The organism is Methylobacterium amylolyticum (genome assembly GCF_030700245.1).
Classification (GTDB): Bacteria; Pseudomonadota; Alphaproteobacteria; order Rhizobiales; family Beijerinckiaceae; genus Methylobacterium.
In genome coordinates this window covers 54685-110255 of the sequence record NZ_JAUYZI010000011.1, presented here as the reverse complement: position 1 = coordinate 110255, position 55571 = coordinate 54685, and the positions used below count along the sequence as shown (strand labels likewise).

The following is a 55571-nucleotide window of genomic DNA, read 5'->3' as shown; positions in this document are numbered from 1 at the left end:
GTCGCCTTCGCGGTGACGAGCTTCCGGCCGAAGCTCGGCGTCGCGTTGACGGCCTTGATCTCCGCCGCCCTGCTCGCCGTGGCGCCGCTGCTGCCGTTCCTGGCCCGGCCGATCGGCGCCGCCCTGTTCGGACCCCTCGCCCCGGGCGTGCTGTCGCTCAAGAGCTGGCAGAAGGTGGTGACCACCGAGCCGGTGCGGCTGATCACCGGCCACGGCTTCGAGACCGCTCTGCGCGGCCGCCTCGTCGGGCTCGTGCCGATCAACGCCCCCACCACCGCGCTGTTCGAGTTCTGGTACGAGCTCGGGATCGTCGGCGCCTTCGCCGCGGCCTTCGCCCTCCACGCCGCGATCCGCCGGGCCGGGCGCGACGTGCCGGCCCTGGTCCCGGCGGCGATGGCCTGCTTCGCGAGCGCCTTCGCCGTCGCCTGCCTGGGCGTCGGGCTGACCGCGATCTGGTGGCTCACTGCGCTCGCAATCGCCGTGGTGGTGTTCATCGCCGTCGAGCGCGGCCAGTTCCGCACCAGCCGCCCCAAGGTCGCCCGCCTGCGCCGCCTGCCCGAGGGCGGGGCCTGAGGCGGCTTCCCCGCGGGATCCGCGTATATCCGGACCCGGTTCGGGGCTGCGCACCCCGCGATCGGTGCTATGCCTGCGACCCGGGGACGGACCTGATCCGCCATCCGGTCCCGGGGCAGGCGCGTCCGTTCGCGGCGACGATCCGCCCTTCAAGAAGAGACGGCGGGCACGTTCAGGGAGGGAGAGCATGGATCTCGGCATCGAGGGGCTGCGCGTGCTCGTGACGGCGGGCGCGGCGGGAATCGGGCGCGCGGTGGTCGAGGCGTTCGTCGAGGAGGGGGCCCGGGTCTTCGCCTGCGACGTCGATGCGGAGGCGCTGGCGAGCCTGCCGGCCGAGGTCGGGCGCTGCCGCACCGACGTGGCCGACCGCGACGCCGTCGCTGCCATGATGGCGGCGGCCCTCGACCATCTCGGCGGCCTCGACGCCCTGGTCAACAACGCCGGCATCGCCGGGCCCACCGGCCGCGTCGAGGAGATCGCCCCCGAGGAGTGGGACCGCTGCCTCACCGTCTGCCTGACGAGCCAATTCAACTGCGCCCGGCTCGCCGTGCCGCACCTGCGCGCGAGCGCCAACGGCTCGATCGTCAATCTGTCCTCGGCGGCCGGCAAGTTCGGCTTCGGCCTGCGCAGCCCGTACGCGGCGGCGAAGTGGGGGGTGATCGGCTTCACCAAGTCGCTGGCGATCGAGCTCGGCGAGGCCGGCATCCGGGTCAACGCGATCCTGCCGGGGCTGGTGGCCGGCGACCGGCAGCGCCGCGTGCTGGAGGCCAAGGCGCAGCAGCAGGGGGCGAGCTACGCGGAGATGGAGGCGCGCGCCTTCTCCTTCGTCTCGATGAAGGAGTACGTCACCGCCCGGCAGCTCGCCGACCAGATCCTGCTCCTGTGCTCGCCCCGCGGGCGCACGATCTCGGGACAGGCGATCTCCATCGACGGCGACACCCGCATGCTGTCGTAGGCCGGCGGTATTTACGCCGCGGCCCCGGCCGCGGCAGAGTGGCGCGACCGGGGCCGCCAGAGCCATCGGGCGACGAAACGTTCAGGGAGGCACCATGCGTCTGTCGGGCAAGACCGCCCTCGTCACCGCCGCCGGCCAGGGCATCGGCCGCGCGAGCGCCCTCGCCCTCGCCCGCGCGGGCGCGCGGGTGCTGGCCACCGACCTGCGCGCCGACGCGCTGGCCGGCCTCGACGCGGAGCCGAACGTCGACACCGCGGTGCTCGACGTGCTCGACGCCGGGCAGATCGCGGCCGTGGTCGGCGGCCTGGATCGCGTCGACGTGCTATTCAACTGCGCCGGGGTCGTGCACGCCGGCACGGTGCTCGACGCGACCGAGGCGGATTTCGACTTCGCGATGGACCTCAACGTCCGCGCCCAGTTCCGCGCGATCCGCGCGGTCCTGCCGGGGATGCTGGAGCGGGGCTCGGGCAGCATCGTCAACATGGCGAGCGTGGCGAGTTCCGTGCGCGGCCTGCCCAACCGCTGCGTCTACGGAGTGTCGAAGGCCGCGGTGATCGGGCTGACCAAGTCGGTCGCCGCCGACTACGTCGGCCGCGGCGTGCGCTGCAACTGCATCTGCCCCGGCACCGTCGACACGCCCTCGCTCGCCGAGCGCATCAACGCCTACGACGATCCCGTGGCGGCGCGCCAAGCCTTCATCGCCCGCCAGCCAATGGGCCGGCTCGCGACCGCCGAGGAGATCGCCCCCCTGGTGGTGTTCCTGGCCAGCGACGAGGCCGCCTTCGTCACCGGCCAAGCCTATTCCATCGACGGCGGCATGACGATCTGAAGGCGACGGATATGGCGCGCGTCACGGGTCCGTGACCCGTGACGCCGAGCCCGTCGACCGAAGACCGAAGCAAACGGGAGAGTGAGATGAGCGAGAAGCGCCGCGTCAGCCCCGACGAGCTGCGCTCGAAGGCGTGGTTCGACAATCCCCACAACCCGGGGATGACCGCGCTCTACCTTGAGCGCTACCTGAACTACGGCCTCACCCCGGAAGAGCTGCGCTCGGGCAAGCCGCTGATCGGCATCGCCCAGACCGGCTCGGACCTGTCCCCGTGCAACCGCCACCACGTCGAGCTGGCCAAGCGCGTGCGCGAGGGCATCACCGCGGCCGGCGGCGTCGCCTTCGAGTTCCCCTGCCACCCGATCCAGGAGACCGGCAAGCGCCCGACCGCGAGCCTCGACCGCAACCTCGCCTACCTGTCGCTGGTCGAGGTGCTCTACGGCTACCCCCTCGACGGCGTCGTGCTGCTCACCGGCTGCGACAAGACCATGCCGGCCTGCCTGATGGCGGCGGCGACCGTGAACATCCCGGCGATCTCGCTGAACGTCGGCCCGATGCTGAACGGCTACTTCCACAAGGAGCTGACCGGCTCCGGCACCGTGGTGTGGAAGGCGCGCGAGCGGCACGCGGCCGGCGACATCGACTTCCAGCAGTTCATGGACATCGTCGGCTCGTCGGCGCCGTCGACCGGCCACTGCAACACGATGGGCACCGCCTCGACCATGAACGCGCTCGCCGAGGCGCTCGGCTTGGCGCTGCCGGGCTCCGCCGCGATCCCCGCCCCCTACCGGGAGCGCGGGCAGGCGGCCTACGCCACGGGCCGGCGGATCGTCGACATGGTGTGGGAGGACCTGAAGCCCTCCGACATCCTGACCCGGGAGGCGTTCGAGAACGCCATCGTCGCCAACGCCGCGATCGGCGGCTCGACCAACGCGCCGATCCACATCAACGCCATCGCCAAGCATATCGGCGTGCCGCTGACCTGCGACGACTGGGAGCGGGTCGGCCTGGAGATCCCGCTGCTGGTCGACATGCAGCCCGCCGGCCGCTGGCTCGGCGAGGAGTATTTCCGCGCGGGCGGCCTGCCGGCGGTGTTCGCCGAGCTGATCGACGCGGGGAAGGTTCACGAGGGCGCGCTGACCTGCAACGGCCTCACGGTCGGCGAGAACTACCGCGGCCGGCACTCGTGGAACCGCGACGTGATCCGCGCCTACGCGGAGCCGCTGATGGAGCGGGCGGGCTTCCTCAACCTCAAGGGCAGCCTGTTCGACTCGGCGATCATGAAGACCTGCGTGATCTCCGAGGAGTTCGCCGCCCGCTACCTGCGCAACCCCGAGGACCCGATGGCCTTCGAGGGCCGCGTGGTGGTGTTCGACGGGCCCGAGGACTACCACCACCGTATCGACGATCCCGCCCTCGACATCGACGCGCACACGCTCCTGATCATGCGCGGCGCCGGGCCGATCGGCTATCCGGGCGCGGCCGAGGTGGTGAACATGCAGCCGCCGGGGGCGCTGATCCGGCAGGGCGTCACCTCGCTGCCCTGCATCGGCGACGGGCGTCAGTCCGGCACCTCGGGCACGCCCTCGATCCTCAACGCCTCCCCCGAGGCGGCGGCCGGCGGCGGGCTGGCGCTGCTCCAGACCGGCGACCGGGTGCGGATAGACCTGACGAAACGCCGCGCCGACATCCTGCTCCCGGACGCGGAACTGGAGCGCCGCCGCGCCGACCTCGCGGCCCGGGGCGGCTTCCCCTACCCCGCGAGCCAGACTCCGTGGCAGGAGATCTACCGGGCGCAGGTCGCCCAGCTCTCGGAGGGCATGGTGCTGGAGGGTGCGGTCAAGTTCCAGCGGGTGGCCCAGACCCAGGGCCTGCCGCGGGACAACCACTGACGCCGCGCGTCTCCCTCCGTCCGGGGCGCGACGCCATGACTGGGAACCGGCGCTCCGGCGCCGGCCTTTCCTGGCCTGACCGCCATCCGAACGGAGATCGACGATGCGACGCACCCTGCTCGCAGCCTGTGCCCTGGCTGTGCCCCTCCTCCCGGCCGCGGCCCTGGCAGAGGGCAAGCCGCTGCCGCCGCCGGCGAGCGCGGTGATGCCGCCGGTGGAGCTGACCATCTCGATGCAGGACGGCAAGCCGGTCTGTGCCCCGCAGGAGATCCGCCTGCCCGCCGACACCAATGTGGCGCTCCACGTGGTGAGCAGCGCCGACACCCCCGTGACGCTGACCATGCCGGGGCAGTTCGCCAACGGCCGCGTCCTGCACGCCGACGGCGACCTCGTGCACGTGGCGAGCGAGGACGGCTACCTCGTCAAGCAGAACGGCAAGGGCACCCTGCGCCTGCGCACGCTCGGGCCCGGGCAGGAATCCTACGCCTGCACCAGCACCCGGGACCGGAAGGCACCGTTCACCGGCACGTTCGTGCGCACGCCCCCGGCAGGCTGATCCCTCCACGCGTGAGAACGCCCCGGGAGCGGGCTCCCGGGGCGTTCGCGGGTGGGCGGAACCGGTTCCGGAACGCTCCGGGACCGGCCGTCGACCTCAGTACGTGCCGAACTTGGAGTTCAGGCCGGCGCGGATGACAGCGAACTCGTCCGAGCGGCGGCCGACGCCGTTGAACACGTGCGGGACGTTGGTCGCGGCGTTGATCACGAACGCACCCTGGTTGCGGGTGCCGCGATCGAGGTTGACGGACAGGCCCTCGACCTTGAGCGTGACCGCGCTGGAGCGGAAGACGTTCAGGAACGAGTCGGTGGGGAGCGCGTACTCGATGCCGCCGCCGACGGCGTAGCCGGTGCGGAAGCTGTCGTTGCCGGCGTAGCCGCCGAACGAGCGGTCGGCGCTGCCCGAACCGTAGGCGAAACCGCCGGTGCCGTAGAACAGCACCCGGTCGAAGGCATAGCCGAGGCGGCCGCGGACGGTGCCGAAGAAGTCGAGGCTCGACAGGCCGCGCGGGTCGGTCACGGAGTAGCCCGGGGCGAGGCCGCCGACGATGAAGGCGCTGTTCCGGTTGCGGCCGAAGTCGAGGTACTGGGCGTCGGCCTCGATGCCGACGACCACGCCCGAGCCCGGGGTGAACTGGAAGTTGTAGCCGACCTGGCCACCGCCGGAGAAGCCGTCCTGGTTCCGGCTGCGGAAGACGGCGACGGTGCCTGGGATGGCGAACGGGCGGGGATTCCGAACACCGAGCCGGCGTTGCGGCTGCTGGCGTCGAAGGCGTAGCCCGCGTTGACACCGGCGTAGAAGCCCGTCCAGGTGAAGACCGGCACGGGGGTGAACACCGGCGGCGCGCGGCGCGGGAGGTCGGCGGCGGTGGCGGCGGCCGTGAGGGCCGTGAACATCGCCAGCGAAATGGCAAGCGCCTTCATGCGCGTGCTGTCCCCAGCGGATTCGCCCGATCGAGGAAAACGCTGGGCGTGTTCGCACGGGGAAGCTGTATCAGCTTTGCCACACCCGCAGCGGAACCGCGGCTTCCCGCTCGCGCCGCGCCCGCGGTCACAGCGGGATGCGCACGCCGGTGAGCGCCTCGGACAGCGACCACAGCCGCGCGGCGACGTCGCGGTCCAAGGCGTGCGGGGCGATCCTCGCGCATCGCGGCGGCCCCCAGGCCTCGAACGGGCCGCCCGGCCCGTAATAGGTTCCGCCCTCGGCCCCGGGCGCGCTCGCCGCGTACAGGAGCGGCAGCGCTCCCCGCGCCGCCGACTGGCCGAGCAGCCCGAACAGGGCTCGCCCCGCCAGCCGCGCCGCAGGCCCGGCCCGCTCCCCGCGCCGGATCACGTCGGTCGCGGCGAGCCCGGGATGCACCGGCACCGAGCGGACCGGCGAGCCGGCGGTCCGGAGCCGGCGATCGAGTTCGAGGGAGAACAGCAGCATCGCGAGCTTCGACTGCCGGTAGGCCCGCTGCGGACCGTAGCCGGCGTGCATCTGCGGATCGTCGAAGGCGATCCGGCCCGACCGGTGGGCGAGGCTCGACACCGCCACGATCCGCGAGGCGGCGCTCCGCGCCACGCGGGGCAGCAGCAGCCCGGTCAGCGCGAAGTGCCCGAGGTGGTTGGTGGCGAGTTGCCGCTCGAATCCGTCCGGGCTCTCCTCGCGCCGGGGCACGGAGGCGATGCCGGCGTTGAGCAGCAGCACGTCGATCGGCCGCCCGTCCGCGGTCCAGCCCTCGGCGAAGGCCCGCACCGCGGCGAGGCTCGCCGTGTCGAGGGGGCGTGCCTCCAGCCGGGCCTGCGGGTGGACCGCGCGGATCGCCGCCATCGCCCGCTCCGCCTTCGCCGCGTCGCGGGCGGCGAGGACGACGTGCGCCCCGGCCCCGGCCAGCGCCCGGGCGGCCTCGTAGCCGATGCCGCTGGTGGCGCCGGTGACGAGGGCGACCCGACCGACCTGCGGGGGGATTTCGGCGGCGGTCCATCCGGGTCCACTCATGGCCGGCCTCCGTGTTCGGTGACGAGCGGGGCGGCGGGAGTGGCCGCGCGGCGGGGGTGCGGATCGCCGCAGCGTCCCCTCAGAACCCCGGCGCCGGTGCCGGGTTTCCCGGGCATGGGGCGGGCGGCGCCGCGACAGTGCCGGGACCCGCCCACGGGAGCGTGAGGAGAGCGCATGTCGAACCGACCGCCGCCGGTGCCGCCGGACAACCGCTCGGACAAGGGGCCGGGCAGCGCCCAGGCCGCGCCGAAGGACACCACGAAGGGCACCCCCGACGACCCGTCCAAGACCGGCCAGGCCGGCAACACCGCCGTCAACACCACCAACAAGGGGTATCAGCAGGACCGATGAGCACCTCGTCCAAGACCCCCGCCGCCGACCGCCACCACGGCGGCCCCGGCAGCAGTCACCAGCGCCCCGACCGGCCGGACCCGACCGAGGGCCGCGGCCCGACGCCCGGCTCGTCCACCAGCGGCTCGCACGCCGAAGTCTCCGGCGGCGGCGGCGAGCAGGACCGCCACCACCGCCGCGACGCGGCCGGCAAGGGCCAGGGTCCGCGCTCGCACTGACGCCCGCGCCCGCCCCGGCGCCGCGGGTGCCGGGGCGTCCTCACGGAAGGCGGAGCCCCGGCGCTTCGGGGTGGTCTCAAAGACAAGGGAGCCGGCCATCGTGGCGAGCCTGGACCAGACCCTCCGGATCTTCGCGGACCTCTTGGCCGCCGAACCGCCGGTGCCGGCCGGCCCCGTCGACGAGGCGGTCTGGGCCTATCTCGCCGCCGTGCCGGGCCTCAGCGCGCAGATCGAGGCGCTGGACCGGCTCCGCCGTGCCGCCGCCGACCTCGACGCGGACTCGCCCGTCATGCCGATGCTCCGCGACATCCTCGACCGGCACCGGGCCCGGCTCGACGAGGGCCGCGCCTGATCGCGTCGCGACGCGGACAGCTTTCGGACATCGCCCCGCGGATGTGGCCGCCGGGTTCTTTTTTCTCCATCGGATCCGGGGCTTGGCCGAGATCCGCCCTCCCCTTCCTTGTGAGGAGGTGACGGCAGTGGGGGTGCTTCAGAATGGGCCGGAACGTCCGATTCTGCCTCCCTGCCCCCTCCGCGAGGAGGAAGAGAACCGCATCGCGGTTCAGCGATCTGTCCCGGAGACGATGTCGGATCCCTTCGCCCGGCCGCGCGGGCGATCAGGTCTCGCCCTCTGGGCCGACGTCGAAGCCGCGCACGTCGAGGCCGCCGAGGGCCGCGAGGATGGCCCCGGTCCGGTCCTCGGCCGCCGTCTGCGTCCAGCGCAGGGCGTAACGCACCTCCGCCAGTCCGGCCCCGGAATCCTGGCCGGCGTAGCGGGCCGTGCAGCCGAGCGGCTTAAGTAGCGTGTCCAGGCGCGGCGCCACGCGCGCGGCGACCTCCGCGGACGGTCCCGCGGCGGCGATCCGCACCACCGCCGTGCGACGGCGGGGCAGGCACCGGTCGATCCACGCCATCGCGAAGATCGTCACGACGGCGAAGACGGTGGTCGCGAGCCCCAGCCCGTACTGGCCGCCGCCGAAGCACAGACCGATGGCGGTGACGATCCACAGGGTCGCGGCGGTGGTGACGCCGCTCACCGTGCCGCCGCGCTTGAGGATGGCGCCGCCGCCGATGAAGCCGACGCCGGTCAGCACGCCGAGCGGCAGGCGCATCACGTCCATGGTCGGAAACGCGTCCGCCGTCCGTCCGGCGGTGGGCAGGAGCAGGTTCGCCTGGATCATCGCCACCGCCGCCGCGAGCGCGACGAGGATCGTCGTCCGCAGTCCCGCGGCGTGGCTGTGCGCCTCGCGGTTGAAGCCCACCACGGCTCCGGCGACGAAGGCGAGGAGCAGGCGCAGGAGGATCTCGGCCCCCGTGAGATGCAGCGTCATGTCCAGTCCATCGGGTCGGAACGGCCCGGCCGTCGCCGAATCAATTCCTCGGGAACCGGCCGGTCGATGAGGCCGGTTCGGCCCCGGCGATTTCCTCCATCGTGCGCCCGGTCGCGATGCTGGTGCGGTGCGCGTCCGTCAGCGCGTCCTCCGCCCCGGCCTCTTCGTCGGCGCGCTTGCGCAGCAGCCAGCGCTCGCGCTGCTCGGTCCTCATCCGCGCCAGCGTCCAGCCGCCGCGCATGCGCCGGCCGCGCAGGGTGAAGCGCAGCCGGCCGGCGGCGAGCCCCGCGCGCGGATTCTCCTCCGGCGCCCACGTGCCGATGTCCCACAGCATGACCGTGCCCGCCCCGAAGCCCGCCGCGATCGTGCCCTCGAAATCGGCGTAGCCGAGCGCGTGGTCGCAGGTGCGCACGGCGAGGCGGCTGCGGGCCGGATCGAGGCTCGGGCCGCGGGTGAGTGCCCAGCTCAGCAGCACGCCGTCGAGTTCGAGGCGCAGGTCGTAGTGCAGCCGCCGCGCTGCGTGCTTCTGGACGCGGAAGCGCAGGGTTTCTGTCGCGTCCGTTCCGGTCCCATCCATCGCCGCCGCCCTCGGCATCCCGTGCCCGATGCCGGGCCAACGCGGGCCGCCCCGGTCAAGCTTCGCGCCCTCGGGCCTCGCCGCGCCGCGAGGCCGCAGCCCCCGGACCGGAGCCGTGGAAGCGGAGGGGCGCATCGCGGCGCGGCGCACCCTATCTACGGGGCGGACCAGCACGGCCCCGTCACGGATCCCCATGGCACCCTCCCCGCTCGTCTTCCTCGCCTCCGCCGGCCTCCTCGGCCTCGTGGCGGCCGGCACCGGGGCGATCGTCGCGCAGCAGCACTCGCCGTTCAGTCACCCGCGGCGGGCCGGGGGGCCGTTCACGATGCGCGACCTCGACGGCCGCACCGTCACCGAGGCCGACCTGAAGGGCCGGCCGACGGCGGTGTTCTTCGGCTTCACCCACTGCCCCGAGGTCTGCCCCACCACCCTGGCGACCCTGTCTGGGGCGCTGGCGAAGATGGGGCGCGACGCCGACCGGCTGAACGTGGCGTTCGTGACCCTCGACCCCGAGCGCGACACCCCCGAGGTCCTGCGGGACTACCTCGGCGCCTTCGATCCGCGGATCCGTGCCCTGGTCGGCACTCCGGCCGAGGTCGCGCGGATGGCCGACGCCTACCACGTCCACTACCGGCGGGTGCCGGGTACGGGCGGCGACTACGCGATCGACCACTCCGCCGACGTGTCGCTGTTCGACCGGAACGGCCGCAAGGTCGGCCAGATCGGCTACGGCGAGGACGAGGCGCGGATGCTCGCCAAGCTCATCACCCTCGCCTTCCCCGGCCAGTGCCATCCCGGCGGCGGCGTCAGCCTGTGGGACGGGACGAGCGACGGGACCTGCCGCTCGAGCTGAGCCCCGCCGCCGTTTCACCGCGCGCTCTAATGGGCGTGCTGGTGTCCCGCGCCGGCCGGCGCCTGCGCGCCGATGCCCTCGACCGTGAACTCGACCGGGACCGTGCCGGCCCGCTCGAAGGTCACCGTGCCCTTGGCCGGCTCGCCCTTCTTCAAGGGCGCCTTCAGGTCGAGGAACATCAGGTGGTAGCCGCCGGGCTTGAGGGTCACCGTCTCGCCCGGCTTGATCTCCAGGCCGCCCGTGACCGGCGCCATCTTCATGACGTTCCCCTCCATCGTCATGGAATGGATCTCGCCGCGGCTCGCCCCGTCGAGGGCGGCGGCGGTCAGCCGGTCGGGCTCGCGGCCGGTGTTGGTGATCGTCAGGTAGCCCCCCGCCACCTTGGCGCCGGCGGGCGTCGCCCGCGACCAGGGATGGCCGATCTTCAGGGCGCCGGCGGCGTAGTCGTGGGCGGGGCTGGCGCCGATGGTCGCCGCGAGCATCAGGGCGGCCAGCGCCAGGGTCCGGTTCGGTCGGGTCATGGTCTCTTCTCCTCGGATGTTCGTGACGGGTTCAGAAGGCGAGGCGCATCCCGGCGACGACGTTGCGCGGGGCGCCGGCGAAGATCGATCCGGTGGTGGTCGCGAGCACGCCCGCGCCGTTCTGCAGGCCGGTCGACGCGCTGATCGAGTTCGCGAGGTTCTGGGCCGAGGCCGCGTAGACCGCGTCGAACAGGTTGCGCATCTCGACGTACAGGCTCAGCCGCTTGGCGAAGCCCACCTCCGCCCCGCCGGATAGGAGCGCGTCGTAGTGCAGGTTGAGGTTCACGATGGCGTAGCCCGGCGCCTTCAGCAGGTTGGCGTTGTCGAGGTAGAAATCGCTCTGGTAGACGGTCTCGACGTAGGCGCCGAGACCCTTCCACGGCCCGGTCGGCTGGTCGTAGCCGAAGCGGAACAGGAACTGGGTGAGCGGCACGCCGGGGATCTGGCGGCCGGCCCGGTCGAAGCTCGCGGTGCGCGTGCCGGCGCTGAGCTGCTCAGTATACTTCGTGTAGATCTGGTCGTCGAAGGTGTAGGCCAGCGTCGCCCGCCAGCCCTCCGGCGCCGCCCAGGTGCCCCCGACCTCGACGCCCCGGTGCTCGGAAGCGGGAGCGTTAAAGAAGTAGGTCAGGAGGCCGGCGCCGGGCGACTGGGAGATCAGCTCGTTGCGGAAGAACTCGTAGAACCCGGTGACGCCGAGTTCGAGCCCCGGCAGCGGCACCCAAGTGGCGCCGAGGTCGAAGCCGAGGTTCTGCTGCGTCTGAAGCTGGCTGTTGTTGCCCGGCAGGCCGGCGGGCGTCACGGTCAGGTTCGAGGCGGAGGGGGTGGAGTAGCCCGTCGCCACCCGGCCGAGAAAGCGCCAGTCGGGAGTTGGCGTGTAGACCAGCGACAGTTCCTCGGCGACGTTGAGGAAGCTGCGGTCGAGGTTGGCCCGGGTGAACGTGAGCCCACCCGCCGTGGGATAGCTGAAGGCGAGGTTGCGCCCGGTGATCCGGGTGCTCTCGGCGCTGAGGCCGGCGACCGCCGTCCACTGCTCGGACAGCGCCACCTCGACCCGCGCCCGGCCGCCGAGGTTGTCCTGCGTCGCCCGCAGGTCGCCGATCAAGCCGCCGAGCCGGGCGCCGCCGTAGGGGGCGCGGTTGTAGGTCAGCGCGTTCGAGTCGAGGGTGTTGTAGGCGAGCGCCACGTAACCCGCGGCGGGCAGGCCGAACAGGTCGCCGCGCCGGGTCACGTCGGTCAGGACGTTGAAGCCCGGGAAGTCGCCCCGGGACGAGGTCGTGTAGAACGGCTGGTTGATGGACCGGTCGTCGAACGTGAGCTGCGTGCGCCACGTCGTCAGCGCGTCGAAATCGTGCTCGTAGCGGCCTCCGACGATGGTGCGCCGGTCGCCGCGGAAGAAGGCGCCCTCGTCCGCCGTCACCGGCACGGTGGCGCCGTTGCGGCCGTTGAGCGGCAGGGCGTAGGTCGTGCAGCCGGCCGCTGCGGCCAGCGCCGTGGCGCAGCCGCGCTGGTACGGGTTCTGGCGGAACTGGAGCAGCGAGGAGCGGCCGGCCAAGTTCGCGTGGACCTCGTTGTTGACGATCTTCAGGGTGATCCGGTCGTCCGGCGTCAGCGTGTAGGTGCCGAGGAAGTTGATCGTCTGCGTGTTGAACGAGCTGTGGTCCTGAAAACCGTTGCCGCGGGTGTCGCTGGTGAACAGGCTGTACTCCAGCGGGCCGCTGACGCCGCCGATCGTGGCGTAGTTGTTGAGGTAGCCGAAGCTGCCGGCATCGACGCCGTAGGTGTAGCCGTTCACCTCGGCGCCGCGGCGGGTGTAGAAGGCCAGTGCGCCGCCCGTGGCGTAGTTGCCGAACAGGGCCGATTGCGGACCCCGGAACACGTCGATGCGCCCGTAGGCGCGCGGGTCGGTGATGTCGAAGCGCGAGGCACCGTCTCCTTGCGTGACCGGGAAGCCGTCCTCCAGCACGATCATGTTGCGCGAGACGCCGGTGGCGCGGGCGTTGCTGCCGCGGATCGAGACGACCACGTCGCGCGGGCCGTTGCCCTGGCGGACGGTGACGCCGGGGCTGTTGCGCAGCACGTCGGCGACGCTGACCGCGGGACGGTCGTCGATCACCCCGGCCCGGCCGATGCCGGTCGCGACCTCGCCGACCGGGGCCGCGATCGGCGTCGCCGCGGCGGCCCGCGCGCCGGCCGGGGCGGCCGGGACCGAGGCGGAGGCCGGACCGCCCTCGCCGACCACCGACAGTTCCTCCAGGGTGACGGATGGCTGCGCCCGCGCGGCGGGGGCGCCGAGCGCGCCGGCCGCGAGCAGCGCGGCGAGGGTGCGGTGGGCGTGAGGGGGGATCATGGAACAACCTGTCTGAGCGCTTGGCCGCGGCGGGGCGCGCGCGGCCGGGATCGGTGACGGAGCGGTCAGACGGTGACGGGCGGTGCGCGGGCCTGGGCTTGCGTGCGGGGCGGCCGCGCCGGCCGCGCGGGCGGCGGGATCGGCCACAGGGCGGGGCTCCAGGCGAGCCGACGGGGGGCGGCCTGCGGGGGAAGCGGCAGCGGCGCCGCGGCGGGACAGCGGCAGAACGGGCAGTGGTCGCAGGCCGGCGGCGCCCCCGGCAGGTCGGCCGCAGGGTCGGCCGTCGCGGAGCCGCACAGGGCGGCGTGGATCAGCGCGTCGGCGGCGGCCGTCTCCAGGGCGCGGGCGCGCGCCGTCAGACCCGCGGCGGGAGCCAGCGCCTGGAGCCACAGGGCGAGCAGCACCAGCGCGGCGCCCAGCGCGCGGCCGCCGGATCGCTTGCCCGTCTGTCGGCGGGAGGACACGGGCGCCTCGCCCGTCCGAACCCGCTCAGGCGCCCCGCTCTCCCAAGAGGTGACGCACCCCGATATCGAGGCCGAGCATGGCGAGGATCGCGAGCCCGGTCAGCGGAAACAGGGCGCCGAGGCCGAGGACGATCGCCGTCACCCAAGCGGCGGCGCGGCGGTCGCGCGGCCAGGGCGGCACGCCGAGGCCCCCCGCGGGGCGGCGCTTCCACCACATGGTCGCGGCGGTGACGCTGAGCAGGATCGTGGCGAGGCAGAAGGCCAGCATCGCGAGCTGGTTGGCCCGGCCCCAGTGCTCGCCCTTGTGGATGCCGATCCCGTACTGGATCAGCCGCGCCACCGGCCCGAGATCGGCGAAGCGCACGTCGACGAGCGGTTGGCCGGTGTACCGGTCGAGCGACACCATCCGCTGGGCGCGCACGTCGCGCGGGTAGGCTGCGGCCGCGTAGACCCCCGCGGGCCCGACCGGAAGCGCCAGCTCGTAGCCCCGCGGCATGCCGAGCCCGGCGAGGATCGCCGCCGCCCGGTCGACGCCGATCTCGGGGCTCGCGGCCGGCGCCGAGCGCGGCACCGGCGCGTCCTCCATCGCCCAGCCGGCCGTGTCGAGCACCGCGCCCATCGGCACCGCCGAGACCGGTTTGCCGGCCCACAGGGCGCGGGGCTGGCCGAGCCCGGCGGCGTTGGACAGCGTCCGGACCTGATCGCCCCACCAGATCGACCACGGCAGGCCGGTGAGCGCCAGGAACAGCAGGCCGCCCCCGGCCACCAGCCCGGTGACCGCGTGCACGTCGCGCCACCAGACCCGGCGCCGAGGCGTACCCCGCACGGTGACGATTCCCCCGCCCTGCCCCCTCGGCCACCACAGGTAGGCGCCGGTCGCCACCAGGATGACCGTGAAGCCCGCCACTACCTCGACCAGCCCGTTCGCCACCGGCCCGAAATAGGCGAGGCTGTGCAGGCGGCGCACCACCATGAACAGCTCGCCGTCCCGGTCGAGCCGGTCGAGCACATCGCCGGTATAGGGATCGAGGTAGACCAGCACCCGGCGCCCGCCCTCGGAGACGGCGACCACGGCCGCGGCGGTCGGGCTCGCCGGGTCGGTGTAGGTCAGCGGCACGCCGTCCGGCACGGCCTCGCCGGCGTTGAAGATCAGGCGGTCGGAGCCGAGCGGCGCCGTCGCCCGCGCGGCGACGGTGGTGCGTGCGGACAACAGCGTGCCGTTGATCTCGTCCTTGAACAGGTACAGCGCCCCCGTCGCCGAGAGCAGGACGAGGAACGGCAGGCAGAGCAGGCCGGCATAGAAGTGCCAGCGCCAGGCGGCGCGGTAGAGCGCCTCGCGCGCGGGGCGGGCGGCGGGCGCGGCGGCGACGGCCGCAGAGCTGCCCTGAAGGGTCGTGGACATGGCTGGAGGTCCGCGTCTGAGCGATCGGTGGAGCGGATCGTCAGGCGGCGGGGGGACCTCGGGCGCTGGTGGCGTGGATCGGCGGCCCGGTGGGCGGGAAGGCGCGCTCGGAGCGCCACGCGACGCGCGCGACCCCGAGAGCGGGCCGCGCCGCCGCGGCGCCGGCCGGCGGCGGAGCGAGCTTGGCGACGTGGACGGCGGTGCAGCAGAGCGCGCAGTGCAGGTGCGCCTTGCCGTCGGCCGGCGCATCGGGCGCGCCCGCGTCCACGGCGTGCGCGGCGCACAGGGCCGCCTCCGCCGCCCCGGTGACGGGCGTCGCGAACCCCAGGAAAGCCTGGAGCAGCAGCGCGTAGAGCGCGAGCACGCCGACGAGCGCGCGGCCCCGCGCCGACCCTGTACGGCGGCCGGCCATGCGGATCTCTTACGGGGCGGCCGCGCGGGGCGTCAACGCTGGGCGGGCGCCCGTCCCGGGGCGCGTCGAGGGCGGAGCCGCGTCTCGACCACCGCCCGGGATCTGGAGCGGCGCCGTGGCTTCGGGCATCATCGCTCAACAGCCCGGGAGGCCGTCCATGTCCCTCACCATCCCCGTGATCCTCGGCAGCGTCCGCTCCGACCGGATCGGCATCCGCGCCGCCCGCTTTCTCGTCGCGCGGCTCGAAGCCCGCGGCCACGCGGCGCCGCTGGTCGATCCCGCCGAGCTCGGCCTGCTGCTCCTCGACCGGATGTACAAGGAGTACCCGCCGGGCGGCGCGCCCGAGCCCCTGGAGCGGCTGGCCGCGCTCTACCGCGGCGCCGACGCCTTCCTCGTGGTCTCGGGGGAGTACAACCACGGCGTCCCGCCCGCCCTGTCGAACACCCTCGACCACTTCCTGGAGGAGTATTACTGGCGGCCCTCGGCGATCTGCTGCTACTCGGCCGGCCAGTTCGGCGGCGTGCGCGCGGCGATGGCGCTGCGGGCGATGCTCGCCGAACTCGGCATGCCGAGCATCCCCTCGCTGCTGCCGATCCCGCGCCTCCAGAAGGCGGTGGACCCGGAGGGCGTGCCGCAGGAGGACTGGCTGGAACGGGCCGCCGGCCGCTTCCTCGACGAGCTGGCGTGGTACGCCGAGGCCCTGCGCGAGCGGCGGCGGGGCGGCACGCCGTATTGATGTCCGGGCCCGGGCGCTTGCCGGTGCCGACCTGCACCCAGGGCGGCCGATGACCCGACAGAAGAGGGGTATGGGGCTATCGTCCGGCCGCCCGTGCGGCCACCGCGGAGGCGGTCCAACCCCTCGCCTGGACCGACGGAAAGCCGGGCGATGCTGCCGTCGAGATCGGCCTCACGGCCATCGACGATCGTTCGCTCGACGCGCCGACCGTGCAGTGGATCGGCGCGCGTTTCCAGCGGCGACGCGTCCGGGGCCAGATTCGACAGCCCGTTCGCCGCCTCGAAGGCGCGATCCGGGCTGGACCCGCGCCGAAGGATCCCGGCGTCGGCACGGCATCGCGGAGCACCGCGTGGCTGACAGTCCACCGAAGAGACCGGTCATGGAGGGAACGCCCGACGTCGGGATTGCCGGGTTCGAGCGAACGGGGACGTTCGCGCAAGCGCGCACGGCCCTGTCGACGGCCGAGAGCGAACAGGCCTTCGATGCCTGGGACCGCCACGCGGAGCCGGAGGACGTGCTGGCAAATTCGCTCAGGGGCGGTGGCTATTTCCGTCATTGAACGAGCCTGCGGTCCGTCCCTAAGGTCCACAGATGCAGCCCGAATGGGCGCAATCGAATACTGGGGGAGGAGCTGAGATGAACCATCATCTGCTCTGTGGCGACCTTGCCTCGGACGAGATCGGGCCGGGCGTCCGACCTGCGGCCGAATATCGTCGCGCCGTCTCCGACTTCGATGCGGCGACAGCCTTCGCGGCGATCTTCCCGGAGGGGTCGGGGCGGATCAATGCCTGCCATACCTGCTGCGACCGCCATGCCTCGGATCCCGGACGCATCGCGCTTCGATACAGCAGGCCGGGCGAGGCACTCCGGGAGATCACCTTCGCAACCCTCGCCGAGCAGGCTGCCAAGTTCGCCGACGTTCTGTCCGCGTGCGGCGTGACGAAGGGGGACCGGGTTGCCGGGCTCCTCCCGCGCACGCCGGAACTGCTGATCACGATCCTGGCGACCTGGCGCCTCGGCGCCGTCTATCAGCCGCTGTTCACGGCCTTCGGACCGAAGGCCATCGAGCAGCGCGTCAAGGATGCCGGGACGAAGGTCGTCGTGACGGATCTGCCCAACCGCGCCAAGGCCATCGGCGTCGAGGGCTTCTGCCGGATCGTCACCGTCGGGGCAGGAAGCGAGGGAACGGATCTCGACTTCTGGGCCGAGCTGGAGGCCAAGGCCGGCGACGGCGCGCCGGTCCCCTGTGAGGCGGAAGACCCGTTCCTGATCATGTTCACCTCCGGGACGACCGGTCCGGCCAAGCCGTTGCTCGTCCCGCTCAAGGCCATCGTGGCGTTCGTCGCCTACATGCGGGATGCCGTGGATCTGAGGCCGGAGGACCGCTTCTGGAACGTCGCCGATCCGGGCTGGGCCTACGGCCTGTACTACGCCGTCACGGGTCCGCTCGCGATGGGGCTCACCACGACCTTCCACGACGGCGCGTTCACGGTCGAGGACACCTACCGCACCATCCGGACCCTCGGCATCACGAACCTCGCGGGTTCCCCGACCGCCTTTCGCTTCCTCATCGCCGCCGGGCCCGCGGCTGCGGCGGCGGTGACAGGACAATTGCGCGCGGTGAGCAGCGCCGGGGAGCCGCTCAATCCGGAAGTCATCCGCTGGTTCGCGGACCACCTCGGCACCACCATTCACGACCACTATGGGCAGACGGAACTGGGGATGGTCGTCTGCAACCATCACGCCCTCGCCCACCCGGTCAGGCTCGGCTCCGCAGGCTTCGCCGTTCCGGGCCACCGGGTGGTCGTGGTCAACGCCGACGGTGAGGAACTGGGGCCGGGCGAGCCGGGCATCCTGGCCCTCGACCGGGCACGCTCGCCCCTGATGTGGTTCTCGGGCTACTGGGAACGCCCGACCGCCGGATTCGTCGGAGACTACTACCTGAGCGGCGATACGGTCGAGGCCGGCGCGGACGGCAGCATTGCCTTCGTGGGCCGCTCCGACGACGTCATCACCTCGTCGGGCTACCGGATCGGACCCTTCGAGGTCGAGAGCGCGCTCATCGAGCATCCCGCCGTCGCGGAATCCGCCGTCGTCGGCAAGCCGGATCCCGACCGCACGGAACTCGTGAAGGCCTTCGTCGTCCTCAAGGACGGCTTCGCGCCGGACCAAGCCTTGGCCGAAACCATTCAGACCTACGTGAAGAAGCGTCTCTCGGCCCACTCGTACCCGCGCGAGATCGAATTCGTCGATGCGCTGCCAAAGACGCCGAGCGGCAAGCTGCAACGGTTCATCTTGCGCAACCAGGAGGTCGCCAAGGCCGCCATGACATCCGAGGCGACCCCGGACTGATCCCGGCGGATCCTCCGTGACCAAGTCGCCGTCGCTGAGACGGCCAGTCTCCCTGCCGCCGGCCGAGGATGCCGCGACCGAGCCGGTGCGGGAGACGACGATCAGGAACCAGGACATGCAGATGGACCCCATCGTCGTCGCGAGCGCCGCCCGGACCCCGATGGGGGCGTTCCAGGGGGAGCTGAAGTCCCACTCCGCCACGGAACTCGGCGCCGCCGCGATCCGCGCCGCGGTCGGTCGCGCGGGCCTGGGGGATACGGAGGTCTCCGAGGTCGTGATGGGCTGCGTCCTGCCCGCCGGTCTGGGTCAGGCCCCGGCGCGGCAGGCGGCCCTCGGGGCGGGGCTGTCGGACGCCATCCCCTGCGCGACCCTCAACAAGGTCTGCGGCTCGGGGATGAAGGCGGTCATGCTCGGCTTCGACATGATCGCCGCCGGCTCGGCCGATGTGGTCGTCGCGGGCGGCATGGAATCCATGTCGAACGCGCCGTACCTCCTCGACAAGGCCCGGGCCGGACAGCGCCTCGGCCACGGACGCGTCCTGGATCACATGTTCCTCGACGGCCTGGAGGATGCCTACGACCGCGGCCGCCTCATGGGGGCGTTCGCGGAGGAGACGGCCCGGCACTACCAGTTCACCCGGGACGATCAGGACGCCTACGCCCTCGAGTCGCTCACCCGCGCCAAGCGGGCCGCCGAGACCGGGGCCTTCGATGACGAGATCGTCCCGGTCGAAGCGGGCGTGCGTTCGGACGAGGGGCCGCGCAAGGCCCGGCCGGAGAAGATCCCGACGCTGAAGCCGGCCTTCCGCGCCGACGGCACGGTCACGGCGGCGAACGCCTCGTCGATCTCGGACGGCGCGGCCGCGCTCGTGCTGATGCGCATGTCCGAGGCCGAGCGCCGCGGACACGCGCCGCTGGCCATCGTCCGCGGGCATGCCAGCCACGCCGCGGCCCCGGCGTGGTTCTCGACGGCCCCGATCGGGGCCATCGGCAAGCTCGCCGGGAAGGTCGGCTGGTCCATGGACGCCGTCGATCTGTTCGAGATCAACGAGGCCTTCGCCGTGGTCGCGATGGCGGCGATGCGCGACCTCGATTTGCCGCGCGACAAGGTCAACGTTCACGGGGGCGCCTGCGCCCTCGGCCACCCGATCGGCGCCTCCGGCGCGCGCATCATCGTGACCCTGGCGGCCGCCCTCGCGCGCACCGGCGGACGACGGGGCATCGCCTCGCTCTGCATCGGTGGCGGCGAGGCCACGGCTCTGGCGGTGGAACGCATCTGATCGGGGCAGTCCGGAGGTTTTCGTGAAGGTTCAAGGTATCGCGGCGATCGTGACGGGCGCCGCCTCGGGATTGGGCGCAGCCACGGCCCGGGCGCTCGCCGCGGCGGGTGCCAGGGTCGCCCTGCTCGACCTGCAAGAGGAGGCCGCCGCCGCCGCCGCGCGCGAGATCGACGGGATCGCGCTCGCCTGCGACGTCGCCGATGCCGCGAGCGCGGAGGCGGCTCTGGTCCGCGCCGCGGCGGAGCACGGTGTCGCCCGCATCCTGGTCAACTGCGCCGGCATCTGCCCGGCCGCGAAGGTGGTGGGCCGCAACGGGCCGGCCTCGCTCGACGCCTTCTCAAAGGTCATCCAGGTCAATCTGGTCGGCACGTTCAACATGATGCGGCTCGTCGCAGCCGGGGCGGCGGGCCTCGAACCCCTGGAGGGCGGGGAGCGCGGCGTGATCGTCTCGACCGCCTCCATCGCCGCCTACGAGGGGCAGATCGGGCAGGCGGGCTACGCGGCCTCCAAGGCCGGGGTCGTCGGCCTGACCCTGCCGGTCGCGCGCGAACTGGCGCCGCTCGGCATCCGCGTCTGCGCCGTCGCGCCGGGCATGTTCGAGACGCCGATGGTCCAGGGGCTGCCGGACGAGGTCCAGGCGAGCCTCGGCGCCGCCGTGCCCTTCCCCTCCCGCTTCGGTCGCCCCGAGGAGTATGCCCAGCTCGTCATGGCCATCCTGGCCAACCCGATGCTCAACGGCGAGACCATCCGCCTCGACGGCGCGCTGCGCATGCAGGCTCGATAGGATCCGCCCGATGCTGACCGACGACCAGACGATGATCCGGGACGCGGCGCGGACCTTCGCGGCGGAGAGGCTGAAGCCGTTCTCGGCCGAATGGGACCGGGAAGCGCGCTTTCCGAAGGAGGCCCTCGCCGAGATGGGGGCCCTCGGCTTTCTGGGCATGCTCGTGCCCGAAGCGTACGACGGGGCGGCCGTCGACCACGTCGCCTACGCGCTCGCCATCGAGGAGATCGCGGCCGGCGACGGCGCCGTCTCGACCATCATGAGCGTCCACAACTCGGTGGGCTGCATGCCGCTTCTCACGTTCGGCACCGACGACCAGAAGCAGCGCTTCCTCCGGCGGCTGGCCCGCGGCGAGCATCTGGGGGCCTTCTGCCTGACGGAGCCCGGGGCAGGTTCCGACGCCGCGGCCCTGAGAACCCGCGCCCGGCGCTCGGGGAACGGCTGGGTGGTCTCCGGGACGAAGCAGTTCATCACCTCGGGCAAGAACGCCGACGTGGCCATCGTCTTCGCCGTCACGGACCCGGATGCCGGCCGGAAGGGCATCTCGGCCTTCGTCGTCCCGACCGACACGCCGGGCTACACGGTCGCTTCCATCGAGCACAAGCTCGGGCAGCGTTGCTCGGACACGGCGCAGATCGTGTTCGAGGACATGTTCCTGACCCCGGACCTCATGCTCGGCGAGGAGGGCCAGGGACTGCGCATCGCGCTGTCCAACCTCGAAGGAGGGCGCATCGGCATCGCGGCGCAATCCGTGGGCATGGCGCGCGCCGCGTTCGAGGCGTCCGTCCGCTACGCGGGCGAGCGCGAGACCTTCGGCAAGCCCCTGATCGGCCATCAGGCGGTGGCCTTTCGTCTCGCCGACATGGCGACCCAGATCGAGGCGGCGCGGCAACTCGTGCTGAACGCGGCCCGTCTGCGCGACGCCGGATTGCCGTGCGGCAAGGAGGCCGCGATGGCGAAGCTGTTCGCCTCCGAGATGGCGGAGAAGGTCTGCTCCGACGCCATCCAGGTCCACGGTGGGTACGGCTATCTCGCGGATTACGGCGTCGAGCAGATCTACCGCGATGTGCGCGTCTGCCAGATCTACGAGGGAACCAGCGACGTCCAGCGCATGGTGATCAGCCGGGCCTTGGCGGCGTAGAGTGGGCTGGGCGGCGTAGCGCGGGCTGGAGCGAGGCTGCGGTCCGCGCGCGACGGCGACGCGGGCCGGTCACGGCGTCGGGCTCCCCACCCGCAGAATTCCCCGTGCGCCAGGGCCGAGCGGTCGCTCCGCCCTGGCGTGGAGGGCTATCGTTGCGCCATCGCGCAGCCGCCCTGGTCGATCGGGCGGATGATCTCGGCAGCCGGCAGGCGCCGCACGATCGTCAGCAGGTCCCAGGGGCCCTTCACCTCGGACGGCTTCTTCATCTCGGCCAGGAACAGGTCCTTCATCAGCCGCCCGTCCGCGCGCAGCACCGCGCCCTCCGCGAAGAAGTCGTCCACCGGCGACGCGCGCATCGCCTTCATCACCGCGCCCGCGTCGTCGGTGCCCGCCGCCGCCACGCTGCGCAGGTAGTGCAGGGTGGCGCTGTAGGTGCCCGCCTGGATCTGCGAGGGCATCGCCCCGCCCATCTCGGCCTGGAAGCGCTTGGCGAAGGTCCGGCTCGCCGCGTCCCTGTCCCAGTAGTAGCCGGTCAGGAACTGGAGACCCTGGCCGAGTTGCGGACCGATCGCTTTCGCGGTCTGGATGTAGAAGATCAGCGCCGCCAGCTTCTGCCCGCCCTGCGTGATCCCGAACTCGCCCGCCTGCTTGATCGAGTTCGCGGTATCACCCGCGACGTTCGCGAGCCCGATCACCTTCGCGCCCGAGGCCTGCGCCTGCAGCAGGTAGGACGAGAAGTCGCTCGAGTTGATCGGATGGCGGACGGAGCCCAGGACCTTGCCGCCGAGCTCGCCGACGATGCGCGTCATCTGGGCCTGCATCGAGTGGCCGAACGCGTAGTCGGCCGTCACGAAGAACCACGTGTCGCCCCCCTCCTTGATCAGGGCGCGGGACATGCCGTTGGCCAAGGTGTAGGTGTCGTAGAGCCAGAGGACGCCGTTGGGCGAGCAGGCCGAGCCGTACAGGTCGGCGTGGGCGGAACCGACGTGCATGACGAGCTTGTTCGCGTCCCGCGCCACTTCCTGCACGGCGAGGCTCACGGCCGAGTGCGAGATGTCGACGATGACATCGACCCCGTCACGGGTGAACATCTCGCGCGCGAGGCCCGACCCGATATCGACCTTGGCTTGATGGTTGGCGACCACCAGCTCGACGGGACGGCCGAGGACCGTCTTTCCAAAATCCTCGATCGCCAGCTTCGCCGCGACGATCGAGCCCTTGCCGGCGATGTCGGAGTAGATCGAACTCTGGTCGGTCAGGACGCCGACCTTGAGCTTGTCGCCCGACAGTTGCGCCCATGCCGGCGCGGTCTGGCAGAAGCCGGCCGCCATCATCATGGCCCCGAGCCATGCTCCCTTCCGCATCGTGTCCTCCCGTGTTGGCGTCATTCGGGAGACGACCGCCCAGCCCTCGGCACACGGAGCATGGGGGAGTTTTGAGACGGTTGTCGCCCGAACCCCTGCCCGACCCCTCATGGTGCCGTGGCAGAGCTGCTAACGAGAGTTGCGGCGAAGGGGGCGCACCGCAATGACCGCATCTGTCACCGTGCTTGACGCTTTTGACACCTTCAGGACCGCCGTCGAGGGGCGCCGCCAGGAGGACCGCGGTACGATCTCGATGCGCCTGCTCCGGGAGGCACTTCTCGACATCGCCCGCCTTCGGGGCATGCCGGTCGAGCTCCTGCGTCGGAACGGCGTCTCGCTGGCCGACCTCGCCGACGACGACGGCCGTATCTCGGTCGAGCAATATGCCGCCATCTGGCTCGCGACCGCCGAGGAGACGGGTGACGAGTTCTTCTGCATGAACCCCCGGCCGATGCGGGCGGGGAGTTTCGCATTCGTCAGCAGGGCCGCCCTCAACTGTCAGACCTTGCGGGAGGCCGTCCACCTCGCGCTCAATTTTTTCTCCCTCATGCTCGACGGGATGAACGGCCGGCTCATCGAGGAGGACGGTGTCGCCTACCTGACGCTGTCGAAATCGAGCGTCTCCCAGCGGCCCTTCAGCTATTTCGCCTATTGGCTCATCATCCACGGCCTGATGTGTTTCCTCGTCAGGCAGAGAATACCCGTGCTGGCCATCGATGTCGTGCCGGCGGCTCCCGATTTCTGCGCGGATTACCGGGTCCTCTTCTCGGACGAGATCCGATTCTCCCAGGCTGAGAACCGCCTCATCGTGGCGAGCCACGCGCTGGACCGACCGGTCCGGGCGACCAAGGCCGACCGCGACGCCTTCCTCCAGCGTGCCCCAGCCAACATCCTCGTCAAGTATCGCAACGACGCCGGCACGGTCGCGAAAGTCAAGTATCTGCTGCGCTCGCTCAATCCCGACGACTGGCCGGATTTCGACGAGGTCGCGCGCCGCTTCGAATTGTCGGCTTCGACCTTGCGTCGCCGCATCGAGGCCGAAGGCCAGTCGTTTCAGGAGATCAAGGACATCGTCCGCAAGGAGATCGCCGTGCATCTCCTGCGCACGACGAATCTGAGCTTGACCGCGGTTGCCGAGTCTGCCGGTTTCTCTGAGGCCAGCTCGTTCTTTCGCGCGTTCCGAAAGTGGACTGGCGTGAATCCCGGCGCTTATCGTTGCCAGATCAAGTAAGTGATTTCTTATAATACATTCATATTATGGACAGGCCTATCACGCTGCTCACGCGATCAGGCTCAGCAGGAAGCGAACGCAGACGATGAGGAGGAACACGCCGAACGCGATCTCCAGGCGGCGCTTGGGCATCGCGTGAGCCGCCCGGGCGCCGATCGGAGCCGCCCAGATGCTTGTCGGCACGAACAGCACGAATCCGAGCAGCGACACGTATCCGAGGGCGAGCGGCGCCTGCAGGGCCGCAACGTCCGGATAGGCCCCCGCGACCGGCCAGCCCGCGTAGATGTATCCGAGCGTGCCCGGGATCGAGATCAGGAGGCCGAGGCCGGACGACGTCGCCACGGCCTGGTGGATCGGACGCCCGTAGAACGTCATGATGAGGTTCGACAACTGGCCGCCGCCGATCCCCATCAGCGCGGACAGGATGCCGATCACGAAGCCGTAGAGCCGCATGACGGCGCGGCCCGGGAGCTCGGTGCCGAACCTCCAGGTGTCCCGCCCGAACAGCAGCCGCACGGCCGATACGCCGGCGACGCCGACGAAGACGATCTTGAAGAGATCGGCCGGGGCATAGCGCGCGATGAGGCTGCCCGCCACGACGCCCAGAACGACGGGAACGGCCCATTGCCGCACGACCTGGAGGTCCGCCGCTCCCCGCGCGCGGTGGGCGTTGAACGAGCGGATCGACGTGGGAATGATGATGGCCAGGGAGGTCCCGATGCAGAGCGGCATACGGGGTTCCTCCGGAACCCCGATGACCCGGAACAGCTCGTAGAGGACGGGGACGATCAGGGCGCCGCCGCCGACGCCGAACACGCCAGCGAGGAAGCCCGTGAGTGCCCCGGCGCCGAGAAGCGAGACCGCGAGCAGGGACAGCTCGACGGCTGAGATATCGTTGAGCATGAAATTTCGGGCCATCGGGGAAGGACCGCCTTCTTAAGTGCCGCGGCCATGGGCTGGAAGTCGGGTCCGACGCCCGGCGTTTCGGTTCGGGCGGGATGGCAAGCGAGCGCGGCTCGAACGCGCGCCCACGACGGCCGTCACGTCTGATCGACATCGGTCGTCGAGGCGGCTCGCGAGCGCGGTCCCCGTCGAGTCTGGCCGGGAACTTGCCCGGCCGCGGCCGGTTTACGGCCAAGGTTGGGGATGTGGCCAGGAGACGCGGATGTTGAGCTGATTGCGCGCCGCCACAGCGCGGATGCAGACCGATGCCGGCGCGCGCCGGGACGCCAAGCACGCGGCCGACGCGCACGCCTTCTTCAGCCGGCACGTCGCCGAGATGCCGCCGGTCGCGCCGATCGCATCGGCCAACGACGACCCGCTGGCCGGGGTGACCGTGTCCGTGGAGCGCGCGCTGCGCGCCGCCGGTCACCTGCGCTGAGGATCGCCGCAGCACGCGCCGCGCGAGAGCCCTACCAATCGCTCAGGGCTGCGCGCTTCCACCGGTTCGGCGCGACGCAGCGATACTCGAACCGCTCGTCCCAGGCGCGCTCGCCCGCGGTGCACGGGGCGGTGGCCGAGGCCGGGACGTGCGGGACCTCCTCGATCACCCGGCCGAGACGGACGGCGCCGTCGTCGCCGAGCCGCAGCATCGCGCCCCCCGGCGTCATGTAGGTCAGCGCCCCGTCCCGGTAGAACAGGAACCGCCCGAAGCCGCCGTCGGGCGTGCCGTCGAGGGCGAGGGACTGGCCCGGCGCGAGCAGGACGGCGGCGCCTGAGAACACCCCGCCTGCGAGGTCGAGACCGATGCCGAACAGCGCACCCACGTTCGCCGTCGAGAATGCCCGGTCGACCGTGACGCCCGGCGTGCCGGAGACCATGTAGCCGTAACCCACGTGGCTGCCCGGCTGGCCGCCGACCGCGGCGTGCACGGCGACCCGCTGGCGGTTCGCATCGGTGCCGACCGCGCCGCCGACGTTGATCTCCGCCCCGACGCAGGCCGAGACGGGATCGGGCTTGCCCACCGTGTCGACGCAGTTGAAGTTGCCGGCCCAGGAGGGAGATGTCGGCTCGCCCGTGTCGGTCGGGTCGCGCCACATCGTGGCGTTCAGGGCGACGTTCTGCGCGCCCGTTGAGAGATGAGCGGTGTTGTGGCTCTCGAAGGTGCCGCACCACTCGTAGCCCTTGTTCTGCGCGTTGGTCGTGCAGGTGGCGTAGAGCGCGTTGTAGGTCCAGCCGGGATTGCCGGAGCCGGTGCCGATCCGGCGCTCGACCCGCAGCGTCTGCGCCGGATCCCAGGCGGGCGGCGCGTTGTACAGGAAGACGTGCCCGTTCTCGATGCCGGGGATGCCGGAATTGGCGACGCTGTTGCTGTAGCCCGGCGGGAGGGTGAACTGCTGGGCCAGGGCGGGGGCGGCTTCGAGAAGGACGAGCGTCGCCGCTGCGAGAAGGGACCGGACCATCGGATCTCCTGATCGTGTGCACGGCGCTACCATCGGCGCTGTGCCGCGATCCTCCAAGCGGTCGCCGCGGGACCCGTGCGCGGCCTCCGGGGTGCCCCGCCGTCGGCGGCCGGCCCTTCGCCGAGCGCAGCAGCGATGGGAAACGCCCGCGCCGCGTCCGGGCTCGGGTGGCACCGGTCCGACCGGTGCCACCCCGCCACGCTCAGCGCTTGCCGGTGATCTTGTCGGCGATGGTCTTGGCGCCGTCCTTGACGTCGCCGACCGTCTTCTGCGCCTCGCCCTTCAGCTCCTGCGCCTTGCCCTCGGCCACGAGCCGGTCGTTGCCGGTGGCCTTGCCGACGCCCTGCTTGACGTTGCCCGCGGCCTCGTTCGCCAGGCCCTTGATCTTGTCGGTGGTGCTGCTCATCGCGTGCTCTCCTTCTCAGGGTTGTGGGGACCGGCTCGGCCGGTCGGTGGGCGGCCCCGCCCGCGGGCGGGGCCGATCGGCGGAATTCAGAAGCGGCGATCCTCGTAGGCACCGATCAGGGTCGCAGGCTTGGGGGCGCCGAAGCGGCCGCCGAGGAAGGCGGCGAGCGCGCCGAGGACCAGCGCCAGGGCGGCGTAGAACGCGCCCTGGGTCGCGGCCGACTTCGCCGTCACGGCGGCGGCCTCGGCCTTCTGCTTGGCGGTGGCGACCGCCTGCTCGTACTGCTTCTCGTAGTCCTGCACCTGCTGGCGGGCCTGATCGGCGGGGATGCCCTGCGCCTTGGCGAGCGCGTCCGCCGCGCGGGCTTCGGCCTGCTGCTTCTGGGCGGCATCGCCGGTCAGCACGGCCTTGACCGCCGCCACCGCCGCGTCGCGGGCGGCCTGCGGGTCCTGGCCGGCGGCCTGCTCGCGGACCTTCTGCTCGATGCCGTCGAGCGGGTTCGAGATCTTCGACAGCGAGGGCGCGGCGGCCTGGGCCGCGGTCTGCACCGTGCCGCCGACGAGGTTGCCCGCGCCGCCGAGCGCGCCCGCGACGGTGCCCAGGGTGCCGCCGACGAGGCCGCCGACCGCGGAGGTGAGCAGGTAGAGCACGACGAGCGTGGTCACCGCCCAGGAGACCAGCCCGTGCAGGCCGGCCGCGCCCGGCAGCGTCTTGCCCGAGAGCCGGCCCGCGATGAGGCCGCCGACCAGCGAGGCGACGAGCCCCGAGATCACGAACCACAGCCCCGCGCCGAGCGACAGGGTCGAGGCGGCCGGGTTGTCGGCGGCGTTGGCGCCGACCGAGGACAGCCCGACGCCCACGCCGACGAGGTTCAGGACGACCTGCGCCACCAGGGCGGTGACGGCACCGGCGAAGATGGCGCCCCAGGAGACTTGGTTGAGTAGGACGGCGCGCGTGTCGGCATGCGCCTCGGTCGCCAGCGGTGCGGCGGTCTGGATGGTGGTCACGCGTGTACTCCGAGTGGTTCGGTCGTCGAGAGGATGAGCGCCGGTTCAGCGGCGGCGGGCGTTGACGAGCAGGCCGAGGCCGAAGCCCACGAGGCCCGCCACCAGCAGCGAGGCGTGGGGCCACTCGATGGAGCGCTCGTGGCCCTCCCGCAGGTAGCGGCGTCCCTGGTCGTAGGCGTCCTCGGCCACCTCGTAGGCCTCGTCGGCCGCGTGCCGGGCCGCGTCCTTGGCGTGACCGTAGAGGTTCTCGGCCTGCCCCACGGCCTCGCGGACGCGGCCCTCGACCGAGTCGCTCTTCGAGCCGGTGAGGTCGCCGACCGCGCCCTGCACCTTGCCGCCCAGCTCCCTGGCCGCGCCGGTGATCCTGTCGGTGTCGATCATGTCGGTCTCCGTGTCGTGTGGTGGGTGAGACGGCGCCCCCGGAGGCTGCGCCGATCGGCGTCGGTCGCGCGGCCCGGTCACCCTCCGTGATCCGGTTCCGCGCCTCCGGCCCTCGGCTCCGGCCCGGGCCTCATCCCGGTGCCTGCCGACGGCGTTCTTCGCCGGGCCCTCGCGAGGCCCGGCGGATGTCGGTGTCCCTTCCTCGATCCGGCACGCCTCGGTCCCGGACGCCGCGCCGGACGTGGCAAGCCCTCGGGCCGACCCGCAGATGTGCCCTCTGCGAACCTGTTCAATGGTACGAATGTACCGGTAGATCGGGTCTCAACTACCGGCAGCCCGCGCCGGAAAGCCGTTCTCGCGTCCCCAGAGGATCACCTCCGCGCGCTTGTGCAGCCCGAGCTTGCGGTAGAGCGCGGCCCCGTGGTTGCGCACCGTGTTGCGCGACAGGCCGAGCTTGCGTGCGATGGCGTCGTCCTCCAGGCCCGAGCAGATCAGGTTGAGGATCTGGCGCTCGCGCACCGTCAGGTCGGGCACCGAGCCGTTCGCCCCCTCGCGGCCCGGCCGGCGCAGACCGGCGAGCTTCTCGATCAAGCCGCGGCTGAACCAGGAGGTGTCGGCCATCACCGTCTCGATGGCGTCGAACAGCTCCCGCTCGGTGTGCTTGCGCGCGGTGATGTCCTGAAGCACCAGCAGCACGAGCCCCGCCTCGTCGAGGCTCACGCGCTCGGCCGAGACGAGGCAGTCGAGGTTCGCCCCGCTCTCGTGCCGCAGGCAGACCTCGACGCCGGGCACGCAGCCGTGCCGGCCCAGCGCCGCCTCGAAGGACGCGCGCTGGGCTTCGGTCACCCACAGGCCCGCCTCGGCGAGCGTGCGCCCGACGATCCCGTCCTCGCCCAGGCCGAAGACCCGGGTGAAGGCCGCGTTGATGCCCGTGACCTGGAGATTCTCCGCCCGCGCCAGCACGGTCGGCACCGGTGTCATCCGGAACGCCCGGGCGAAGCGCTCCTCGCTCTGGCGCAGGGCGGCCTCCGCCTTCTTGCGCAGTTCGAGGTCGGCGAAGGTGAACAGCATGCAGGGCTCATCGCCCATCTCGATCGGCTGGCCCGCGACGATGACGAAGCGGCTGCCCCCGTCCGGCAGGTCGAGGCAGGCCTCCATCTGCGGGATGGTGCCGCCCCCGTGCAGGCGGGAGACCGCGAGATCGCGGTCGCGGGCGCCCGCCAGCACGTCGACCTCGTAGACGCTGCGGCCGATCACGGCCTCGCGGGTGTGGCCGGTCATCTCCAGGAAGCCGGCATTGACCTTGACGTGGCGCAGGTCGGCGAGCCGCGTGATGACGGCGGGCGCCGGGTTGGCGTTGAAGGTCTTCTCGAAGCGCTCCTCGGCCTCGAACCGAGCGGAGACGTCCCTGAGCACCAGGGCGAGGCAGCTCGGGCGCCCGTCCCGGTCGGTGGCGACGAGGCTGCGCAGCGAGTGGACGAACGTGCTGTCGGGATCGTCCGTCCGCCGCACCTCGACGACGACGTCGTTGACGGTCTCCCCGGCGGCGACCCGCTCGATCGGATAGCTCTCGAGGGCGTGATTGTTGCGATAGCGCAGGGCGAAGCGCGCGCGGTACGCATCGACCGTGGACCCGATCTCGTCCAGACTGGCGGCCCCGTGCATCGCCAGAGCGGCCGCGTTGGCGTAGGTGATCGTCTGGTCGGGCTCGACCAGGATCACGCCCTCGCTCAGGCCGGCGATGATCTGCCTCAGCTCATGCCTGTCGACACCCGCCGTCACGGTCCGCCCGTCTCCTCGCCGATCTCGGCTGCCGGTGCGGCAGCGGGCGAGGAACGGGTTGCGCGCAATCGGGTTCCCGAACCGACGTCGTTATTTCTGGTATAGCCGTATCACTGATGGGATCCGCGGCTATCGGAACGCATCCTCGCCACACGGGACACGTCCTCGCCGCACCCGCCGTTCGTGAGGTCCGACGTCGCGCCGACGACCGGACGGCCAAGCCCGATCGACTTTCTTCCCAACGTGCTCGCCCAGAGCGACCCGCCGCGCGCGACCGGCGGGGGCACCGGCGGCCTAGCGCGGGCCGCCGCCGCGACGCATCGCGATTTCCTGGCCCTCGCTGTCCGTCGCTCCGGACGGCGCCAGGGTCTCGTTCGGGATCGGGCGCATGCCCTCGTGCGCCGTGCGCGAGGCCGGCCGGCCGGCGGCCGGGTCTCCGGCCCCCTGCTTCAGGGCGAGCGCCCGGCGCGCATGGCCGACCAAGCTGCCCCGGACCCGCGCGACCCTGCGACGCTCGCTCTCCTTGCTGACCCGTTTCACGGCCGCCGCGAGCACCGCCGCCTTCCGCCGCGTGCCCGTGTCGTCGGCGGCTGCCCGCGCGCCGGACGGGGCGGCCTTGCCGCGGATCTCGCGCCGCTGGCGACGCGACACGTCGCGGGCGCGGTCCCGCCGCTCGCGAAGGCGCGCCACCAGATCGGCCAAGCCCTTGTCGTCGGCGTCACGCAGGGTCGGATGGTGCGACCGGGCGACGAGTTCGGCTTCGTCGGCGCTGAGGAGGCGGGCTTCCTGGCGGCTGGATACGGACACGGGCGCTCCTGTGTGAGATTCGAGGGGATGGATGGTTCCGGCGGACCCGACGCGTCCTGAACGGCATCGTCGCGTCGACGGCGGCCGCAACGCGACGGGCTGGGAGAGCGGCCCGGTCAGGCCCGGGCCGCCGGCGGTGGCGGCGGCACCGGCCGGCGAGGGATCGCGTGGGCGGTTACGGCCCCAGCAGCACGCTGGCGGAGCCGATCACCGCGACCGAGATACCGACCGCCAGGGCGGCGATCATCGCGTAGGAGAGGCTTTTCAGCTTCACGGTGCTCGCCTCAGCAGCGGTTGCCGCCCGCCGTCTGGCCGTACTGCTGGACCGGGAAGTTCTGCTGGCGGGCGTTGCCCTCGGCGGCCGAACTCATCGGGCAGGTGACCGGGTTGCGGTCGTAGAGCCCCAGGGGAGCGTCGAACGAGCCGGTGGTCTCGACGTCGTAGGGGCCGTAGCCCGTCCAGGCGGGACCGGTGAAGGCCATGGCGGACGAGATCGGAGCGACGCCAAGGACGAGAGCGGTGACGACGGCGGCGATACGGGTCTTCATGGTCTGGTTCAGGCTCCTTTCCGCAGTACAGGCCGGGTGTTCCAGCCTATTTCCTCCTGCGTGACCTTGATATGGGAGCCGTGAGCCCGGCGTGACGTGACATCGCGCACGCGACGAGCGGGATTAAAGATCGGAGGCGGCGGCCTGCGATTCCGCGCGGGCAGCCCGCCGGTGCGGCGCTTGAGGAGCTTGCCGCCGCCCCGGCTCGTCGCGGATGGGAGTCCCGCCGGTCACGCGGCCGAATGATGGCCGGGCTGTCGAGCGCGCACCGGCGCGCGCGGTCGCGATCCGACCGCCGCGACGGCGTCGAGCACCTCCTGTACGGCGCCTCTCGCCCGGAGCAGCGCCTCCGCCTCGTCCCGGCCCTGCGAGACGGCGGTCTGGAGATCGCGGCAGGCCGTCGACAGGCGCGCGAAGCCCAGGTTTCCGGCCGCGGCGATCAGGGCGTGCGCCTCGTGCGCGATGCTGGTCCTCGGCGCTTCTCTCGGAAACGCCTGGCCGAGGCGGGTCAGAAGGTCGTCGCGCAGGCGCGCGAGTTCGGCCTCGCCGATCAGGTCTCGCAGGGCATCGACCCGCCGGTGATCGACGATCGGATCGTCCGGCGATCGATCCGGCGCGGCGTCCAGACCCGTTCGCGGCGCAGGGTCGGGGATGGGTGAGGGCTGCCGTTCGAGGGCGGCGCGCGGGTCCGGATCGGGCGCGGCCCGCGCTGCGCCGGTCGCGGCGCGGATCCCGGCCTCGGTCAGGCGCACGCTCACGCCGTCGGGCGAGGCACCGCAGACGGCCAGCCCGGTCTCGGCGAGCCTGAGCACGGCCGACATCGTCGCGGCGCGCGACAAGCCCATCTCCGCCATCATCGCGGAGGGATCGGCACAGGCGGTGAGCGAGAGGGCCCGGTCGCCGACATGGAGGAAGGTCAGCAGCCGGGTGGCGGGATCGTCGGATTCCCGGATCGCCGCCGGGATCGACGCGCGGCGGGCGGCGAAGGTGCGGCAGAGTTCGGCCAGACGGTTCCAGGCCTCGGCATCGTCGACGCGGAACGCGCCGTCGCAGACGCCGCGCAGGCGCCCGTCCAGATCGATGGCGGGGAGGAAGCGTCCCGGGCCGGCGGTCCGCAGCGCCCGCAACCCGTCCAACCCCTCGGGTGCGGCGATCAGGATGAGGTCGGCGGTCTCCGCGCTGCCCAGTTCGAACGCCTCGCCCACGGCCGCCGCGACCTCCGGCCCGGGATCCGGGCAGAGCACGGCGCGGGGCCGTCCCGAGAGGCCGCGGCGGCGCCAGAGCGTGTCGGCCGCGTGTCCAGCCGCGGCCGGCTCGACGGCCGGAGCGGATCCCTCCGGGCCGGTCAATCGGTCGAGCGTCGCGTAGAGAAGGGCCGGATCCAGCGGCTTGACGAGGATCGCGTCGAACAGCGCGTCCGCGCCCCGGCGCGACGCGAGCCCGTGCCGATCGGCGGTGATGCCCACGAGCTTCAACCGGGCCTTCGCGCCGACGATCTCGCGCATCAGCCGCGCAAGGGCGAACCCGTCCATCTCGGGCAGATGATAGTCGATCAGCGCGATCCCGTGGCGGCGCTCGCTCAGCAGGCGCAGCCCGAGGAAGCCGTCCCCGGCCACGTCGACGGCGTAACCGCGCGCTGCGCACAGGGCGCGGATCAGCTCCTGCGAGCCGGGATCGTCTTCGACGAGGAGGATGTCGTCGCCCATGTGATCCTCAGGTGAACCCTCAGGGTCGGCCCGGCGGCCGCGGGGGCGGGCCGCGCAGGGCCTCGGGCGGCAGGTCGGCGGACAGGGTGGCCGTCTGCGGCGCGGGCGCCGGGCCGGCCGCGGAGCCCCGCGCGGTGGCCGCGCCGTACGACGCGTCGCGGGCGGCTTCCGGTCGGAGGAGCGGAGCCTCGGCGACGCCGAGATAGCGGCGGCCCGCCCCCGACTGCGCCGCGGCGGGTGCCTCGACGGCCGCGGTGCGGGCGGGAGCGGCGTCGTGCTCCGCGTCGCGGGTTCGCTGCCGTGGCCGCGCTGCCGCCGCGTGCGCGTGGCCGCGCCGCCGCGTCGCGGAGGCGGGCTGCGCGGGTCGGGTGTCGGCGACCGGCGTGCCGCCGTAGCGCGGCACCAGGGTGAGCCGGTTCACGGCGGCGGCCATCGCCTCGAGGGTCATGTCGTCGCGGCAGAGGCGCACGCGCAGCGACAGCGGCCCGGCGGCCCGGTCCGCCGGGTCGAGGACCGGCGCGTCCGCGATCCATTGCCACGCGTAGAGGCAGCGGGCACCGGACGGCGCGCGGCCGATGGCGAGGCCGTAGGGGCCGTAGGCGTTCGCCGCGGAGCGGGTGACGACCTGCATCGGCGTGTCGGGGAAGGCCGCGGCGAGCTCGGCCCGGATGCCGGCCTCGGTCGGCCGCCCGCCGAGCATCATCCCGTCCACGGCCGGGCCGAGGGCGGCCGACGCGGTCCGGGACATGCGCAGCAGGACGAGATTCTCCCGGGTCGCTCCCCGCGGCGCGGGGGGCAGCGTCACGACCTGCTCGAAGGCGTCGGGCTCGTCGCGCTCGCGCAGGCGCAGCGGCCGTCCGATCCAGTCGGGCAGGACCGCCACCGGCGTGGCGGCCCGAGCCGGGGGCACCGCCGCGGGCCTGCCCCCGTCGAAGGCCGCGTCCAGGCTGGCGTAGCGCGGCGCGAGTGGGGATGTCCGCGCGGATTCGCGCGCGGTGCAGGCGCCCAGGGCGAGGCCCGCGAGGGCGAGAGCGAGGATGTTCGGGGTCGGGAGCGTCACGGGTTGATCTCTCGCACGGTCTGGTTACGCACAGCTTGCGCTGTGATCGCGCCCGTGGTCGTCGGCGCGCCCGCTCGCGGATCGGTGATCGGCTCGGCGGGGGAGCGGGCGGACGCGGTGGTGCCGGAGCGCTCCTCGGCCCACAGCGTCCCGGCCGGTGCCGGCGCCTCGGCGGCGGTCGGGGCGCGGGCGACGTCCGTCCCGTCCCAGGCCGGCAGCAGCGAGAACCCGTAGCGCTCGTAGGGCATCGGTCCCACGCCCGGCACGCGCCGGGCCACGGTCGGGGCCGAGCCGCGTCGGCGCTCGGAGAAGCGCGGCTCGGGCACCGGAGAGCCGGTCGGCGCCGCACGCACGTCGTTCTCCGGGGTGACGGCGATGGGGAAATCGCTGCGCCGGATCGACGGCATCGCGGCCACGCGGCCGGACGCGATCTCGTCCGGCTGCGGCACGCGCCCGCGCTTGCCCGAACCCCCCTGCCCGCCCGGCGGCGCGAGGTCGAGATAGCCGGACGGCGCCGCGGCCGGCGCCGCGGGACGGCGCGGCGCGGCCTCGCACGGCATCGGGCGGTCTTCCGCCGGCTTGAACAGGAGGTCCACGACCTTCGGGAACAGCCCGTCGTAGCGGTTCACCGTTTCGAGGAACGCCCGCTCCTGGTGCATCCGACGCTGCGACAAGGCGTAGCCGTACACCGTCGCCTCCTTGGGAAACCACGCCACCGCGCGGCGGAACCAGCTCAGCGCCGCGTCGAACTGGCAGGCGTTGTAGGCGTACCAGCCCAGCGCCTGCGCGCCCTCGCCGGAGGCCGAGGCCAGGGTCACCTCGGCGTAGCGCTTCAGCCGCTCGGGCTCGATCGCGGGCGGGATCTCCTTCGTCAGGTCGGTCTCCAGGAGATCGATGAACAGGAGCGTGTTGTTCACCAGCGGCTCGCGCCACGCGTAGGCCACCTCCTCCGCGTCGCGCCGGAAGCCCATGAGGCGCAGGGTGTGGGCGAGCCCGTGGGCCACCATCGCGTCGCCGCCGCGGGTCATCGCCCGCTTGAACCACGCGAGCGCGGCCGGCAGCTCGCGCTGCTTGAAGGCGAGCCACGCGACGAGCGCGGGCTGGTCGGGATCCTGGGCCGTCTCGGCGTAGGCCTCGAACGCCGCGCGGTCGCCGGCCGAGACCGACTGTCCGGCCTCGTCGTGCAGCACGGCGCTGATCCGGCCGCGGGCGAGATCGACCCGGATCGGGTCGAGATCCGCCGCCGGCCCGAGGGCCGCGAGCCGGTCGATGTCGGCCATCGGCAGGAAACGCAGGGCGCGCAGCAGGCTGACCCGGCGCTCCTCCGGCCCGAAGCGCCCGCCCGACAGGGCCGCGTGCAGGAGCGCGTAGGCCTCCGGCTGCCGCTCGGTGCGGCCGAACGCCTCCGCTGCGGCCCAGACCAGCTCGGGCTCGGCCGCCTCGAACGCGGCGCGCCGCCGGGTGGCGAGGTCGGCGAGCTCCGGCCAGCGCCCGGCCTTCATCAGGGGCAGGCAGGCCTCGCGCAGCGCGTTCGCGTCCAGCGCCTGGCCGAGCGCCGGGGACGGCTTCCAGCCCGGCTCGGCCGCGGCCCGCGCGGCGAGCGCCGCCCGCAGGTCCGCGTCGCGTCGGGCCGCGAGCAGGTCCCAGAACGCGTCCTCGTCCTCGCCGCCGGCCTGCGCGGTCCAGAGGTCGGCGGGCGGAGTCCAGCCCGGGAAGCGCGTTCGCAGGCGGGCGGCCTCCGCCTCGACCCGCTCCCTCTGGTTCTGGCTCGCGTAGTAGCGCAGCGCCGTCTCGTCGGGGCGCGTGCCGGGCTCGGCGGCGCAGGCGATCGTACCGAGCGCGACGAGCGCGACGGAGGCGGTCAGCGCGGCGCGCATGCGGGGTGCCTCGAACGCAGGGACGCCAGCGCCAGCAGATGGAGGGTCGCCGGGTAGTAGTTGTCGCTCTCGGGCCGCGCCCGGGTCAGGGCGGCGGGGAAGGCGGTGCCGCCCTGCGCGCACGCTGCCAGCGCGGGGATCGTGCCGTACCCGGTCTCGGACAGCCGGGCGGTCTCGCGCCCGGTGCCGGTGTCGACCAGCGTGAGGCCGGCGCCGGGCTGCCGCCAGAGGGCGAGGAACGGCGCGTAGAGGTCCGCGTCGCGGATGCCCGCCATCGCGAGGTAGAGCGGGATGCGCAGGGCGTTGTAGCCGAACTCGGCCGGGAAGCCGTCGGCCGGCCTCGGCGCGGGCTCCGCGAGCGAGACCCACTCCACCGGCAGCCGGCCCGCGCCGAAGCGGGCCTGCGCGATCAGGCGGCGCCCGTTGCGGCTCAGGCCCGCCCAGTCGAATTCCGGCGCGAGGAGCGGCACCCGTTCGAAGGCGGGGAAGATCCAGTAGGACAGGTTGACCACCGGCCCGTCCGGGCGATCCTCGGCGGAGAAGCCCCGCACCGCGGGCAGGAAGACCGGTCCGTGGGCGGCCTTGGGCAGGATCAGCTTGCGCCCGAGTTCCACCGCGATGCGGCGGCCCGCGACGCGGTGCGAGGGGTCGTGCCAGGCGTCGGCGGCCTCGGCCAGCGCCCAGGCGACGAGGAGGTCGCCGTCGGAGGCGTCGTTCATGTCGGCGACGCCCGGGCGCTTGTCCGGCTCCCAGCGCCACGCGAGGAGCTGGTCGTCGCGGACCATCAGGTTGGCGCGCGTCCAGGTCCAGATCCGCTCGAAGACCGGGCGGTCGTTGGCCGCCACGGCGAGCAGCATGCCGTAGCCCTGGCCTTCGCTGTGGCTGATGCCGCCGTTGCCGGTATCGACGACGCGGCCCTGCTCGGTCACGAAGCGGGTCTTGTAGGCGGTCCACGCCGCGGGGTCGTCGAGCGCGCCGACGAGGGGCGGGGCGGCCGGCGCGCGGGACGGTTGGGCGGCGGCCGGCGTCAGCAGGATCGCGATCCCGGCCAGGATCGCGAGGACGGGTCCGAGCAGGGTCATTGCGGTTTCCGTCCGAGATTGCGCACCAGGACCTGCGTCGAGCCGGCGAGGCCCCCGGCCACCAGCAGGCCGAACAGGCCGTAGAGACCGGCGTGCAGGGAGAGCCAGCCCGCGGCGATCCGGCGGAGGTTGCCGGGCGCGGGCGGCGCCGTGGCGATGTAGCGCGGGGCGTTCTCCGCCTCGACGGCAACCGTCCCGTCGACGGACGAGAGCGCCGCCAGCCGCCCCGCCGGCCGCCGCCAGACCCGCGGGTCGGCGAGGCAGTCGACGGCCTCGCGCAAGGCCGCCGCGCTCGGGGCCGTCACCAGGGTGAGGAGGTCGTCCCGGCCCGGGCCGGTCACGCCCTGCGCGATGACGGCCGAGGCCGCCTTCAGGGTCGGCCCGCCGCCGGCCTTGTCCGCCTCGGCGACGGGCTCCGCCCCGGCGAGGTTGCGGCCCCGGCAGGCGGCGATGCCGTCCTTGCGCAGGATGCGGCGGCGCTGGGCCGGGCCGCCGTCGCGCGGCGCCGCACCCGGCTCGCGGGAGGCCCAGGCGTCGTGCAGGGCCTGCGGATCGATGTGGGCCGCCGCGAGCGTGGCCGCGTCCAGGGGCTTGGCCGCCGAGACCACGAGGCTCGGTCCCGCGAGGCCTGATCCGGCGACGCCGGCGCTCGCGAAGACGGTGCGGCCGGCCGCGAAGGCGAAGGGGATCGGCCGGCCGGCGGCGAGCCCGAGCTTGGCGGCCAGCGTCGCGGCGGCCGCCATGGTGTCGCGGTCGGGCGACGGGACGACGAGGGTCGGCCGCCGGGCACTCGCGGCGTAGGGGACGGCCGCGGCGACGGTGGCGGCGATCTCGGGTTGGCGCCCGATGCGGGCGAGCGGCGGGATGGTCAGGCGGGTCGTCGCGGCGAGATGCAGGCGCTCGGTCGGCGTGCCCGCCTCGGACGCGCAGGCGCGGTCGTCGGCGCGGGGCAGCTCGGCCTGGATCGCGATGCGATTGAGGCCGGGGCGGAGCAGGCCGAGCGGCAGGAAGATCGAGCGCCGGTTCATCGCCTCGCCGCCGGGCCGGCCGAGCGGGGCGCTCGCGGCGTTGCGCCCGTTGATCTCGACGACGATCTGCGCCCCCTGGACGAGGCCCGCCGGATAGGCGGCGTCGACGTCGAGGACGATCCGGTCGTAGTCGGCCGGCAGGAAGTCGTGCGGCAGGTCGAGGTCCAGGGCGATGCGGTGCGTGCGCGCCGCGACGTGCGCGTCGGCCAGGCCCAGATCGGCCAGCGTGATCGTCTCCCCGCCCTCGACCCGGCGGCCGCGCGCGTCGGCCAGCGCCCGCAGCCCGGCGGGCGCGCCGACCGGCTCGGCCGCCCGGAGCCGCGCGAGGTCGGCGAGCGCGGCCGCCACCTCCGCATCGTCCCGGCCGGTTACGACCAGCACCGGCCGGTGCTCGGCCGTGCGCGGCAGGAGGGCGAGGCGGGGTCCGGTGATCGGGCCGAGTTCCGCCGGATCGACGTGCCCCGTCAGGTCGGCCGCGCTGCCGACCGCGAGGGCGAGCCCGTCGCCGGCCTCGGCCGTGGGGCCGAAATCGGCGGCGGGCTGCGCGAAGCGCCCGACGAGCACGGCGGACTGGAGCGCCCCGAGGATGCGCTCGACGCCGCGCTCGCTCAGGCGCTCGCCGGTCTGGATCAGGCGGACCGGCACGGCGCCGTCGAAGCCGCCGCGAATCGCGGGCAGGTCGGCCGGGTCGGCGGGCTCCTCGGCGCCCGACAGCAGGCCCGTCGTGTCGGCGTCGATCTGCGTCCAGAGCTCGTAGGTCGCGGCCACCGAGCAGTCGACGCGGTGGCGCTGGGCGACCGCCAGGTCGATGCGGTTGTAGCCCCGGACGAGCGCCCCCGGGGGGACGTCGAAGCCGACCGTGCGCGCGCCCCGCACCCCGTCGATCGGCGCGCCGCCGAGGGTCGCGCCGTTGAGGCCGACGCTGAGGCGCGAGGCCTCGGGCAGGATCGAGACGGCGGCGAGATAGCCGACCTGGAAGCGTCCGCCGGCCCGCGCTTCGGCCTCCGTGGCGTAGAAGGCGAAGGTGAGGGAGCCGTTCTCGCCCCAGAGGCGCAGGGGGGCGGCACCCGCGGGCAGGCGCCGCAGCCTGGGGCCGCGGTCCTGGACGGGCGCCGAGCGGGCCGCGGCCGGAACCGCGGCGACCTCCGGCAGCGGTGCCCGTGCGCCCGGCTGCGGAAGCACGAACACCGGCGCGGGCCCGAGCCCCGAGAAGGTCTGCGCCAGGGCGTCGGCGGCGCAGAGGGCGTCCCCCGCGACGCAGGCGAGGAATCCGGCGGTGAGCGCCGGTCTGAGGCGGTTGCGCATCGGGATCCCTCAGGCGGCGGATCGGTCGAGGCCGGACTCGGCCGCGCCGCGGGCGAACGCCCTGAAATCGGGGCCGCGCACGAGGTCGAGCCGGGCCGGCTCGGCGTGCTCGGAGCCGGCGAGCGCCATGATCCCGGCGAGCCACGTCGCCGGATCCAGGCGATCGCGGTCGGCAGCCTGCTCCGCCGCGGCGAGCGCGGCGACGGCGTCCGCCCAGGCGGCCCGGGTCAGGGGCAGGCGCGTCGGGTCCTCGGGAGCCTCGGACCGGGCCGGCCGCGGCATCGCGTCCCGAAGGCCCGGTAGGACAGCCGGCGCGATGGTCCGCGCTACCGGCTCGTCGGCGGCGGGCGCCGGGACGTTGGCGGCGACCCTGCCCGCGGGCGCGGCGAGGGCCGGAGCCCGGCCGGTCGAGACCGCGACCAAGGCCGACGGGGCGGCTGCCGCGCGCGCGATGGTCGCGGCCGGCGCGGCCTCGATCACCGTCTCCGCGCCGGACCGGTGCAGGCCGCGCGCGACGTAAGCGAGGGCGCGGACCGGCTCGGTGATCCCCCAGGCGAGGAGGCGCAGGCTGCCCGACAGCAGATCCTTGTGCCGCCGCCGCCCGTCGAGGAACGCCCGCAGCGGGGCCGCGTCGCCGTACATGAGCTCGGCCAGCCCGCGGTAGGCGGCCGGATGGGGCAGCTCGAACGCGACGTCGCGGGTGTCGCCCGCGGCGTCGGCCCGCATCCGGAACGCCAGGGGCGCGAAGGTGCCGCCCGGGATCGACAGCGCGCCGGCCGAGCCGGCGGCCACCGAGACGGGCCACGCGGAACCGTCGGCGCGGCGCAGGCTGCATCCGTCGGCGGCCGAACGCTCGACGACGACCGCGAAGCTCTCGCCGCCGACGGAGGCCACGCCGTCCCGCCTGACCGGCAGGCTCGGGCAGCGCTCGGTCTGACGGCGCTCGGCCACGACGCCCAGCGCGGCGCCTGCGATGACGAGGTTGAACAGGCACCACAGGCCGACGATCAGCATCAGGCCGGTGACGCCGGGCTCGAACAGGTAACGCCACGCCGCGGTGGCGCAGCCGGCGGCCAGCGCGCCGAAGATCGCGAAGTACGGCCACGCCAGGGGCGAGAGGTGGTCGCGATCCAGGCTCACGCCCTTGTCGGTGACGTTGAACTTGGGTTTGCGCGGCGAGACCAGCACGGAGGCGATCGCCTTGGCGAGGTAGACGCCCTGCACGTACTCGTAGAGTTCCGAGATCCAGGGCCAGCGCACGCGGCCGTACAGGTAGTTCTGCATCATCATGTTGGCGACGATGTAGGTCGCCGTGAAGGCCAGCGCCTCGTCGATGGAGGAAACGAAGATCTTCACATCGAAGAAGATGTGCAGCAACGGCGCGAGCATGAACATCAGGCGCGGCAGCGGGAAGAACCAGAAGGTCATGCTGGAGAGGTAACAGAGCCGCTGGATCGGCCTGAGACCGCGCTTCAGCAGCGGGTTCTTCAGGAGCATGATCTGGAACATGCCCTGGCACCAGCGGGTGCGCTGGCCGATGAAGTCCGCGAACGTCCCGGGCTGGAGCCCGGCGATGAGCGGCTGGTCGATGTAGGCGCTCGACCAGCCGCGCGCGTGCAGTTCGAAGGCGGTCTCGCAATCCTCGGTGATGGTGATGCCGGAGAACCCGCCGACCTCGTCCAGCGCCGCGCGGCGCAGGAGCGCGGCCGAGCCGCAGAAGAACGAGCCGTTCCACTTGTCGAGGCCGGCCTGGGTGACGCCGTAGAACATCTCGTTCTCGGAGGGCATCCGCGCGAAGGTGCGCAGGTTCCGCTCGACCGGATCCGGGTTCAGGAACACGTGCGGCGTCTGCACGAGGAACAGCTTGGGGTCGGTCGAGAACAGGCCGACCGTCTCGCGCAGGAACGGGCGGAACGGCGCGTGGTCGGCGTCGAGCACGAGGACGATCTCGGCGCGCGACGCCTTCAGACCGTTGTTGAGGTTGCCGGCCTTGGCGTGCTCGTTGCGCGCCCGGGTGAGGTAGCGCGCGCCGAGCTGAGCGCACAGGGCCTGGAGCTCGGCGCGGCGGGCCCGGGCGGCGGCGGCCCTGGCCGGATCGGGGTCGGCGCATTTCTGGTCCGTGCCGCCGTCGTCGAGGAGCCAGACCGTGACGCGGTCGGCCGGGTAGTCGAGGTTCCTGGCGGCCGCGACCGTCAGGCTGAGGATCTCGGCGGATTCGTTGTAGCTCGGGATGAAGACGTCGACCGTCGGCAGGTCCGCCTCCGGCAGCGCCGGGGCGGCGGCGCGCGTCAGCGGGTCGGCGCTGACGATCAGGCTGACGGTGAGGATCAGCACGCAGTAGAGTTCGGCCATCGCCAGCACGAGGCCGAGCGCGAAGCCGACCGGGTCGTCGAGGCTCGGCAGCGTTCCCGTGAACCGCCAGTAGACGTAGCGGATCACCACGAGGCTCCCGAGCGCCAGGAAGGCCATCCGCGGCAGGCCGCGGTGCGGGAACAGGAGCCACAGGACCAGCATGCCGGCGCCGGCGGTGCCGCAGAGCGCGAGCTGCGCCGACGTGCTCAGCGGCTGGGCCAGGAAGCCCAGGGCGAGCAGGGCGCAGGCGGTCCAGCACGCCCAGATCAGGCCGAGCGCCGCGCGACCGGCGCGCCGACGCGGCGTCGCGGCCGCCCGCGGGACGGCTTCGGAGGCTGGCGCGGCGGCCATCTCAGAAACCCGTCCGCAGATCGAGCGTGGTGTAGACCCCGCCCTTTCGGACGTGGTCGTGGACGTAGCCCGCCGAGACGCCGAACTGGAGGGCGCCGAACTGCATCCCCGACAGGTGCGCGCCGGCCCGCCACTGCCGGTAATTGTCGTCGCCCAGCGCGGTGAGCTCCGGGCCGAGGTAGCCTCCGGCGAAGCTCGCGAAGCCGAACCGCAGCCGGCCGTAATAGGCGTTGAAGGTCGTCGCGTAGGAGCCCGTGGCGTGGACCATCGTCAGGGCCGTCGGGCGGGCATAGAAGTCCAGCGCCGTCTTCACGCCGACCTCGGTGCGGGCGGCCGACACGCTCGGGTCGAAGTGCGAGGTCTCGTCGCGGCGCACGTTGAGGCCGACGAAGCCCGACAGCACGCTGCTGTCGCCGACCAGCGCGTAGCCGATCATGCCGGCGAGATCCGCCTGCTCGCCGATGGAGCGCGGGGCTCCGGGGCGCTCCGCCCGGTAGGACCCGAGCAGGCCGTCGACCCGCAGGCGCACGCCGCTGGTGTTGAGGTCGGCCGCAGGCGCCGCGGTGAGGCTGGCGCTGGCGAACTGCGAGCCCTGCGAGCCGACCGTGGCGGAGGCGTCCACCGCCACGATCCAGGCGTCCGCAGGCGGCGCCGCGCCGGTGTACCAGTCCGCCGCCAGGGCGGCCGGGCATCCTTGCGCCGTGAGAACCGCGGCGAGGCCGATGAGCGTGCGGGGCATCTTGATACGCGACGAGACCTGCGTGACGGGCGCAGGATCCGGCGCGCAGCCTTAATCGGACCTTGCCGCGATCCGCGCAATGCAACGCGCAGACGGGCTAGGCCGCCGGGCGGCGGCCGGACCGCCGTCCCGGGGCGGCGGGCGCCGGGCGCCGCCCTCCGCGGCGGTCTCCGAACGGGCCCGTCTCCCCGCGCCCGGACCGGGTCCGGCGCGGCCCCGGCCCTGTGGACAGCGCATGCGAGCTAGGCCGATCGGCCTAGGTCGTCCGCGAGCACCGTCGCGCCGATCGCCGCCGCGGCGGACCGGTTGGCGACCCCGAGCGCGCGCAGGAGCCCGGCGACGTGCACCTTCACGGTGCCCTCGCCCAGGCCGAGGGCGCGCGCGATCTCCTTGTTGGAGCGCCCGGCGACGATCAGGCCCAGCACGTCCCGCTGCCGCGGCGTCAGGGCGACCGGCGCCGCGGCCTGGGCGGGCGCCGGCTGCGCCATGAAGGGCGGGACGTAGATCGACCCGTCGAGGATCGCGGCGAGCGCCCGCACCACCTCCGAGGCGCCCAGCGTCTTCGGCACGTAGCCGTGTCCGCCGGCCGCCAGCGCATCCAGCACGTCCGCGCGCTCGGTCGAACCCGACAGGACCACGGTCTTGACCGCGGGGAAGCACGCGCGCACGCCCGCGATCGAGCCCGCCCCGGCCATGCCGGGCATGCGCAGGTCGAACAGGGCCAGCGTCGCGCCCGGGATCCCGGACAGCGCGCCGAGCGCCTCGTCCAGGCTCCCGGTCTCGACCACGCGGCCGAATCCGAGCTGGCGCGTGAGCAGGCTCGCCATCGCGAGGCGGAAGAACTCGTCGTCGTCCGCCAGGACCGCGACCGGACCTGCGGGCGGGGCATCCGCAGTCACCGGCGTTCCCCCAGTGCGCGGGCGGCGGGCGGTGCCCCCTCGGCCAGGAGCGCCAGCGTCTCGGCGGCGGCCTGCGCGGCGAGACCGCGGGCGCTCGCCACGCGTTCGAGGAAGTCCCCGTCGTCCGTCGCGCGCTCGAGCGCCGCGCAGGCGCGGCTCAGGGGCGCGAAGCCGAGGAGGCCGGCGGCGGCCGCCAGCGCGTGCGCCTCCCGGCGGAGCGCGTCGCGCCCCTCCGCGGTCGCGCCGGTTCCGGGGAACGGATCCCGGATGCGGACGTGGAAATGCGTCAGCAGTTGCTCCAGTGTCCTGGGGCCGAGGGTCGCGAGGTTCTCCTCGTAGCGCTCCCGGTCGATCGTGACCGTCCCCACCCCGGCATCGTGTCCGGCGGCCGGCGGCGCGGCGCCCGCGTCCGTGCGGAGCCAGCGCTCCACGGCCGCGCCGAGTTCGTGCGGCTGGAACGGCTTGCCGAAATGGTCGTCCATCCCGGCCTCCCGGAACGCCGCCAGTTGGTCCGGCAGCACGTTGGCGGTCATCGCGATCACCGGGACCCCGGCGGACGGGCCCGGAAGGCAGCGGATCAGCCGCGTGGCCACCATGCCGTCCATCCGGGGCATCTGCACGTCCATCAGGACGAGGTCGTAGGCCCCCGCCTCGACGGCACGGACAGCCTCGATGCCGTCGGCGGCGACGTCCACCGTGTGGCCCGCGCCTCTCAGCACGACGCAGGCGAGCTCCCGGTTGATCTCGATGTCCTCGACCAGCAGGATCCGGCCCCTCCGCCCGGCCGGCGGGGCGGTCGACGGCGCGGCGGCCGGGCCGTCCGGCGCGCCTGCCGCGCGCGGCAGGGTGAGCGTGAACCAGAAGGTGGCGCCGCCGCCGGCCTGCGAGGTGACGCCGATCGTGCCGCCCATGCGCTCGACGAGCTGGCGGCAGATCGCGAGCCCGAGCCCCGTGCCGCCGTAGGTCGAGCGGACCGTGTCGTCGGCCTGCGAGAAGCGCTGGAACAGCCGGGGCTGACGATCGGCGGGGATGCCGATGCCGGTGTCGATGACGCTCACGCAGACGCGTTCGCCCCAGGGCGTGCGCCCCTCGTGGCACAGCCTGACCGTGACGCTGCCGGCCTGCGTGAACTTCACCGCGTTGTTGAGGAGGTTGAGCAGGATCTGCCGCAGCCGTCCGGGATCGCCGACGAGGGTGTCCGGCACCGCCGCGTCGATCAGGGCGGTCGCCCCGAGGCCCTTGGCGGCGGCCGAGGCGCCGACGATGCCGAGGCAGTCGTCGACGACGGCGCGCACCGCGAACGGCTCGGGCCGCAGGCTCACGACCCCCGCCTCGACCGATGCGAAGTCGAGGATGTCGTCCACGACGGTGCGCAGGCTCTCGCCCGCGACGCGGGCGAGGTCGGCGTAGCGCTGGAGATCGTCCGCCAGCCGCGGGGAACCGGCGAGCAGGCTGGCGAAGCCGATCATGGCGTTGAGCGGCGTGCGGATCTCGTGGCTCATGGCCGACAGGAAGTTCGTCTTGGCGGCGTTGGCCCGCTCGGCCTCGGCGCGCGCGGCCTCCGCGTCCGCCTTGGCCGCGACCAGCGCCGCCTCGCCGTCCTTGCGCGCGGTGATGTCGAGGATCAGCCCGGCGAGCCGCGCCGGTGCGTCCGGCCGCCCCTGAACCCGTCGCCCGATCGCCTGGATCCAGCGGTCGCGCCCGTCCGGGACGGGAACGCGGAACGCGACGTCGAACGTCCGATCCTCGGTGATCGCGGCGCGCACCGCCCGCAGCGTCGGCGCGCGGTCCGCGGGCGCGACGCACCGCATCCAGTCGGACAGCCGCAGCACCGCGGGCCGGTCCGGAGGCAGGCCGTGAAGGTGGGCGCTCTCGGGCGCGAGGATCACGTCGCCGGCCGCGACATCGACGTCGAACAACCCGGTGCCGGCGGCCTCCTGGGCGATCCGCAGGAGTTCGCCGGCCTCCAGCAGCATCTGGCGGGACGCCACGATCTCGTCGATGTCCAGGGCGGAGCCGAGCCAGCCGATCAGCGCGCCGCCCTTGAGCAGCGGCCGGAACACCAGCCGATGCCACCGGTAGGCGCCCGCCGCGTTGCGGAGCCGGCCCTGGATCTCGGCGGACGTGCCGTCCGCGCGCGCCTGCGCGTAGGCGCCCGCGACCGCCTCGGCGTCGGCGGGATGGAACAGGTCCGCGCGGGCGGCCTCGTGGGTCGGGACCGGGCCGCAATAGGTGGTGAACGCCTGGTTGACGTAGATGGTCTCGCCCGTGTCGGCCCGCTCCATCCACACCAACTGCGGCAGGGTATCGACCAGGGCCCGGTAATGGTCGCCCGTCATCCGCGGATGCGCGTGCGGCGCGCGGTCATGGAGCGCGCGGTCGTGGGGGGCGCGATCCTGGGGCGTGCCGCGCACCGTGACGACCCGGTCGCGCGTGCCGGGCAGGTGCCGCACGCACGCCGCGACGGCGCGCCATCGCCCGTCCGCATGCCGGAGACGGATCACGATCTCGTCCGGCGGCCCGATCCGGCCCACCGCCGCATCGAGGGCGGGCCGGTCGTCCGCGTGGACGGTCTCCCGCAGGGAGCGGCCGGCGAGCGCGTCGGCGGCGGGGCCCAGCAGTCCCAGTCCTCCGCGGGAGACGAAGGTCACGCGTCCGTCCGGATCGAGCCGGAGGATCAGGCCGTCGATGGCATCGACGATCTCGCGGCAGGGATCGGCGGCCGCCGGGGGCGCCCCTCCGCCGTCGTCGGCGGTCATCGGCATGGCTCGCCCGCAGGGGGACGAGGGGGGAAGAGGGCCATCGGCATACCAATCGGAGCGCGTGCGACGGCACCGTCGCCCGGGCCGGACTGTGGCGCGCGGAAGTTAACCCCGACTTTACCGTAACTTGCGATTGTCCCGGTGAGAGCGAATTTGACGCGTATGGACGTCCTCGCCCACCCGGGACGGCGGCTGGTATGGACGGCACGACAGAGCGCCGCAGATCGACGCGTTATCCCGTGACGCTGTCGGCGAAGATCATCTGCGACGCGCGCACGCATCGCGCGGCCGTCCTCGACGTCAGCGCGGGCGGCCTCCTCCTCTCCGCGTCGCAGCGTCTGGATCTGACGATCGGCCGCACGCTCGACATCGATGCGACCCTGATCGGACGCTTCGAGGCGCGCATCGTCGGCGTCACGCATCGCGGCATTCATCTCGCGGTCGAGCGGATGCCCGCGCACTACAAGCAGGCGCTCGGCAAGATCTCGCGGCTCGCCAGAACCTGGTCCTGATCGTCCGCGGCGGCCGCCGGTCCCGATCGCGTTGCCCACGGTACACGACGCTGCGAGCCGAGGAGCGTTTCCGACCCTCCACCTCATCCTGAGGTGCCCGCGCCAGCGGGCCTCGAAGGAGACCTCCAGGGATCGCGCGGCCGGCTGGAGGTCTCCTTCGAGGCCTCCGCTTCGCTCCGCCGCCTCAGGATGAGGGGGGTGGTGGGATCGGCCGACGCAGACGCCGAACTGTCGTAAACCGTGCGCGTCGCGATCGGGCGTGCTTCTAATCCGGCTTGAGGATCTTGCACTTGCCCCGCAGCGACCACGGCCCCCGAAGGCCGGCCTCGGCGCAGAACGCGTCGACCGCCCGGGTCACGCCCGGGAAGCGGCCGCCGAGACGGTCGTAGTCGTCGGCGATGAGGAGGCCTCCGGGCCGCAGGACCGGCCACCACGCGCGCAGGTCCGCCGCCACGGACGCTTCCTCGTGCCCGGCATCGAGGTGGATGACGTCGGCGCTCACGCCGCGCAGCCGCAGGAGTTCGGCGGCATTGACCGAGTCGAGCGGCAGCGGCACCACCCGGTCGGCCATGCCCGCGCGCACGACGTTGGCCAGGAAGGTGCGGTAGAGGCTGGGGAAGCCGTGCTCGGTGGCGAGTTCCGCGAACAGCGCCGGGTCCGCCCAGTGATCGACGGCCCCGAGCCACGTATCGACGGCGATCACCGTGCCGGCGACGCCCAGCGCGGCCATGGTGCGGGCGAGGTGGAGCGCGCTCGCCCCCTTCCAGGTGCCGATCTCGACGACCACGCCGGGGCGGAGGTCGGCGACCGCCTCGTCGAGGTAGGGATGCTGGCTGCGCCAACCCTGGAGGTCGAGGGGCCGCAGGTCCGCCGGGGGATCCGCGAACGGGTCGCGTCCGTGCCACAGAACGGCGATGAGGTCCTGTCGGGTCATGTCTCGCTTCGTTCGCAAGGTCGCGCCGGGCGGCGCGGATCCGGGTTCGGCGGCCGGCTTCAGCCGAGGCGCGCGGCCGCGGGTTCCCCGGAGCGGGCCCGCGCGTAGAGCGCCTCGCAGCGGTCGAGCCACAGGTCGCGGGTGAACAGGCGCAGCACCCGCGCATGCGGGACCGCGCGCGGAAGGGCGAGGGCGTCGGCGATGGCCGCGGCCAGCGCCGCCTCGTCCCCGACCCGGACGAGGCGGCCGGCCTCGCCGACGATCTCCGCGGCGGCGCCCGCGGCGAACCCGGCGACCGGCACGCCGCAGGCCATCGCCTCGACCGCCGCCAGCCCGAACGGCTCGTCCCAGCACGGCGTGAACAGGAACACGGAGGCGCGGCCGACCTCCGCCGCCAGCGCCGGGCCGGCGAGATGGCCACCGTAGCGGATCGCGCCGCCGAGGTTCGGGGCGATCCGCGCGGCCCAGTATTCGGGCTCCTCGATCGGCCCGAACAGGGTCAGGGGAAGGCCGGCCCGGATCGCCGCCGCGATCGCGTGATGCGCGCCCTTCACGGCGGCGATCCGGGCGCACCAGACGGCGCTGCCGTCCCCGCGCGCTGCGAAGGGCCACGCGGCGGGATCGATGCCGTTGTGGAGCACCGACGCCTCGGGCGGGGCGCCGTCCGGCCACCACGCCCGCAACAGCGCCCGCGAGGTCGCGGTGATCCGGTGCCCCGGCACCGCGCTGGCGCGCACGAACCAGCGCAGCGCGTCGTAGGGCGGCACGTGCAGCGACGTGACGGTGGGCGTTGCCGCCGAGCGCCGCGTCTCCAGCGGCAGGCGGCTCAGGCCGTTGTTGTGCAGGATGTCGAAGCCCCCGGCGGCGATCCGGTCGCAGGCGGCGGCGTAGCCCGCGTCGAGATGCGCGGTGAGCCCCGGATCGCCGCGATGCTCCAGCCCGGGAAAGCGGCGCTCCTGATGGACCGGGATCACGGGGTCGAGGGCGAAGCGCGGGTCGCTGTCGCCGGAGGCGAACAGCACGACCTCGTGGCCGCGCGCCGTCAGGCCGTCGGCGAGGTGCCACGTATAGGCTTCCAGGCCGCCCGCGAAGGGCGGCGCGATCGGGTGGCGGAGATGGGCGAGGAGCGCGATCCTCATGCCGTCAGCGGCGCGGGCTCGCCGGCCTGCCCCTCGGCGCTCTCCGTCCGTCGGGCCTCGATGGCCCGGATGACCGAGGCCGCGTTGGTGTAGGGCTGGTGGCCCTGCTGGCCGGTGAGCGCCAGATCCGCGGCATCGGGGCGGCGCAGGATCCGGATCGGCCGGTCGGGCGTGTCGTCGATCAGCCCCATGACGCGGAACGCGTAGAGCCAGTGGCCCATGGTGCGGTAGCCCCACTTGGCCTCGAACAGCTCGGCGTTGCGCACCACGCTGTCGAGGTGGTGGACCGGGGGCATGTGGTGCGGGTGGTACTGGTGATAGGCGCGCGCGCCGGTCATCCAGGCGATCGGGATGCCGCGCGCGTCGAGGAGCTTGCCGAAATCCGTGTCCTCGCCGCCGTAGCCGGTGTAGCGCTCGTCGAAGCCGCCGGTCGCCGCGAAGGTGGCGCGCCGGATCGCGAAGTTCAGCGACCAGAAGCAGCGGTAGTCCCGGCAGATCTCGATGCCGGCGGCGGGCGGGCCGCGCCGGTCCGAGTGACGCTCCGCGACCGCGTCGAGGTCCGCGTAGTCCCACGATCCGGCCGTGGCGCGCTCGGGCAGGTGCAGCACCTCGCCCATCAGCAGGCCGTCGAGTTCGGCGAGCCCGCGGGCGTAGTCGGCGACGAGACCGGGCGCCGGGATGCAGTCGACGTCGAGGAAGACGACGGCGTCCCCGCCCGCCGCCGCCACGCCGCGGTTGCGGGCGGCCGCGAGCGGCAACTCGCGGCCCGTCACCGGGATCTGGCGGATCGGGAAGCGCGCCTCCGGCAGGTCGTAGGGCGCGTCCTGCATCACCGCGACGATGAACTCGGCGGGCGGCCGGGTCTGGCGTTCCAGGCCGAGCAGCACGTTGCGCAGATGCGCCGGCCGGCCCTTCGCCAGGGTCACGACGGAAACGGTGGACATGCGCGGCTCGGACTCCGGTGGGTGTGAGGCGGGGGCGGAGCGGGCTCAGCCCGCGGCGACGCGCGGCGCGGCCGGCTCCGCACCGGGCTCCGCCGACGCGCCGGACCAGAGCGCGTCGGTCAGGTCTTCGAGCCAGCCCGCAGCGCGCGCGGCGGCGTCCGGGGCGTAGAGGCCGCGCAGGGCGGTCCCGTCGAGGGCGCGGGCGCGGGCGAGGAGGTCGCGCCAGCCCGCCAGGTCGCCGGGCCAGGCCGGAACCTGGACGGCGGCGCCCAAGCGAACCAGGGCCTCGGCCTTGCGGGTCTGCTCGGCGAAGTAGCGCCATTCGGGCATCACGATCAGGCGGCCGCCGACCCGGGCGACCTCGTGCACCGTGTTGTCGCCGGCCGACGCGATGACGATGTCGGCCGCGGCGAGATGGTCGGTGACCGAGGGGACCCAGCCGAGCTCCCGCAGGTTCGCGAAGTCGGTCTCGTGGCCCTCGCGGTGGGTCGGCCCGAGGGTGAGCCAGAGCGCGTCCGGGGCGGCGCGGGCCGCGACCGTGAGCGGCGCGTAGGGCGTGCCGCTGCCGCCGCCGCCGGTGACCGCGACGACGATCTCGCGCTCGGGGTCGAGGCCGAGCCGCGCCCGCGCCTCGGCGCGCGCCGGCACGCGGTCCACGTTGGTGCACAGGCCGCCGCTGTAGAAGGTCTTGGCGCGCAGGCGCGCCGGGTACTCGTCCTGCTCCAGGCGCTCGTCGAACGGGGCGAGCATGCCCACGCAGGCCTCGTAGGCGCCGACGTGGCCGATATCGGAGCGGTCGCCGTGCATGCGGATCTGCACCGCGGGCACGCTGGCGATGCGGGCCAGGAGCGCGACCTCCGCCGACACGTCGACGACGAGCAGCCCGACCTCGCGCTCGTCGAGGTGGTCGAGGATGCGCCGCATGGTCCGGCGCATCTCGGTCAGCCCCAGGGGGACGCAGTGCATCACCTGCGGCGTCGGCTCGGCGTAGAGCCGCGGGGTCGGGACGGCCGCGCCGATCATGTTCGGCAGCGGCACGATCTCGACGTCGCGGGCGAAGCCGTCGAACAGGCGCGGGTCCGCCGTGAGGATCGAGACGGGCCGGTCGCGGGCGAATTCCGTCGCCACCGCCATGGTGCGGTTGGCGTGGCCGCGGCCCTGGTGATGGACGAAGAACGCGATGGGCTTCTTCATGGCGGGCGTGTTCGGCCTCGGCGTCGGGAGATGAGGGCGTCGGGAGTGAGGGGCGTCAGGAGAACAGGGCGTCGGGCCGCAGCGCGGCGGCGACCTCGGCCTGCGTCGGCGGGCGGATCGTGCGGATCGCCGGCGCGTCGGCGTCCCAGTCGATGAACCCGGCCGCGCGGAACTGTTCGAGCCAGTAGGTCATGCACCAGCGCCCGTGCCGGGCACGGAAGCGCGCCGCGTTCGCCAGGATCGGCGCGAAGTGCTGCAAGGGCGGCACGTGTACCGGGTGATGCTGGTGGAAGGCGCGGGCGCCCGCGACCCAGAAGGTCGGCAGCCCGGCCGCCGCCGAGCGTGCGGCGAAGTCCGTCTCCTCCCCGCCGTAGCCGACATACGCCTCGTCCATGCCGCCCACCGCGTGCCAGTCGGCGGCCGCGAGCGCGAAGGACAGGCCCCAGAGCTGGCCGGGATCGGGTTCCGCCCGCAGGCCGGCCTCGGGGGGCGCCGGCCGGGCCGGATGGGCCCGGGCGAGCCGATCGAGGTCGGCCGGATCGCGGGCGCCCGCGGCGGCGGGCGGCAGGTAGAGGACCTCGCCGAGGAACAGCCCGCGCGCCGTCGCGGCGGCCCGCCTGTAGGCCGCCACGAGGGTCGGCGACGGGATGCAGTCGACGTCGAGGAAGACGAGGAGATCGGCGGCGGCCGCCGCCGCGGCCCGGTTGCGCGCGGCGGCCAGCGGCATCGGCTCGCCCGGGACGAGGACGTGGCGGACGGGGCAGCCCGGATCGGGCAGGTCCGGCGCCGGCGCCGCCTGCATCCAGGCGATGACGAGCTCGCGCGGGGGCACCGACTGGGCGGCGAGCCCGCGCATCAGGTTGCGCAGGCGGTCGGCGCGGCCGCGGACCAGGGTCAGCACGCTCGGGGCGGTGCCCGCCGGCTCAGCCGACATCGGCGAGCCTCCGGCGGAAGTGCGAGACGCCCTCGATGACCCCCCGCGCATGCGTCCTGCGGGCGACGTAGGAATGCTTCAGCGACGCGTCGCTCGCGAGGTCGTCCGAGTAGTTCGCGACGATGATCGCCTGCACGCGGGCCCGCAGCATCTCGATGTCGTTGCCGGAATCCCCGGCCACGAACACGGCGCGCTCGGGCAGGTCGTACAGGGTCCGGACGTGATCGACCGCGGTGCCCTTCGAGGCCGCCGCGGGCAGGACGTCGAGGTAGCGGCCGTGGCTGTGGATGACGCGCGCGGGGATGCCCGCCTCGTCCAGCCGCTCGCGGACGCGCTGCGCGGCGGCCGCGTCGCCGAAATAGCTCAGCTTCAGCGCCCGCTGTTCCAGCGGACCCTGCGGGGCCAGCCCGTCGAGCCCGCGCAGCGCGCCGTGGACCGCCGGCCGATCCCAGTCGACGGCGATGGCCCGGCCCCACGCGGCATCCCCCGTGTAGGTCACGCCGTTCGCGTCGAGATGGTAGATCTCGGAGCCGACCGAGGTGATCATCACCTGCGGCCGGGGGCTCGCCTGCTGCTCCAGCACGGCCATGGCGCTGTGGAAGGAGCGGCCGGTCGCGACCCCGAAGGCGAGGCCGGCCTGCCGGCTGCGCCAGCGCCGGAAGATGCCCAGCGCCGCCTCGCAGCCGATCAGGGTGTTGTCGATGTCGCAGACGAGGAGCTGCCGGGTCGGCGGGGCGGCTCGCTGCGGCGCCAGCAGGCCGCGCAGGAGGACGTGGTAGCGCGCGGCGTGCCGGTCCCAGTCGTAGGCGGCGGCCGCCCGCGCGCCGCCGGCCACGCAGCGGGCGTAGAGGGCCGCGTCGCCGAGGATCCGCAGGCAGGCCGCGGCGATCGATCCGGGCGCGCGCGGGTCGACCAGCAGCCCGTTGCCGCAGGTCTCGACGATATCGTTCGGGCCGCCGCTGTCGGTGGCGACCAGCGGCAGGCCCGCGGCCGAGGCCTCCAGCAGCGTCAGCCCGAACGGCTCGTTGAGGGCCGGGTTGACGAACAGGCCGCCGCGGGCGCGGGCGTGGGCGTAGAGCGCCGGAACGTCGTCCGGACGATGGGTCTTCGGGTAGGCGACCCGCCCGTAGAGGTCGTAGCGGTCGATCTGCACGAGGAGGTCGCGCATCGTCGCGGCCATGTCGCCGTCGAGGCTGTCGATGTCCTCGCGCGTGCCGGCGACGATCACCAGATTGGCCGCGGCCTGGAGCTCCGGGCTCTCCCCATAGGCCCGCACCAGCGCCGCGAGGTTCTTGCGCGCCACGGGCCGGGCGAGCGCCAGGAGCGCCGGCTTGTCCGGGTCGTGCAGGAAGCGGCCGATCGCCGCGTCGATGCGCGGGTTGGGTCTGGCCGCGGCGAAGCGGCCGAGGTCGCTGCCCGGGGGCAGGATGCGGATCCGGCCGGGCTCGTAGGCGGCGTAGCCGGCATACTGCACCTCGGCCTCGTCGCGGGAGGAGGCGATGACGAGCCGCGCGCGGGCGAGGGCCGCCTCCTCGGCGGAGATCCGGCGGCCGAGGTCGGGACCCGGGGCGTGTCCGCCCAGCATCGCGACCTTGACGCGCCCGAGCGAGTGGGCCGTGAACACGAACGGGATGCCGAGCCGCGCCTCGACGAGGGCCGCCACCGTGGCCGCGTCCGCGTAGTGGGCGTGGATCAGGTCCGGCGCCCGGTCCTGCGCCGCGATCCAGGCGACGAGGTTCTCGGCGAAATGCGCGACCTCGGCGTGCATCTCCTCCTTGGCGCAGTAGGCCGGGGACGCGCTCGCGAGCCGCACGAGCGTGACCTTGTCCGAGATGCGCTCTTCGGGCACGGCGTAGGCGGTCCCGAGCGGGCCGGTGAACAGCCGGGTCGCCACGACGATCCGCGCGAGGTCGCGATCCTGCGCCGAAGCCGAGACGAGATCGAGCAGGTATCGGATGTGGCCGCCGGTATCGGCGGTGAGCCCGTAGACGACGCCGTCGCCGCGCAGGCAGCCCTGCAGGGCGATATGCAGGACGAACATCAGACGGATGCGAACGCGTTCGAACGTCGTTCGGAACTTAACCCATGTAAAGAGGGCGCTGTGATACGCGTTGCCCAGGTCGCGCCGAACATTTTTCCCGTTCCCCCGAACGATCACGGCGGCACGGAGCGTGTCGTGCACGATCTCAGCGCTGCATTGCGAAGCTTGGGTCTCGAAGTAACATTGTTCGCGCCGTCGGACAGTGCGACAGACTTGCCCCGGGTCGGCGACTACCCGAGCCTCTCGGCCCTGGAACGGCGCCACGGGCGGGTCGCGCCCGGCGTCCCCGCCGCGCTCGACGCCCTGCAACTGGAGGCGCTGCGCCTGCGGCTCGGGGCGTTCGACATCGTCCATTGCCACGGCGAGTTCGCCCACGCGGCGCTGCTGGGCGAGCGCCGCCGCCGCAGCCTGACCACGGTGCACTGGCGGGTGGACGAACTCGATCGGGCGCTGTTCTTCGCGGGCTTCCCCGACCTGCCGGTCGCGGCCATCTCGGCGTCCCAGCAGAGCGGCATCCCGGCCGCGAACCGGCTGGGCGTCGTGCATCACGGCATCGACCGGGACCGCTACGCCCTTCGCACCGAACCCGCCGACCACGTCGCCTTCGTCGGCCGCATGACCGACCAGAAGCGGCCGGACACCGCGATCCGGGTGGCCCGCGCGGCCGGCCTGCCGATCCGCCTCGGCGGCACGATCGACGCCGGCAACCCGGACTATTTCGACCGCCGGGTGCGCCCCCTGCTCGGGCCGGAGGCGACCTATCTCGGGCCGGTCGACGATGCCCGGAAGGGCGAGCTCCTGGGCAGCGCCCGGGCGCTCCTGTTCCCGATCGACTGGCCCGAGCCCTTCGGCCTCGTGATGATCGAGGCGATGGCCTGCGGCACCCCGGTCATCGCGTGGAACCGCGGCTCGGTCCCCGAGATCGTCGAGGACGGCGTGACGGGCTTCATCGTGTCGAGCGAGGCCGAGGCGGTCGGCGCGCTCGCCGGACTGGATCGCCTCGACCGGGCCGGGATCCGGCGCCGGTTCGAGGCGCGCTTCACCGCCGAGCGCATGGCGCGCGACTATCTCGCGCTCTACCGCCGCCTGCTCGCGGCCTGATGCGCACCGCCCTCCTGGCCTGGGACTACCCGCCGGCCCCGAGCGGGCTCTCGACCGCGGCCCGCGAGATCGCCGAGAGCCTCGCCGAGGCCGGCGCGGAGGTGACGGTGTTCACCCTGGACCGGACCGG

The 55571-nt window shown here is 73.4% G+C and carries 52 protein-coding genes and 1 pseudogene (2 of these 53 only partly in view); 20 read left to right on the top strand and 33 right to left on the bottom strand.

The features are described from left to right. From Q8W71_RS10510 to Q8W71_RS10490, 5 genes are all read left to right on the top strand, one after another. Positions 1 to 573, top strand: the 3' portion of a protein-coding gene (locus tag Q8W71_RS10510; protein ID WP_305525307.1) for a peptide ABC transporter permease. It extends 663 nt beyond the left edge of the window; the window shows 573 of its 1236 coding nt (coding positions 664-1236); its start codon lies beyond the left edge, outside the window; it ends in the stop codon at positions 571 to 573. A 187-nt stretch (positions 574 to 760) separates the two neighbouring features. Then, the gene (locus Q8W71_RS10505; RefSeq protein WP_305525306.1) at positions 761 to 1528 is read left to right on the top strand and encodes an SDR family oxidoreductase; all 768 of its coding nucleotides are present in this window, start codon (positions 761 to 763) and stop codon (positions 1526 to 1528) included. Between the two features lie 94 nt (positions 1529 to 1622). After that, positions 1623 to 2357: an SDR family oxidoreductase gene (locus tag Q8W71_RS10500; protein ID WP_305525305.1), complete on the top strand. Its 735-nt coding sequence runs from the start codon at positions 1623 to 1625 to the stop codon at positions 2355 to 2357. An 86-nt stretch (positions 2358 to 2443) separates the two neighbouring features. Continuing rightward, the gene (locus tag Q8W71_RS10495; protein ID WP_305525304.1) at positions 2444 to 4249 is read left to right on the top strand and encodes an IlvD/Edd family dehydratase; all 1806 of its coding nucleotides are present in this window, start codon (positions 2444 to 2446) and stop codon (positions 4247 to 4249) included. A 103-nt stretch (positions 4250 to 4352) separates the two neighbouring features. Continuing rightward, the gene (locus Q8W71_RS10490; protein WP_305525303.1) at positions 4353 to 4805 is read left to right on the top strand and encodes an anaerobic typically selenocysteine-containing protein; all 453 of its coding nucleotides are present in this window, start codon (positions 4353 to 4355) and stop codon (positions 4803 to 4805) included. A gap of 96 nt (positions 4806 to 4901) precedes the next feature. On the opposite strand, the pseudogene Q8W71_RS10485 reads toward Q8W71_RS10490, so the two are convergent. After that, a pseudogene (locus Q8W71_RS10485) lies at positions 4902 to 5728 on the bottom strand (outer membrane protein). A gap of 127 nt (positions 5729 to 5855) precedes the next feature. Beyond that, positions 5856 to 6785 (bottom strand): oxidoreductase, encoded by a 930-nt coding sequence (locus Q8W71_RS10480; RefSeq protein WP_305525302.1) that lies wholly within the window; start codon positions 6783 to 6785, stop codon positions 5856 to 5858. Positions 6786 to 6959: 174 nt separating this feature from the next. Here Q8W71_RS10480 and Q8W71_RS10475 point away from each other — a divergent pair, with 174 nt between their 5' ends. The 3 genes from Q8W71_RS10475 (at position 6960) to Q8W71_RS10465 (ending at position 7706) form a co-directional block, all read left to right on the top strand. Beyond that, positions 6960 to 7136, top strand: a complete 177-nt coding sequence (locus Q8W71_RS10475) for a hypothetical protein (RefSeq protein WP_305525301.1) — start codon at positions 6960 to 6962, stop codon at positions 7134 to 7136. Then, entirely contained in the window at positions 7133 to 7354 is a 222-nt protein-coding gene (locus Q8W71_RS10470; protein WP_305525300.1) for a hypothetical protein, read from the top strand. Before Q8W71_RS10475 ends, Q8W71_RS10470 begins: the two co-directional genes overlap by 4 nt. Before the next feature lie 100 nt (positions 7355 to 7454). After that, positions 7455 to 7706, top strand: coding sequence for a hypothetical protein (locus Q8W71_RS10465; RefSeq protein ID WP_305525299.1), 252 nt, complete (start codon positions 7455 to 7457; stop codon positions 7704 to 7706). Positions 7707 to 7971: 265 nt separating this feature from the next. Here Q8W71_RS10465 and Q8W71_RS10460 read toward each other — a convergent pair whose 3' ends face one another. Continuing rightward, a complete protein-coding gene (locus Q8W71_RS10460; protein WP_305525298.1) occupies positions 7972 to 8685 on the bottom strand; it encodes an MgtC/SapB family protein in 714 nt (237 codons plus the stop codon). Between the two features lie 40 nt (positions 8686 to 8725). Next, positions 8726 to 9262 (bottom strand): DNA polymerase ligase N-terminal domain-containing protein, encoded by a 537-nt coding sequence (locus tag Q8W71_RS10455; protein ID WP_370875381.1) that lies wholly within the window; start codon positions 9260 to 9262, stop codon positions 8726 to 8728. Between the two features lie 193 nt (positions 9263 to 9455). Between Q8W71_RS10455 and Q8W71_RS10450 the strand changes: the two genes are divergently transcribed. Beyond that, the gene (locus Q8W71_RS10450; protein ID WP_305525297.1) at positions 9456 to 10115 is read left to right on the top strand and encodes an SCO family protein; all 660 of its coding nucleotides are present in this window, start codon (positions 9456 to 9458) and stop codon (positions 10113 to 10115) included. A gap of 26 nt (positions 10116 to 10141) precedes the next feature. On the opposite strand, the gene Q8W71_RS10445 is transcribed toward Q8W71_RS10450, so the two are convergent. From Q8W71_RS10445 to Q8W71_RS10425, 5 genes are all read right to left on the bottom strand, one after another. Continuing rightward, positions 10142 to 10636: a copper chaperone PCu(A)C gene (locus Q8W71_RS10445; RefSeq protein ID WP_305525296.1), complete on the bottom strand. Its 495-nt coding sequence runs from the start codon at positions 10634 to 10636 to the stop codon at positions 10142 to 10144. A gap of 31 nt (positions 10637 to 10667) precedes the next feature. Continuing rightward, positions 10668 to 12983: a TonB-dependent receptor family protein gene (locus Q8W71_RS10440; protein ID WP_305525295.1), complete on the bottom strand. Its 2316-nt coding sequence runs from the start codon at positions 12981 to 12983 to the stop codon at positions 10668 to 10670. Between the two features lie 65 nt (positions 12984 to 13048). Then, complete coding sequence (locus Q8W71_RS10435) at positions 13049 to 13447, bottom strand: DUF2946 family protein (RefSeq protein ID WP_305525294.1); 399 nt, start codon at positions 13445 to 13447, stop codon at positions 13049 to 13051. Between the two features lie 25 nt (positions 13448 to 13472). Beyond that, the gene (locus Q8W71_RS10430) at positions 13473 to 14849 is read right to left on the bottom strand and encodes a PepSY-associated TM helix domain-containing protein (RefSeq protein ID WP_305525293.1); all 1377 of its coding nucleotides are present in this window, start codon (positions 14847 to 14849) and stop codon (positions 13473 to 13475) included. A gap of 40 nt (positions 14850 to 14889) precedes the next feature. Continuing rightward, positions 14890 to 15261 carry a hypothetical protein gene (locus tag Q8W71_RS10425; RefSeq protein WP_305525292.1) on the bottom strand — a complete coding sequence of 124 codons (372 nt, stop codon included), beginning with the start codon at positions 15259 to 15261 and terminating at the stop codon, positions 14890 to 14892. Positions 15262 to 15418: 157 nt separating this feature from the next. Between Q8W71_RS10425 and Q8W71_RS10420 the strand changes: the two genes are divergently transcribed. The 6 genes from Q8W71_RS10420 to Q8W71_RS10395 all read left to right on the top strand — a co-directional run bounded on the left by Q8W71_RS10420 (position 15419) and on the right by Q8W71_RS10395 (position 21553). Next, positions 15419 to 15997: an NADPH-dependent FMN reductase gene (locus Q8W71_RS10420; protein WP_305525291.1), complete on the top strand. Its 579-nt coding sequence runs from the start codon at positions 15419 to 15421 to the stop codon at positions 15995 to 15997. A gap of 379 nt (positions 15998 to 16376) precedes the next feature. Next, complete coding sequence (locus tag Q8W71_RS10415) at positions 16377 to 16556, top strand: hypothetical protein (protein ID WP_305525290.1); 180 nt, start codon at positions 16377 to 16379, stop codon at positions 16554 to 16556. Between the two features lie 77 nt (positions 16557 to 16633). Next, positions 16634 to 18349, top strand: a complete 1716-nt coding sequence (locus Q8W71_RS10410) for an AMP-binding protein (protein ID WP_305525289.1) — start codon at positions 16634 to 16636, stop codon at positions 18347 to 18349. 115 nt (positions 18350 to 18464) lie between these two features. Beyond that, a complete protein-coding gene (locus tag Q8W71_RS10405) occupies positions 18465 to 19628 on the top strand; it encodes an acetyl-CoA C-acyltransferase (RefSeq protein WP_305525346.1) in 1164 nt (387 codons plus the stop codon). A 22-nt stretch (positions 19629 to 19650) separates the two neighbouring features. Further along, positions 19651 to 20412, top strand: coding sequence for an SDR family NAD(P)-dependent oxidoreductase (locus Q8W71_RS10400; protein WP_305525288.1), 762 nt, complete (start codon positions 19651 to 19653; stop codon positions 20410 to 20412). 10 nt (positions 20413 to 20422) lie between these two features. Then, the gene (locus tag Q8W71_RS10395) at positions 20423 to 21553 is read left to right on the top strand and encodes an acyl-CoA dehydrogenase family protein (protein WP_305525287.1); all 1131 of its coding nucleotides are present in this window, start codon (positions 20423 to 20425) and stop codon (positions 21551 to 21553) included. A 146-nt stretch (positions 21554 to 21699) separates the two neighbouring features. On the opposite strand, the gene Q8W71_RS10390 is transcribed toward Q8W71_RS10395, so the two are convergent. Continuing rightward, positions 21700 to 22917 carry an ABC transporter substrate-binding protein gene (locus Q8W71_RS10390; RefSeq protein ID WP_305525286.1) on the bottom strand — a complete coding sequence of 406 codons (1218 nt, stop codon included), beginning with the start codon at positions 22915 to 22917 and terminating at the stop codon, positions 21700 to 21702. Between the two features lie 163 nt (positions 22918 to 23080). On the opposite strand from Q8W71_RS10390, the gene Q8W71_RS10385 reads away from it, so the two are divergent. Next, complete coding sequence (locus Q8W71_RS10385) at positions 23081 to 24148, top strand: AraC family transcriptional regulator (RefSeq protein WP_305525285.1); 1068 nt, start codon at positions 23081 to 23083, stop codon at positions 24146 to 24148. A gap of 48 nt (positions 24149 to 24196) precedes the next feature. On the opposite strand, the gene Q8W71_RS10380 is transcribed toward Q8W71_RS10385, so the two are convergent. Further along, positions 24197 to 25051, bottom strand: coding sequence for a sulfite exporter TauE/SafE family protein (locus Q8W71_RS10380; protein ID WP_305525284.1), 855 nt, complete (start codon positions 25049 to 25051; stop codon positions 24197 to 24199). A 274-nt stretch (positions 25052 to 25325) separates the two neighbouring features. On the opposite strand from Q8W71_RS10380, the gene Q8W71_RS10375 reads away from it, so the two are divergent. Continuing rightward, positions 25326 to 25529 (top strand): hypothetical protein, encoded by a 204-nt coding sequence (locus tag Q8W71_RS10375; RefSeq protein ID WP_305525283.1) that lies wholly within the window; start codon positions 25326 to 25328, stop codon positions 25527 to 25529. A gap of 31 nt (positions 25530 to 25560) precedes the next feature. Here the strand turns inward: Q8W71_RS10375 and Q8W71_RS10370 are convergent, their stop codons facing one another. The 16 genes from Q8W71_RS10370 to Q8W71_RS10295 all read right to left on the bottom strand — a co-directional run bounded on the left by Q8W71_RS10370 (position 25561) and on the right by Q8W71_RS10295 (position 46639). Continuing rightward, positions 25561 to 26550, bottom strand: coding sequence for a hypothetical protein (locus Q8W71_RS10370; RefSeq protein WP_305525282.1), 990 nt, complete (start codon positions 26548 to 26550; stop codon positions 25561 to 25563). A 202-nt stretch (positions 26551 to 26752) separates the two neighbouring features. Beyond that, positions 26753 to 26956 (bottom strand): CsbD family protein, encoded by a 204-nt coding sequence (locus Q8W71_RS10365; protein WP_305525281.1) that lies wholly within the window; start codon positions 26954 to 26956, stop codon positions 26753 to 26755. A gap of 86 nt (positions 26957 to 27042) precedes the next feature. After that, the gene (locus Q8W71_RS10360) at positions 27043 to 27963 is read right to left on the bottom strand and encodes a PhnA-like protein (RefSeq protein WP_305525280.1); all 921 of its coding nucleotides are present in this window, start codon (positions 27961 to 27963) and stop codon (positions 27043 to 27045) included. Between the two features lie 45 nt (positions 27964 to 28008). Then, positions 28009 to 28344 (bottom strand): CsbD family protein, encoded by a 336-nt coding sequence (locus Q8W71_RS10355; RefSeq protein ID WP_305525279.1) that lies wholly within the window; start codon positions 28342 to 28344, stop codon positions 28009 to 28011. Between the two features lie 321 nt (positions 28345 to 28665). Further along, positions 28666 to 30126 carry a helix-turn-helix transcriptional regulator gene (locus Q8W71_RS10350; protein ID WP_305525278.1) on the bottom strand — a complete coding sequence of 487 codons (1461 nt, stop codon included), beginning with the start codon at positions 30124 to 30126 and terminating at the stop codon, positions 28666 to 28668. A gap of 294 nt (positions 30127 to 30420) precedes the next feature. Then, on the bottom strand, positions 30421 to 30933 hold the full coding sequence (locus Q8W71_RS10345; protein ID WP_305525277.1) for a hypothetical protein: 513 nt from the start codon (positions 30931 to 30933) through the stop codon (positions 30421 to 30423). Positions 30934 to 31217: 284 nt separating this feature from the next. After that, positions 31218 to 31481: a hypothetical protein gene (locus Q8W71_RS10340; RefSeq protein ID WP_305524144.1), complete on the bottom strand. Its 264-nt coding sequence runs from the start codon at positions 31479 to 31481 to the stop codon at positions 31218 to 31220. Positions 31482 to 31711: 230 nt separating this feature from the next. Further along, positions 31712 to 33187 (bottom strand): response regulator, encoded by a 1476-nt coding sequence (locus Q8W71_RS10335; RefSeq protein WP_305525276.1) that lies wholly within the window; start codon positions 33185 to 33187, stop codon positions 31712 to 31714. Positions 33188 to 33206: 19 nt separating this feature from the next. After that, the gene (gene bcsN, locus Q8W71_RS10330) at positions 33207 to 34247 is read right to left on the bottom strand and encodes a cellulose biosynthesis protein BcsN (RefSeq protein WP_305525275.1); all 1041 of its coding nucleotides are present in this window, start codon (positions 34245 to 34247) and stop codon (positions 33207 to 33209) included. Continuing rightward, positions 34244 to 36124: a hypothetical protein gene (locus Q8W71_RS10325; protein WP_305525274.1), complete on the bottom strand. Its 1881-nt coding sequence runs from the start codon at positions 36122 to 36124 to the stop codon at positions 34244 to 34246. The genes bcsN and Q8W71_RS10325 overlap by 4 nt, the downstream gene beginning before the upstream one ends. Continuing rightward, a complete protein-coding gene (locus Q8W71_RS10320) occupies positions 36109 to 37206 on the bottom strand; it encodes a glycosyl hydrolase family 8 (protein WP_305525273.1) in 1098 nt (365 codons plus the stop codon). The genes Q8W71_RS10325 and Q8W71_RS10320 overlap by 16 nt, the downstream gene beginning before the upstream one ends. Then, positions 37203 to 39539 (bottom strand): cellulose biosynthesis cyclic di-GMP-binding regulatory protein BcsB, encoded by a 2337-nt coding sequence (locus Q8W71_RS10315; RefSeq protein ID WP_305525272.1) that lies wholly within the window; start codon positions 39537 to 39539, stop codon positions 37203 to 37205. The genes Q8W71_RS10320 and Q8W71_RS10315 overlap by 4 nt, the downstream gene beginning before the upstream one ends. A 9-nt stretch (positions 39540 to 39548) precedes the next feature. Further along, positions 39549 to 42242: a UDP-forming cellulose synthase catalytic subunit gene (gene bcsA / locus Q8W71_RS10310; protein ID WP_305525271.1), complete on the bottom strand. Its 2694-nt coding sequence runs from the start codon at positions 42240 to 42242 to the stop codon at positions 39549 to 39551. A 1-nt stretch (position 42243) separates the two neighbouring features. Then, entirely contained in the window at positions 42244 to 42981 is a 738-nt protein-coding gene (bcsS, locus tag Q8W71_RS10305) for a cellulose biosynthesis protein BcsS (protein ID WP_305525270.1), read from the bottom strand. Positions 42982 to 43223: 242 nt separating this feature from the next. Continuing rightward, complete coding sequence (locus Q8W71_RS10300; protein ID WP_305525269.1) at positions 43224 to 43880, bottom strand: LuxR C-terminal-related transcriptional regulator; 657 nt, start codon at positions 43878 to 43880, stop codon at positions 43224 to 43226. Further along, the gene (locus Q8W71_RS10295; protein ID WP_305525268.1) at positions 43877 to 46639 is read right to left on the bottom strand and encodes an ATP-binding protein; all 2763 of its coding nucleotides are present in this window, start codon (positions 46637 to 46639) and stop codon (positions 43877 to 43879) included. The genes Q8W71_RS10300 and Q8W71_RS10295 overlap by 4 nt, the downstream gene beginning before the upstream one ends. A 200-nt stretch (positions 46640 to 46839) precedes the next feature. On the opposite strand from Q8W71_RS10295, the gene Q8W71_RS10290 reads away from it, so the two are divergent. Continuing rightward, entirely contained in the window at positions 46840 to 47154 is a 315-nt protein-coding gene (locus Q8W71_RS10290; RefSeq protein ID WP_305525267.1) for a PilZ domain-containing protein, read from the top strand. A 265-nt stretch (positions 47155 to 47419) separates the two neighbouring features. Here the strand turns inward: Q8W71_RS10290 and Q8W71_RS10285 are convergent, their stop codons facing one another. The 6 genes from Q8W71_RS10285 to Q8W71_RS10260 are packed head-to-tail and all read right to left on the bottom strand — an operon-like array spanning position 47420 to position 54340. Continuing rightward, the gene (locus Q8W71_RS10285; protein ID WP_305525266.1) at positions 47420 to 48088 is read right to left on the bottom strand and encodes a class I SAM-dependent methyltransferase; all 669 of its coding nucleotides are present in this window, start codon (positions 48086 to 48088) and stop codon (positions 47420 to 47422) included. A 59-nt stretch (positions 48089 to 48147) separates the two neighbouring features. After that, positions 48148 to 49227, bottom strand: a complete 1080-nt coding sequence (locus Q8W71_RS10280; protein WP_305525265.1) for a glycosyltransferase — start codon at positions 49225 to 49227, stop codon at positions 48148 to 48150. Further along, positions 49224 to 50171, bottom strand: a complete 948-nt coding sequence (locus Q8W71_RS10275; RefSeq protein WP_305525264.1) for a glycosyltransferase family 2 protein — start codon at positions 50169 to 50171, stop codon at positions 49224 to 49226. Before Q8W71_RS10275 ends, Q8W71_RS10280 begins: the two co-directional genes overlap by 4 nt. A 45-nt stretch (positions 50172 to 50216) precedes the next feature. Next, positions 50217 to 51365 (bottom strand): glycosyltransferase, encoded by a 1149-nt coding sequence (locus Q8W71_RS10270; protein WP_305525263.1) that lies wholly within the window; start codon positions 51363 to 51365, stop codon positions 50217 to 50219. A 55-nt stretch (positions 51366 to 51420) separates the two neighbouring features. Further along, positions 51421 to 52299 (bottom strand): glycosyltransferase family 2 protein, encoded by an 879-nt coding sequence (locus tag Q8W71_RS10265; protein ID WP_305525262.1) that lies wholly within the window; start codon positions 52297 to 52299, stop codon positions 51421 to 51423. Next, on the bottom strand, positions 52289 to 54340 hold the full coding sequence (locus Q8W71_RS10260; RefSeq protein WP_305525261.1) for an HAD-IIB family hydrolase: 2052 nt from the start codon (positions 54338 to 54340) through the stop codon (positions 52289 to 52291). Before Q8W71_RS10260 ends, Q8W71_RS10265 begins: the two co-directional genes overlap by 11 nt. Before the next feature lie 60 nt (positions 54341 to 54400). Here Q8W71_RS10260 and Q8W71_RS10255 point away from each other — a divergent pair, with 60 nt between their 5' ends. After that, the gene (locus Q8W71_RS10255; RefSeq protein ID WP_305525260.1) at positions 54401 to 55441 is read left to right on the top strand and encodes a glycosyltransferase family 4 protein; all 1041 of its coding nucleotides are present in this window, start codon (positions 54401 to 54403) and stop codon (positions 55439 to 55441) included. After that, positions 55441 to 55571, top strand: partial view of a glycosyltransferase family 4 protein gene (locus tag Q8W71_RS10250; RefSeq protein WP_305525259.1) — the start only. Its footprint extends 1051 nt past the window's final position; 131 of the gene's 1182 nt are visible here — the first part of the coding sequence; its start codon is at positions 55441 to 55443; its stop codon lies beyond the right edge, outside the window. Before Q8W71_RS10255 ends, Q8W71_RS10250 begins: the two co-directional genes overlap by 1 nt.

Excerpts from the sequence above, each read along its gene's own strand:
- Q8W71_RS10390 (WP_305525286.1), bottom strand. The coding sequence starts at position 22,917 with ATGCGGAAGGGAGCATGGCTCGGGGCCATGATGATGGCGGCCGGCTTC.
- Q8W71_RS10430 (WP_305525293.1), bottom strand. The coding sequence starts at position 14,849 with ATGTCCACGACCCTTCAGGGCAGCTCTGCGGCCGTCGCCGCCGCGCCC.
- Q8W71_RS10395 (WP_305525287.1), top strand. The coding sequence starts at position 20,423 with ATGCTGACCGACGACCAGACGATGATCCGGGACGCGGCGCGGACCTTC.
- Q8W71_RS10355 (WP_305525279.1), bottom strand. The coding sequence starts at position 28,344 with ATGATCGACACCGACAGGATCACCGGCGCGGCCAGGGAGCTGGGCGGC.
- Q8W71_RS10505 (WP_305525306.1), top strand. The coding sequence starts at position 761 with ATGGATCTCGGCATCGAGGGGCTGCGCGTGCTCGTGACGGCGGGCGCG.
- Q8W71_RS10265 (WP_305525262.1), bottom strand. The coding sequence starts at position 52,299 with ATGTCGGCTGAGCCGGCGGGCACCGCCCCGAGCGTGCTGACCCTGGTC.
- Q8W71_RS10340 (WP_305524144.1), bottom strand. The coding sequence starts at position 31,481 with ATGAAGACCCGTATCGCCGCCGTCGTCACCGCTCTCGTCCTTGGCGTC.
- Q8W71_RS10320 (WP_305525273.1), bottom strand. The coding sequence starts at position 37,206 with ATGACCCTGCTCGGACCCGTCCTCGCGATCCTGGCCGGGATCGCGATC.
- Q8W71_RS10475 (WP_305525301.1), top strand. The coding sequence starts at position 6,960 with ATGTCGAACCGACCGCCGCCGGTGCCGCCGGACAACCGCTCGGACAAG.
- Q8W71_RS10410 (WP_305525289.1), top strand. The coding sequence starts at position 16,634 with ATGAACCATCATCTGCTCTGTGGCGACCTTGCCTCGGACGAGATCGGG.
- Q8W71_RS10385 (WP_305525285.1), top strand. The coding sequence starts at position 23,081 with ATGACCGCATCTGTCACCGTGCTTGACGCTTTTGACACCTTCAGGACC.
- Q8W71_RS10285 (WP_305525266.1), bottom strand. The coding sequence starts at position 48,088 with ATGACCCGACAGGACCTCATCGCCGTTCTGTGGCACGGACGCGACCCG.
- Q8W71_RS10415 (WP_305525290.1), top strand. The coding sequence starts at position 16,377 with ATGGAGGGAACGCCCGACGTCGGGATTGCCGGGTTCGAGCGAACGGGG.
- Q8W71_RS10280 (WP_305525265.1), bottom strand. The coding sequence starts at position 49,227 with ATGAGGATCGCGCTCCTCGCCCATCTCCGCCACCCGATCGCGCCGCCC.
- Q8W71_RS10480 (WP_305525302.1), bottom strand. The coding sequence starts at position 6,785 with ATGAGTGGACCCGGATGGACCGCCGCCGAAATCCCCCCGCAGGTCGGT.
- Q8W71_RS10460 (WP_305525298.1), bottom strand. The coding sequence starts at position 8,685 with ATGACGCTGCATCTCACGGGGGCCGAGATCCTCCTGCGCCTGCTCCTC.
- Q8W71_RS10260 (WP_305525261.1), bottom strand. The coding sequence starts at position 54,340 with ATGTTCGTCCTGCATATCGCCCTGCAGGGCTGCCTGCGCGGCGACGGC.
- Q8W71_RS10440 (WP_305525295.1), bottom strand. The coding sequence starts at position 12,983 with ATGATCCCCCCTCACGCCCACCGCACCCTCGCCGCGCTGCTCGCGGCC.
- Q8W71_RS10325 (WP_305525274.1), bottom strand. The coding sequence starts at position 36,124 with ATGCGCGCCGCGCTGACCGCCTCCGTCGCGCTCGTCGCGCTCGGTACG.
- Q8W71_RS10365 (WP_305525281.1), bottom strand. The coding sequence starts at position 26,956 with ATGAGCAGCACCACCGACAAGATCAAGGGCCTGGCGAACGAGGCCGCG.
- Q8W71_RS10420 (WP_305525291.1), top strand. The coding sequence starts at position 15,419 with ATGTCCCTCACCATCCCCGTGATCCTCGGCAGCGTCCGCTCCGACCGG.
- Q8W71_RS10455 (WP_370875381.1), bottom strand. The coding sequence starts at position 9,262 with ATGGATGGGACCGGAACGGACGCGACAGAAACCCTGCGCTTCCGCGTC.
- Q8W71_RS10500 (WP_305525305.1), top strand. The coding sequence starts at position 1,623 with ATGCGTCTGTCGGGCAAGACCGCCCTCGTCACCGCCGCCGGCCAGGGC.
- Q8W71_RS10470 (WP_305525300.1), top strand. The coding sequence starts at position 7,133 with ATGAGCACCTCGTCCAAGACCCCCGCCGCCGACCGCCACCACGGCGGC.
- Q8W71_RS10445 (WP_305525296.1), bottom strand. The coding sequence starts at position 10,636 with ATGACCCGACCGAACCGGACCCTGGCGCTGGCCGCCCTGATGCTCGCG.
- Q8W71_RS10315 (WP_305525272.1), bottom strand. The coding sequence starts at position 39,539 with ATGCGCAACCGCCTCAGACCGGCGCTCACCGCCGGATTCCTCGCCTGC.
- Q8W71_RS10405 (WP_305525346.1), top strand. The coding sequence starts at position 18,465 with ATGCAGATGGACCCCATCGTCGTCGCGAGCGCCGCCCGGACCCCGATG.
- Q8W71_RS10425 (WP_305525292.1), bottom strand. The coding sequence starts at position 15,261 with ATGGCCGGCCGCCGTACAGGGTCGGCGCGGGGCCGCGCGCTCGTCGGC.
- Q8W71_RS10380 (WP_305525284.1), bottom strand. The coding sequence starts at position 25,051 with ATGCTCAACGATATCTCAGCCGTCGAGCTGTCCCTGCTCGCGGTCTCG.
- Q8W71_RS10370 (WP_305525282.1), bottom strand. The coding sequence starts at position 26,550 with ATGGTCCGGTCCCTTCTCGCAGCGGCGACGCTCGTCCTTCTCGAAGCC.
- Q8W71_RS10335 (WP_305525276.1), bottom strand. The coding sequence starts at position 33,187 with ATGGGCGACGACATCCTCCTCGTCGAAGACGATCCCGGCTCGCAGGAG.
- Q8W71_RS10490 (WP_305525303.1), top strand. The coding sequence starts at position 4,353 with ATGCGACGCACCCTGCTCGCAGCCTGTGCCCTGGCTGTGCCCCTCCTC.
- bcsS (WP_305525270.1), bottom strand. The coding sequence starts at position 42,981 with ATGCCCCGCACGCTCATCGGCCTCGCCGCGGTTCTCACGGCGCAAGGA.
- Q8W71_RS10275 (WP_305525264.1), bottom strand. The coding sequence starts at position 50,171 with ATGTCCACCGTTTCCGTCGTGACCCTGGCGAAGGGCCGGCCGGCGCAT.
- bcsA (WP_305525271.1), bottom strand. The coding sequence starts at position 42,242 with ATGGCCGCCGCGCCAGCCTCCGAAGCCGTCCCGCGGGCGGCCGCGACG.
- Q8W71_RS10270 (WP_305525263.1), bottom strand. The coding sequence starts at position 51,365 with ATGAAGAAGCCCATCGCGTTCTTCGTCCATCACCAGGGCCGCGGCCAC.
- Q8W71_RS10295 (WP_305525268.1), bottom strand. The coding sequence starts at position 46,639 with ATGACCGCCGACGACGGCGGAGGGGCGCCCCCGGCGGCCGCCGATCCC.
- Q8W71_RS10450 (WP_305525297.1), top strand. The coding sequence starts at position 9,456 with ATGGCACCCTCCCCGCTCGTCTTCCTCGCCTCCGCCGGCCTCCTCGGC.
- Q8W71_RS10290 (WP_305525267.1), top strand. The coding sequence starts at position 46,840 with ATGGACGGCACGACAGAGCGCCGCAGATCGACGCGTTATCCCGTGACG.
- Q8W71_RS10495 (WP_305525304.1), top strand. The coding sequence starts at position 2,444 with ATGAGCGAGAAGCGCCGCGTCAGCCCCGACGAGCTGCGCTCGAAGGCG.